The sequence below is a fragment of the Kitasatospora sp. NPDC088779 genome (assembly GCF_040685395.1).
Classification (GTDB): Bacteria; Actinomycetota; Actinomycetes; order Streptomycetales; family Streptomycetaceae; genus Kitasatospora.
In genome coordinates this window covers 1-57,671 of the sequence record NZ_JBFBHW010000027.1, presented here as the reverse complement: position 1 = coordinate 57,671, position 57,671 = coordinate 1, and the positions used below count along the sequence as shown (strand labels likewise).

General features: G+C 74.1%; 41 protein-coding genes (1 of these 41 running past the window's edge). 12 read left to right on the top strand and 29 right to left on the bottom strand.

Translation table 11 applies throughout. The features are described 5' to 3' along the window. Together AB0P03_RS24270 and AB0P03_RS24265 are read right to left on the bottom strand one after the other, a co-directional pair. Positions 1-1,589: the 5' portion of a hypothetical protein gene (locus tag AB0P03_RS24270; protein WP_363580216.1), read on the bottom strand. The gene continues 64 nt to the left of window position 1, outside the view; 1,589 of the gene's 1,653 nt are visible here — the first part of the coding sequence; it begins with the start codon at positions 1,587-1,589; the stop codon falls past the left edge of the window. A gap of 91 nt (positions 1,590-1,680) precedes the next feature. Further along, a complete protein-coding gene (locus AB0P03_RS24265; protein WP_063349038.1) occupies positions 1,681-1,938 on the bottom strand; it encodes an SCO4848 family membrane protein in 258 nt (85 codons plus the stop codon). A gap of 142 nt (positions 1,939-2,080) precedes the next feature. On the opposite strand from AB0P03_RS24265, the gene AB0P03_RS24260 reads away from it, so the two are divergent. Then, positions 2,081-3,292: a D-alanyl-D-alanine carboxypeptidase gene (locus AB0P03_RS24260; protein ID WP_363580214.1), complete on the top strand. Its 1,212-nt coding sequence runs from the start codon at positions 2,081-2,083 to the stop codon at positions 3,290-3,292. Positions 3,293-3,314: 22 nt separating this feature from the next. On the opposite strand, the gene AB0P03_RS24255 is transcribed toward AB0P03_RS24260, so the two are convergent. Next, the gene (locus AB0P03_RS24255; protein WP_363580212.1) at positions 3,315-4,262 is read right to left on the bottom strand and encodes a YihY/virulence factor BrkB family protein; all 948 of its coding nucleotides are present in this window, start codon (positions 4,260-4,262) and stop codon (positions 3,315-3,317) included. A 54-nt stretch (positions 4,263-4,316) separates the two neighbouring features. Then, positions 4,317-5,315, bottom strand: a complete 999-nt coding sequence (locus AB0P03_RS24250) for a glycosyltransferase (protein WP_363580210.1) — start codon at positions 5,313-5,315, stop codon at positions 4,317-4,319. A 134-nt stretch (positions 5,316-5,449) separates the two neighbouring features. Between AB0P03_RS24250 and AB0P03_RS24245 the strand changes: the two genes are divergently transcribed. Together AB0P03_RS24245 and AB0P03_RS24240 are read left to right on the top strand one after the other, a co-directional pair. After that, positions 5,450-9,022 (top strand): CDP-glycerol glycerophosphotransferase family protein, encoded by a 3,573-nt coding sequence (locus AB0P03_RS24245; RefSeq protein WP_363580208.1) that lies wholly within the window; start codon positions 5,450-5,452, stop codon positions 9,020-9,022. Positions 9,023-9,330: 308 nt separating this feature from the next. Continuing rightward, on the top strand, positions 9,331-11,841 hold the full coding sequence (locus tag AB0P03_RS24240; RefSeq protein WP_363630721.1) for a CDP-glycerol glycerophosphotransferase family protein: 2,511 nt from the start codon (positions 9,331-9,333) through the stop codon (positions 11,839-11,841). Between the two features lies 1 nt (position 11,842). Here the strand turns inward: AB0P03_RS24240 and AB0P03_RS24235 are convergent, their stop codons facing one another. The 6 genes from AB0P03_RS24235 to AB0P03_RS24210 all read right to left on the bottom strand — a co-directional run bounded on the left by AB0P03_RS24235 (position 11,843) and on the right by AB0P03_RS24210 (position 17,427). Then, the gene (locus tag AB0P03_RS24235; RefSeq protein ID WP_363630719.1) at positions 11,843-12,331 is read right to left on the bottom strand and encodes a 2'-5' RNA ligase family protein; all 489 of its coding nucleotides are present in this window, start codon (positions 12,329-12,331) and stop codon (positions 11,843-11,845) included. Positions 12,332-12,393: 62 nt separating this feature from the next. Further along, entirely contained in the window at positions 12,394-13,434 is a 1,041-nt protein-coding gene (gene trpS / locus AB0P03_RS24230; RefSeq protein ID WP_363625898.1) for a tryptophan--tRNA ligase, read from the bottom strand. Between the two features lie 30 nt (positions 13,435-13,464). Beyond that, positions 13,465-14,790: a hemolysin family protein gene (locus tag AB0P03_RS24225; RefSeq protein WP_363580202.1), complete on the bottom strand. Its 1,326-nt coding sequence runs from the start codon at positions 14,788-14,790 to the stop codon at positions 13,465-13,467. A gap of 124 nt (positions 14,791-14,914) precedes the next feature. Next, positions 14,915-15,907, bottom strand: a complete 993-nt coding sequence (locus AB0P03_RS24220) for a malate dehydrogenase (protein WP_363630717.1) — start codon at positions 15,905-15,907, stop codon at positions 14,915-14,917. A gap of 204 nt (positions 15,908-16,111) precedes the next feature. Then, on the bottom strand, positions 16,112-16,537 hold the full coding sequence (locus AB0P03_RS24215) for a DUF3017 domain-containing protein (RefSeq protein ID WP_063349030.1): 426 nt from the start codon (positions 16,535-16,537) through the stop codon (positions 16,112-16,114). 35 nt (positions 16,538-16,572) lie between these two features. After that, the gene (locus tag AB0P03_RS24210; protein ID WP_363580198.1) at positions 16,573-17,427 is read right to left on the bottom strand and encodes a bifunctional methylenetetrahydrofolate dehydrogenase/methenyltetrahydrofolate cyclohydrolase; all 855 of its coding nucleotides are present in this window, start codon (positions 17,425-17,427) and stop codon (positions 16,573-16,575) included. A 606-nt stretch (positions 17,428-18,033) separates the two neighbouring features. On the opposite strand from AB0P03_RS24210, the gene AB0P03_RS24205 reads away from it, so the two are divergent. After that, complete coding sequence (locus AB0P03_RS24205) at positions 18,034-18,651, top strand: hypothetical protein (protein WP_363630715.1); 618 nt, start codon at positions 18,034-18,036, stop codon at positions 18,649-18,651. Positions 18,652-18,811: 160 nt separating this feature from the next. Here AB0P03_RS24205 and purH read toward each other — a convergent pair whose 3' ends face one another. Together purH and purN are read right to left on the bottom strand one after the other, a co-directional pair. Beyond that, positions 18,812-20,389: a bifunctional phosphoribosylaminoimidazolecarboxamide formyltransferase/IMP cyclohydrolase gene (gene purH / locus AB0P03_RS24200; RefSeq protein ID WP_363630714.1), complete on the bottom strand. Its 1,578-nt coding sequence runs from the start codon at positions 20,387-20,389 to the stop codon at positions 18,812-18,814. A 69-nt stretch (positions 20,390-20,458) separates the two neighbouring features. Next, a complete protein-coding gene (purN, locus tag AB0P03_RS24195) occupies positions 20,459-21,124 on the bottom strand; it encodes a phosphoribosylglycinamide formyltransferase (protein ID WP_063349026.1) in 666 nt (221 codons plus the stop codon). A 368-nt stretch (positions 21,125-21,492) separates the two neighbouring features. Between purN and AB0P03_RS24190 the strand changes: the two genes are divergently transcribed. Further along, on the top strand, positions 21,493-22,125 hold the full coding sequence (locus AB0P03_RS24190) for a hypothetical protein (RefSeq protein ID WP_363580192.1): 633 nt from the start codon (positions 21,493-21,495) through the stop codon (positions 22,123-22,125). Between the two features lie 46 nt (positions 22,126-22,171). Here the strand turns inward: AB0P03_RS24190 and AB0P03_RS24185 are convergent, their stop codons facing one another. Further along, on the bottom strand, positions 22,172-23,671 hold the full coding sequence (locus tag AB0P03_RS24185) for a DUF6350 family protein (protein WP_363630713.1): 1,500 nt from the start codon (positions 23,669-23,671) through the stop codon (positions 22,172-22,174). 132 nt (positions 23,672-23,803) lie between these two features. Between AB0P03_RS24185 and AB0P03_RS24180 the strand changes: the two genes are divergently transcribed. Further along, on the top strand, positions 23,804-25,555 hold the full coding sequence (locus tag AB0P03_RS24180) for a sigma factor-like helix-turn-helix DNA-binding protein (RefSeq protein ID WP_363630711.1): 1,752 nt from the start codon (positions 23,804-23,806) through the stop codon (positions 25,553-25,555). 70 nt (positions 25,556-25,625) lie between these two features. Here the strand turns inward: AB0P03_RS24180 and sucD are convergent, their stop codons facing one another. The 5 genes from sucD to AB0P03_RS24155 all read right to left on the bottom strand — a co-directional run bounded on the left by sucD (position 25,626) and on the right by AB0P03_RS24155 (position 32,697). Continuing rightward, a complete protein-coding gene (gene sucD / locus AB0P03_RS24175) occupies positions 25,626-26,510 on the bottom strand; it encodes a succinate--CoA ligase subunit alpha (RefSeq protein WP_063349021.1) in 885 nt (294 codons plus the stop codon). 19 nt (positions 26,511-26,529) lie between these two features. Next, positions 26,530-27,702, bottom strand: a complete 1,173-nt coding sequence (gene sucC / locus AB0P03_RS24170) for an ADP-forming succinate--CoA ligase subunit beta (protein WP_363580186.1) — start codon at positions 27,700-27,702, stop codon at positions 26,530-26,532. Positions 27,703-28,004: 302 nt separating this feature from the next. After that, positions 28,005-29,168 (bottom strand): VWA domain-containing protein, encoded by a 1,164-nt coding sequence (locus tag AB0P03_RS24165; RefSeq protein ID WP_363580184.1) that lies wholly within the window; start codon positions 29,166-29,168, stop codon positions 28,005-28,007. A 20-nt stretch (positions 29,169-29,188) separates the two neighbouring features. Then, a complete protein-coding gene (locus AB0P03_RS24160) occupies positions 29,189-31,618 on the bottom strand; it encodes a DUF5682 family protein (protein ID WP_363580182.1) in 2,430 nt (809 codons plus the stop codon). After that, complete coding sequence (locus AB0P03_RS24155) at positions 31,615-32,697, bottom strand: AAA family ATPase (protein ID WP_350877198.1); 1,083 nt, start codon at positions 32,695-32,697, stop codon at positions 31,615-31,617. The genes AB0P03_RS24160 and AB0P03_RS24155 overlap by 4 nt, the downstream gene beginning before the upstream one ends. Positions 32,698-32,876: 179 nt before the next feature. Between AB0P03_RS24155 and AB0P03_RS24150 the strand changes: the two genes are divergently transcribed. Together AB0P03_RS24150 and AB0P03_RS24145 are read left to right on the top strand one after the other, a co-directional pair. Then, a complete protein-coding gene (locus AB0P03_RS24150; RefSeq protein WP_363580180.1) occupies positions 32,877-34,175 on the top strand; it encodes an SWIM zinc finger family protein in 1,299 nt (432 codons plus the stop codon). Between the two features lie 28 nt (positions 34,176-34,203). After that, positions 34,204-35,805 carry a DUF5691 domain-containing protein gene (locus AB0P03_RS24145; protein ID WP_363580178.1) on the top strand — a complete coding sequence of 534 codons (1,602 nt, stop codon included), beginning with the start codon at positions 34,204-34,206 and terminating at the stop codon, positions 35,803-35,805. A 119-nt stretch (positions 35,806-35,924) separates the two neighbouring features. Here the strand turns inward: AB0P03_RS24145 and AB0P03_RS24140 are convergent, their stop codons facing one another. Further along, a complete protein-coding gene (locus AB0P03_RS24140) occupies positions 35,925-36,332 on the bottom strand; it encodes a cobalamin B12-binding domain-containing protein (RefSeq protein WP_063351339.1) in 408 nt (135 codons plus the stop codon). 381 nt (positions 36,333-36,713) lie between these two features. On the opposite strand from AB0P03_RS24140, the gene AB0P03_RS24135 reads away from it, so the two are divergent. After that, entirely contained in the window at positions 36,714-37,553 is an 840-nt protein-coding gene (locus tag AB0P03_RS24135) for a peptidoglycan DD-metalloendopeptidase family protein (RefSeq protein WP_363580176.1), read from the top strand. Between the two features lie 6 nt (positions 37,554-37,559). Here the strand turns inward: AB0P03_RS24135 and pcrA are convergent, their stop codons facing one another. The 3 genes from pcrA to AB0P03_RS24120 all read right to left on the bottom strand — a co-directional run bounded on the left by pcrA (position 37,560) and on the right by AB0P03_RS24120 (position 42,418). Then, on the bottom strand, positions 37,560-40,187 hold the full coding sequence (gene pcrA / locus AB0P03_RS24130) for a DNA helicase PcrA (RefSeq protein WP_363580174.1): 2,628 nt from the start codon (positions 40,185-40,187) through the stop codon (positions 37,560-37,562). 148 nt (positions 40,188-40,335) lie between these two features. Beyond that, positions 40,336-41,013 (bottom strand): response regulator transcription factor, encoded by a 678-nt coding sequence (locus AB0P03_RS24125; RefSeq protein WP_350877187.1) that lies wholly within the window; start codon positions 41,011-41,013, stop codon positions 40,336-40,338. Beyond that, positions 41,006-42,418: a PspC domain-containing protein gene (locus AB0P03_RS24120; RefSeq protein ID WP_363580299.1), complete on the bottom strand. Its 1,413-nt coding sequence runs from the start codon at positions 42,416-42,418 to the stop codon at positions 41,006-41,008. Before AB0P03_RS24120 ends, AB0P03_RS24125 begins: the two co-directional genes overlap by 8 nt. Positions 42,419-42,597: 179 nt before the next feature. Here AB0P03_RS24120 and AB0P03_RS24115 point away from each other — a divergent pair, with 179 nt between their 5' ends. Continuing rightward, on the top strand, positions 42,598-44,034 hold the full coding sequence (locus AB0P03_RS24115) for a PspC domain-containing protein (protein WP_363580172.1): 1,437 nt from the start codon (positions 42,598-42,600) through the stop codon (positions 44,032-44,034). Then, positions 44,031-44,240 carry a hypothetical protein gene (locus AB0P03_RS24110; RefSeq protein ID WP_363580170.1) on the top strand — a complete coding sequence of 70 codons (210 nt, stop codon included), beginning with the start codon at positions 44,031-44,033 and terminating at the stop codon, positions 44,238-44,240. The genes AB0P03_RS24115 and AB0P03_RS24110 overlap by 4 nt, the downstream gene beginning before the upstream one ends. A gap of 16 nt (positions 44,241-44,256) precedes the next feature. Here the strand turns inward: AB0P03_RS24110 and AB0P03_RS24105 are convergent, their stop codons facing one another. The 7 genes from AB0P03_RS24105 to AB0P03_RS24075 form a co-directional block, all read right to left on the bottom strand. Beyond that, positions 44,257-45,309, bottom strand: coding sequence for a Rieske (2Fe-2S) protein (locus tag AB0P03_RS24105; protein WP_363580168.1), 1,053 nt, complete (start codon positions 45,307-45,309; stop codon positions 44,257-44,259). Between the two features lie 193 nt (positions 45,310-45,502). Further along, positions 45,503-47,098 (bottom strand): glutamine-hydrolyzing GMP synthase, encoded by a 1,596-nt coding sequence (gene guaA / locus AB0P03_RS24100; RefSeq protein ID WP_363580166.1) that lies wholly within the window; start codon positions 47,096-47,098, stop codon positions 45,503-45,505. A gap of 1,094 nt (positions 47,099-48,192) precedes the next feature. Then, positions 48,193-49,950: a hypothetical protein gene (locus tag AB0P03_RS24095; RefSeq protein ID WP_363630709.1), complete on the bottom strand. Its 1,758-nt coding sequence runs from the start codon at positions 49,948-49,950 to the stop codon at positions 48,193-48,195. 218 nt (positions 49,951-50,168) lie between these two features. Then, positions 50,169-51,974, bottom strand: coding sequence for a GMC family oxidoreductase (locus AB0P03_RS24090; protein ID WP_363630708.1), 1,806 nt, complete (start codon positions 51,972-51,974; stop codon positions 50,169-50,171). A gap of 243 nt (positions 51,975-52,217) precedes the next feature. Then, entirely contained in the window at positions 52,218-53,849 is a 1,632-nt protein-coding gene (locus AB0P03_RS24085; protein WP_363580160.1) for a succinic semialdehyde dehydrogenase, read from the bottom strand. Between the two features lie 87 nt (positions 53,850-53,936). After that, positions 53,937-55,688 (bottom strand): serine/threonine-protein kinase, encoded by a 1,752-nt coding sequence (locus tag AB0P03_RS24080; RefSeq protein ID WP_363630706.1) that lies wholly within the window; start codon positions 55,686-55,688, stop codon positions 53,937-53,939. 160 nt (positions 55,689-55,848) lie between these two features. Continuing rightward, positions 55,849-56,973, bottom strand: coding sequence for a protein kinase (locus AB0P03_RS24075; RefSeq protein ID WP_363630704.1), 1,125 nt, complete (start codon positions 56,971-56,973; stop codon positions 55,849-55,851). A 57-nt stretch (positions 56,974-57,030) separates the two neighbouring features. Between AB0P03_RS24075 and AB0P03_RS24070 the strand changes: the two genes are divergently transcribed. Then, on the top strand, positions 57,031-57,573 hold the full coding sequence (locus AB0P03_RS24070; protein WP_363630702.1) for an SHOCT domain-containing protein: 543 nt from the start codon (positions 57,031-57,033) through the stop codon (positions 57,571-57,573). Positions 57,574-57,671: the final 98 nt, after the last annotated feature.

Genomic DNA, 57,671 nt, shown 5'->3' with positions numbered 1-57,671 from the left:
GCGGTCACGGCCCACAGGTCCGGCGTGCCGTCCCCGTCACCGTCGCCCGAGCTGCCGAGGGTCGGGTAGGCGGCGGTGGTGAAGCCGGTGGCGACCACGTTCGCCTTCGGGTCCGCGAGCGCGGAGAAGTCGAGCAGTCCGTTCGACTTCTTCGAGACCGGGTAGGCATGCAGGTCGCCGGTGGCCCGGTCGCGCGCCCACAGGATGAGGTTGCCGGCTGCGTCCGCGCCGGGGGCGATCAGGTCGTAGCCGCTCCAGTCGCCGGTGGTGGCGATGGGCTGGGCGGCGACGTAGCTGCGGGAGCTGTCGACATAGGCGTAGAGCTTGCCGTGCTCGACCGAGACGAGAACCGGCAGGGACGGCCGGGCGGCACCGAAGCGACCGCCGACCGGGACGAGCTGGTCGGCGCCCGACCAGTCCGCGGCGTAGTCGCCGGGGCAGGTGATCGACTCCCCGGCCGAGTCGATGCACTGGGACGGCTTCCCCGCCAGGGTGGGGTTCTGGCCGCTGAAGTCGCCCTGGTGCCCGTTGGCGTAGACGTACAGGAACTGCGGGTTGCCCTTGGGACGCACCAGCAGGTCATCACCGGGGCCGTGGGTGTTGGCCCAGCCCCGGTGCAGCACCAGGTCGTCCTGCCAGCCGGCCCGCAGCGGAGCGAGCGCGCCCGGGATGGTGGAGCTCGGAGTGGCGTCCGTCGCACCGGCGCTGATGATCTGCAGGTTGCCCTGGGCGTCCGGGAGCAGGATGTCGGGCACACCGTCGCCGTTGACGTCACCCGGGGCGGCCGGCTTGGGGCGCGAGTCCCAAGGAGCGTAGAAGGTGTAGGTGGTCGGCTGGCCGACGTTTCCGGCGTTGTCCATCGCCTGGACGGTGAGGACGTTGGTGCCCCAGTCCTTGGGCTTGAGGGTGAGCGCGGCACTGCCGTCGGCGCCCGCCTTCACGGTGTGCGCGGAGGCGCAGTCCCAGCCGACGCCCAGGGTGCCGTTCAGCACGTACTGGTAGCAGGCCACCCCGGAGGCCGCGCCGCCGGCCGGCGCGGCGTCGGTGCCCTTGAGGGTGAAGATGCCGTTCTCGCCCGCGTACTTGCCGGGCGCGGTGCCCGAGCCGCTCTCCGGGAAGTCGGTGGAGGAGACGGACAGGCCCGGACGGGTGAGGTCGACCCGGAAGTGGCAGGTCGCGGTCGGCTCTCCGGTACCCGAGGAGTCCGCGGACCAGGCCTTCCACGAGTAGCTGTGGCCGTCCGCCAGGCCGCTGGTGGGGAGCTTGGCCGTGCCGGCGCTGGTGTCGGTGGTGGTGTCGACGATCTGGTCGTGGCCCGGGGTCGAGTCGTCCCAAACCGCGAAGCGCACCTGTGCGGAGGTGGCGGTGACGGTCAGCGCAGGGTTCGCGACCCCCAGCCAGCCGGGGGCGGTGGTGTCGTCACAGGCGTCGGTGTGCAGGCCCGTGGCGGCGAAGCCCGGTGCGGGCAGTGCCTTCGGGTCAGTGACTGCCGTTCCCGGTACCGCAGCCGCCCCCGGTGCAACCAGCAGACCGGCCGCGAGCGCCGCTGCGGTGACCCCGCCGAGTCTGCGGGCATGCCGAAGTGTCATGGAAGTACCCCACCCCTTTGATCGAGAGATCTCGTTACGTGTACGAGCGGTGAGGATCTTTCCAGTGGGGACCGACAGCGGCAACGGAGATTCAGTCGGTGGCCGGGGTGCGGCGGGTGGCGCGGAGGCCGCGCAGGCCGATGGCGCCGACGGCGATGCCGAGGAGGAAGGAGGTGACGGCGAGGAGGAGGTGGATCCAGAAGAAGGCGGTGGGCTGGGAGTGGTCGCCGTTGGTGAAGGCCTGGCCGCCGGAGTCCTTCCAGAGGTTCTTGACGAAGGTGGTCCAGATGATGATCGACCAGACGCCGAAGGCGGTCAGGAACCAGGAGGTGCGGCGGCTGAGCTTCATGGGGGTCCTCGTCGGGGGTGTGGGGGCGGGGTGCGTCCCCCAGTATGCGCGGACCGCCGATCGGCGTAGGGCGGGCCCCTCGTACGGAGGACCGGCCCGGTGTGGCGCACAGCGGATGCCCCGGAGTGGGTACGGTCTGCGCGTGTCCACACGTCGTCAGAAATTCGCGCATCTGTTCGTCACGACCGCCGCGGTCCTCCCGGCCCTGCTCGCCGCCCCGGGGGCGGTCGCTGCCCCGCAGGAGCCGCCCCCGGCCGCTTCCGCGGTCGGCGGCGAGCGGCTCGGGCGCTCCGGGGTCCAGGTCTCGCCGCTGGCCGGAGCCCCGGCCCTGCCGAGGGACCTCACCGGCCAGTCCTGGATAGTCTCCGACGCCACGTCGGGCGACGTGCTGGCGGCCAGCAACCCGCATCTGCGGCTCGCCCCGGCCAGCACCCTGAAGATCCTCTTCGCCGACACCGTGCTGCCCAAGTTCGACCGCAACACGGTGCACAAGGTCGCCGACGAGGAGATCCTCGGGATCGGTGAGGGCAGCAGCCTGGTCGGCATCAAGGAGAACCTGGACTACCGGGTCGAGGACCTGTGGCGCGGGGTGTTCCTGAGCTCGGGCAACGACGCCGTGCACGTCCTGGCGCACATGAACGGCGGCGTGGAGCAGACCGTCACCGAGATGCAGTCCCGCGCCGACGCCCTCCAGGCCCGGGACACCCGGGTGATCTCCCCGGACGGCTACGACATGGACGGGCAGCTCTCCTCGGCCTACGACCTGTCGCTGTTCGCCCGGGCCGGCCTGCGCAACCCCGACTTCCGGATGTACTGCGCCACCCGGCAGGCGATGTTCCCGGGCGCGGTGGACAAGAACACCGGCCAGCGCGGCAGTTTCGGGATCGCCAACACGGACCGCCTGCTGGGCAAGTACCCCGGCCTGATCGGGGTGAAGAACGGTTTCACCACCAACGCCGGCTCGACCTTCGTCGGCGCCGCCGAACGCAACGGCCGCACCCTGCTGGTGACCGTGATGCACCCGGACAGCTACCAGAAGGTCTACGACGAGACCGCGGCCCTGCTGGACTGGGGCTTCGCGGCGGCCGGCAAGGTGCAGCCGGTCGGCAAGCTGGTCGACGAGCTCCCGCCGGACGGCGAGCCCTCCGGCCAGGCCGGCGGCACCGCCGGCGCGCCCCCGCCGCACTCCACCCCCGCCACCCGGCCCGGCACCGCCCCCACTGCCGCCCCGGCCGCCGCCGAGGACGACGGGCTCGGCCTCGGCGGCTGGCTGGCCGTCGTGCTGGTGACGGCCGCGGCCGGCTACGGGGTGCTGGTCCTGCGGCGCGGCCGCCGCGGGGCCTCCGGCTGGTGACGGCCGGACGGACGGCCCGGCCTCAGGGTTCCTCCCGGGGCCGGGCCGCCGTCGTGTCCGCGGCCGCCTCCGCCTCGTCGGCCGCCGCCAGCAGCGCCCGGGCGTGCTCCCGGGTGCGCTCCCGGGCGGCCACCGGATCGGCCATCGCCGTCCAGGCCACGCAGTACATCAGCAGCCGTGAGACGAAGTTGATCCACAGCAGCAGCGCCACCGGCACGCCGAAGGCCCCGTACAGGCTCTTCCCGGCGACGGAGCCGAGGTAGGAGGCGAGCAGGACCTTCAGCAGCTCGAAGCCGACCGCGCCGATCAGCGCGCCCTGCAGCACGTCGCGCCGGCGCTGGCCGCCGATCCCGGGGAACGGCGCCAGCAGGTAGGCGAAGAGCAGCGTGTCGCACGCTATGGCGACGAGCACGCCGACCCCGGTCAGCAGGTAGCCGCTGGGCAGGCCGGTCCAGTCGGCGATCCGCCCGGCCAGCGTCGTCCCGGCGGTGGAGACGCCCACCGAGATCAGCGACACCACGCCGAGGCCGCCCAGCACCGCGCAGTCCCAGCCCTTGCGCAGCACCACGTTGGTGTCGTCGTCGGGCAGCTGCCAGACGTCCCGGATCGAGGTGCGCATGGTGTCCACCCAGCCGAGGCCGGAGACCAGCAGCAGCGCCCCGCTGACCAGTCCGACGGCGCCCGCGTTGGCCACCAGGGACGGCAGGTTGAGCGCCTCCGAGATGCCCGGCAGCTGGTCGGAGATGTGCTTCTGCAGGTCCGCGACCTGGCTGCTGCTGAGCGTCGAGACGGCGATCGCCAGGCCCACCGTGAGCAGCGGGAACAGGGCGAGGAAGCCGAAGAAGGTGACCGCACCGGCCAGCCGGTTGCCCCGGGCCGCGGAGAAGTGCTCGTACACCCGGTACGGGCGGCTGCGCAGCACCCACGTGACGAGCGGGCCGATGACCGGGAGGCGGGTCAGGAAGTCCACCCGACCGGTTATACCGGCCCGTCCTCCGAATGGCCGTCAGGCTCGGCGCAGATTCTAGCGTTTCACCAGGCGGCGGGCCCGGGCGAGGGCGCGGACGGCCTGGTAGGCGCCGTAGCGGCCGTGGCTGAGCAGTTCGGTGCGCACGCCGTCCACGCCGGGCGGCGGGCGGTAGCCGGCCGGCCGGAGCCGGGCGCAGTGGGCGGCGGCGCGGCGGAAGTACTCGCGGCGGTCGCCGGGCGGGATCCGGCCGGGCTTGGAGACGACGGTGTTCAGGTGGTGCAGCATCCGGCCGTAGACGACCGGGCGCCAGTGGTCGAGGTCGGGGCGGTGGTCCAGGAAGGCGAAGACCAGGTCGTACTGGGCGAAGACGTCGAAGTGCTTGCGGCTGGCAGTGGCCAGGATGTTGCCGCCCTCCTGGCGCTGGCGGTAGTGCACGCCGACCTCGTCGAGCAGGGTGATCCGGGCCGCGGCGAGCAGCACCGGGTACGTCCAGGGGGTGTCCTCGTAGTAGCCGGCCGGGAAGACCAGCTGCTGGGCGGTGACGAAGTCGCGGCGGTAGGCCTTGTTCCAGACCACCTGGAGCAGGTCGAGCAGGTCGGGACGGGCGGCGAGGTCGAAGACGTCCGGGGAGGCGGCGCCGAACACGTGGGCGGAGGCGGCCCGGGTGATCCGGCCGTCGGCGTAGGTGCGGGCGTAGTCGTAGACCAGGACGTCCGGGTCGCCGGTGGCGGCGAGCCGGTCGTCGACGCTCTTGAGCAGTTGGGGGGTGAGCGTGTCGTCGCTGTCGAGGAAGATCACGTAGTCCCCGGTGGCGACCTCCAGGCCGGCGTTGCGGGCCCGGCCGAGGCCGACGTTCTCGGGCAGGTGCAGCACCCGGATCCGCGGGTCGGCGGCGGCGGCCTCGTCGAGCATCGGGCCGCAGCCGTCCGGGGAGCGGTCGTCCACCGCGATCAGTTCGAGGTCGGGGCCGCCCTGGCCGAGCACCGAGTCGAGACACTCGGCGAGGTAGTCCTCAACCTGGTACACGGGGACGATCACGCTGAAGCGGGGCACGGGCCCAGCGTAGTGGCCCCGAAGGGCCCCATGGCCCGGAGGTAGGATCGGTGCGCACGTACGCACCGATCCAAAGTGCGGTCAGGCCCTCACCGGGCTGCCACGCTCCTTCCCGAGAAAGGCCTGCGTAGCCGATGGCTCCCCGCCTCTCCATCGTCGTTCCGATCTACAACGTCGAGCGTTACCTGGTCGAATGCCTCGACTCGATCGCCGCCCAGACCTTCACGGACTTCGAGTGCGTCATGGTCGACGACGGTTCGAAGGACGACAGCGCGGCCCTCGCCGAGGCGTACGCGGCCAAGGACTCGCGGTTCCGGCTGGTCCGCCAGGTGAACAAGGGCCTCGGCGCGGCCCGCAACACCGGCATCCGGCACATCGACCCGGACGCCGAGTTCCTGTGCTTCGTCGACAGTGACGACTCGATGCCGCCGAGCGCGTACGAGCTGATGATCAACACCCTGGACGAGACCGGCTCGGACTTCGCCACCGGCAACGTGCTGCGGTTCCGCGCGGTGGGCTACTACCAGTCCGGCGGGCACTCGAAGCCGTTCAGGGAGACCAAGCTCAAGACGCACATCACCGAGATCCCGGCGCTGGTCACCGACCGCACCGCGTGGAACAAGGTGTACCGCCGCTCCTTCTTCGACGCGGCCGGCATCCTCTACCCCGAGGGCATCCTGTACGAGGACGCGCCGGTCAGCGTGCCGCACCACTACCTCGCCAAGAGCGTGGACGTGCTCTGCGAGCCGATCTACCACTGGCGCGAGCGCGAGGTCGGCGAGATGTCGATCACCCAGATGCGCACCAACCCCAAGGGCCTGATCGACCGCGTCACCTCGGTCGAGCTGGTCCGCGGCTGGCTGCGCAAGCAGACCGATCCGCGCTTCGCCCAGTACCTGCGCTCCTACGACGAGAACACCCTCGTCGAGGAGATCCCGATGTTCTTCTGGTCCGTCGTGGACGGCGACAAGGAGTACCGGGACGCCTACGTCAAGAACGTCAGCCGGCTGCTGCGGGCGATCGGCCCCGAGCAGGTCCGCAAGCTGCGGGCGCCGCTGCGGCTCAAGTACCACCTGACCCTCCAGGGCCGGATCGACGAGTTCGTCGAGCAGATCAAGTACGAGGGCGAGAGCAACGGCGGCGTCCAGGCCCGCGGTCTGCTGCGCCCGTACGCCGACTACCCGTTCCTGCGCGGCGGGCGCAAGAGCGTGCCGTCCGGCGTGCTCAAGCTGGACAACTCACTGGTCATGCGCAGCCGGCTGTACGAGACGGCCTGGGTCGGCGGGCGGCTGCAGCTGACCGGGCACGCGTACCCGGAGCAGCTGGGCGCGGCCGGCAAGCACGACATGGTCCGCACCCTGGTGCTGCGCGAGGCCAAGGGCCGCCGGGTGATCGCGGTGCCGATGAAGACCCAGTACAGCCCCGAGGCCACCGCCAGCTGCCACCACGACCTGTACAGCTGCGACTGGGCCGGCTTCACCGTCGGCGTCGACCCGAAGAAGCTCAAGCACCGCGGCCAGTGGAAGGACGGCAACTGGCGCGTCCTGGTGGCCGGCGCGGGCAAGGGCGGCGTCTACAAGGGCCGGGTCTGGGCCGGCTGGAGCGACACCGCGCACTACATCCCGGCGCACTGGGTCGAGCCGGACGTGCGGATCGTGCCGTGGGTCCGGGACGGCTCCGTCTACCTGCGGGTGGAGACGGTCAAGGCCCGGGTGACCGGCCTGGCTTCGCACGGCGGCCGGGTCGAGGTGTCGGGCGCGGCCCGCTCCGGCTCCAGCTTCGCCGGGGCCCGGCTGCGGCTCACCCACGTCGAGTCCGACCGCGAGCTGGCCTTCCCGCTGGAGCTGGGCGCGCCGGTCGGCAGCCTGCAGCCGTTCAGCGTGTCCTTCCCGGCGGCCGAGCTGACCGCCGTCCGCGAGGCCTGGGCCGAGCTGGACCCGGTGGCCGCCGAGCGAGGCCGTGACCGCTGGGACACCGCGCTGCTGCTGGCCGACGGCAGCACCGTCCCGGTGACCTGGGACGACCGCAACGCCCCGGCGCAGCTGCACCTGCCGCTCAACCCGGACGCCCCGGCCGACCAGCGCCGGGCGCTCTACTCCAAGCCCTCCCCCAGCGGGTACCTGCAGTTCTCCGACCAGCTGCTCCAGCCGGTGGTGGACGAGGTCTCCACCCGCGGCGCGGACGGCTTCCTGCTCAGCGGTTCGTTCCCGCTGTCCGGCGCGCACCGCTGGGAGCTGGTGGTCCGCCACGACTGGCGCGAGGAGGAGCACGTCTACCCGGTGGAGATCGCGGACGGACGGTTCCGGACCGCGCTGCCCGCCGTGCCGACGGCTTCCTTCGCCGGCCGGGTGCCGCTCGCCCAGGGCACCTGGAACGTCTTCTTCCGCCCGGTCGGTGCCCCGGCCGAGGAGCTTCCGAGCTCGTACGCGCTGATCTCGCCGGACTGCTTCGGCGCGATGCCGCTGGAGGTGGAGTCCCGGGGCAAGCGCATCGTGCTGGAGCGCCGCCACCACGACGGCCTCTCCCTGGAGTCGCACTCGGCGCTGCTGCCGGAGGAGCGCAGCGGCTACCGGCTGCGCCAGCTGCGGTTCGTCGACTACCCGAACGCCCGCCGGCACCCGGTGCGCGACACCGTGCTGTACAACGTCGGCCTCGGCGGCCTGTACGCCGACTCGCCGCGGGCGGTCCACGAGGAGCTGGTCCGCCGCGGCCTGCCGCTGGAGCACCTGTGGGGCAGTGACGACCTCCAGGCCGATCTGCCGCAGTCGGCGAGCGCGATCCGGCTGTGGAGCCCGGAGTGGTTCGAGGCGCTGGCGACCGCCAAGTACATCGTCACCAGCACCCACCTGCCCGACTTCTTCGTCCGCCGCCCCGGACAGGTGGTCCTGCAGACCTGGCACGGCAGCCCGCTGAAGCAGATCGGCCTCGATTTCGAGAAGGTCTGGTTCACGGATGCGAACTACCTGAAGGGCCTCGCCCGGGAGGTGCCGAGCTGGAGTCTGCTGGCGGCCGGCAACAGCTGGTCGGCCCCGATCCTGCGACGCGCGTTCGATTACAAGGGCGAGATTCTCGAAAGCGGTTCGCCCAAGAATGACCTGCTCTTCGCGGCCGACCGGGAGAAGACCGCCGAACAGGTGCGCGAAAGGCTCGGCCTGCCCGAGGGCAAGAAGGTCGTGCTCTACGCGCCGACCTGGCGCGAGGACCGGCGCCGGCCGAACGGCGGGTACCAGCTGGACCTGCGGCTCGACCTGGCGGCGGCCAAGGCCGCGCTCGGCGACGACCAGGTACTGCTGGTGCGCCGGCACAGCATGATGTGCGGTCAGATCCCGGGCGCCGGCAACGGCTACATCTGGGACGTCGGCAGCTACCCCGACATGGCGGAGCTGCTGCTGATCGCCGACGTGCTGATCACCGACTACTCCGCCAGCGTGTTCGACTTCGCCGCGACCGGCAAGCCGATCCTGTTCTTCACCTACGACCTGGAGCACTACCGCGACAACCTGCGCGGCTTCAGCCTGAACTTCGAGGCTGAGGCGCCCGGCCCGCTGCTGGCCACCTCCGAGGAACTGGTCGACGCGCTCGGCCGGGTCGGCGAGGTCGCGGCCGAGTACGCCGACAAGGCCGCCGCGTTCCGCACGGCGTACTGCGACCTGGACGACGGCAAGGCCTCCGCCCGGGTGGTCGACGCGATGCTCCGCGCGGAGTAGCACCGAGCAGTACGGGGTAGCCCGGAGCAACCCCGAGAGCCCCGCAGAGGCGCCCGACGCGAACCGCGTCGGGCGCCTCCGCGTTTTCCTGGGAATTCCCTGACAATATCCCCGGCCTTTGCCTGCGCATTGCACTCGAACTAGTGTTTTGTCGGTGAATTTCACGGGAAATTCTCTGGTCCACACTGTTGACCCCGGACGGCGTCCCGGTATGGGATATGAATTCGGCCCCGGTTTCCTCTCGGCATCGGTCCGGCGGCCCCGGTCCACCGCCCATGGCCCGGCCCCCGTCCCGAAGGACCCCTGCCATGCCTGCGCTCACACGGTTCGTCCTTCCGCACGCCGACCCCCGCGTGAGCACCGACCAGCCCGCCGCCGACGAGGACGTCACCTTCGGCCTGCTGCGCGCCCGCTGGACCGGCCGCGGCCTGGAGCTCACCGGCTTCGCCCGCCCGGACGACCTCGACACCGGCCGCCCCGGCTCCGCCTGGACCTGGCTGACCCTGCGCCACGCCGACGGGACCAGGCCGCCCGTCCACCTGCGCTCCCGGCCCCGCCGGCTGCCCGAGGTCACCGACGACAGCGCCCAGCCCGAGTTCAACCACGACTGGTCCGGCTTCACCGCCCTGATCGAGCCCGGCCGGCTGCGCCACGGCACCGACTGGCTGCTCGGCGACTGGCAGATCGAGACCACCCTGTTCACCCGCCCGCGCCCCACCCGGCTGCGCCGCCGGTACGGCGCCCTCGCCCCGCACTGGTGCGGCTCCGGCGAGTACCCGCCGGCCCACTGGGTGGACCACGACGTCCGCCTCCAGCCGCACTTCGCCGACGGGCGACTGCGGCTGCTGCTCGAACGCCCCGGCATCCGGCTCACCCACGCCACCCCCACCGCCGACGGCCTCGACCTGCGCGGCAGCGCGGACACCTGCCCGTCCGGCACCGTGCTGCGGCTGCGCCACCGGCAGAGCGACGCCGTGATCGAACGGCCGGTCGCCCGCACCGGCAACACCTTCGCCGTCCACCTGCCGTACCGGCCGTTCACCGCCGACGGCCGCGGCAGCGGCGAACTGGAGCACTGGGACACCGAGTTCCTGCACCCCGACGGCAGCACCGAGCAGCTCTGCCCGGACGAGCGCGGCGGCCCGGTGGCCGGCCAGCACCGACTGCCCGACACCCCGGACCGCGCCCTCTACCTCAAGCACCTCGCCGACGGCCGGCTCCAGGTGTGCGTCCAGCCCGCGGCCGGCCTGGTCGAGCGGATCGCGGTCCGGGCCGGCGGCTTCGAGCTCACCGGCCGCTGCCCGGACCGCGCCGCGGACCGGCTGGAGCTCGTCCTGCGGCACACCGGCACCGCGAGCGAGGTCCGCTCCCCCGTCGAGGCCGACCAGGACGGCCGCTTCAAGGTCCTGCTGCCCGCCACCCGCACCGGCGCCGACGGCACCGCGCTGCCCCTGCGCAAGGGCATCTGGGAGGCCGCGCTGACGCCCGCCGGGCGGCCCGGCCCGAGCCGCCCGCTGCTCGCCGCACCGGCCGCCCTGCCCGCACTGCCCGCCGCCACCACGGCCGGCGGCAAGCGGATCCTGCTCCAGCGCCGCTGGCACGACACCCTGCTGGTGGACTCCACCCCGGTGCTCACCCCCACCGAGCGCAGCGCCTGGACGCAGAGCCGCCAGCGCGCCGTCCACTACCCCGCCGCCCGCCGCGAACCGCTGCGCGAGGCCGTGCTGTACGACGTGTTCGGCGGCCGCGGCTACGCCGACTCCCCGCGCGCGGTGCACGCCGAACTGGCCCGCCGCGGAGCGCCATTGGAACACCTCTGGGTGGTCGACGACGCCCAGGCCGAACTGCCGCCCGGGGTCCGGGCCGTCCGGATCTGGAGCCCGGAGTGGTACCACGCGCTGGCCACCTGCCGGTACCTGGTCGGCAACACGCACTTCCCGGACTTCCTGGAGCGCCGCCCCGGCCAGGTGGTGCTCCAGACCTGGCACGGCTCGCTGCTGAAGCGGATCGCCCACGACGTCGACAACCCCTGGCTGGCCGACCACGGCTACCTGGAGGCGCTCGACCGGGAGACCCCGCAGTGGAGCCTGCTGCTCTCCCCCAGCCCGTTCGCCACCCCGATCCTGCGCCGCGCGTTCCGCTACGACGGCGAGATCCTGGAGGCCGGCTACCCGCGCAACGACGTGCTCGCCCGCCCCGACGAGGCCGCCGCCGCGGCCGTCCGCCACCGGCTCGGCATCCCGGACGGCAAGCGGATCGTGCTGTACGCGCCGACCTGGCGCGAGGACCAGCAGCGCGGTGACGGCGACGGCTTCCGACTCGGCCTGCGGCTGGACCTCGACCACGCCCGGCGCCTGCTCGGCCGGGACCACGTGCTGCTGATCCGCCCGCACGCGCACGTCCGCGAGCCACTGCCGGGCGCCGGGGACGGCTTCCTGTACGACTGCGGGGACTACCCCGACCCGCAGGAGCTGCTGCTGGTCGCGGACGTCCTGGTGACCGACTACTCGTCGATCATGTTCGACTTCGCCGTCACCGGCCGCCCGGTGCTCTTCTTCACCTACGACCTGGAGCACTACCGCGACACCCTGCGCGGCTTCTACTTCGACTTCGAGCCGCAGGCCCCCGGCCCGCTCGTCCCCACCTCGGCCGGACTGCTCGGCGCGCTGCGCGAACTCGCCGACTCCGGCGCGGACCTGCCGCCCGGGTACGCGGAGCGCCACCGGCGCTTCCGGGCCGAGCACTGCGTCCTGGACGACGGCGGCGCGTCCCGCCGGGTGGTCGACCGGATGCTCGAACTCGGAAGGTCAGTCCGGTAGTTCAGGAGAAAAGGTAGCTCCGCCAGGGCCGCCAGACCTCGTCCGCGTCGAAGCGGGAGAGGCCGAAGCCCGGCACCGGGAAGGCCGCCCGGAAGCCGCGCGCCTGCGCGTACGCCTGGTCCAGCGCGTCATCCGGCAGACCGTGCGCGACCGTCACGTGCGGGTGGTACGGGAACGCCAGCTCGCGGGCCAGCGGGCCGGAGCGGACGTCCGCCTCCAGCAGCCGGCACTCCTGCGCGCCCTCCTCGACCCGGACGAACACCACCGGGGAGACCGGGCGGAAGGTGCCGGCGCCGCGCAGCAGCATCCGGAACGGCCGGTGCGAGGCCGCCACCGCCGCCAGGTGCTCCTCGATCTTCGGCAGCGCCTCGGCCGGCACCTCGGTCGGCGGCAGCAGGGTGACGTGCGTCGGTATCGACCGGGCCAGCGGATCGCCGTGCCCGGCCCGGGCGTCCTGGATCTGCGCACCGTACGGATCCGGAACGCTCACGGACACGCCGATGGTGACGGCCTCGGGGAGACCGTCACCATCGGGCAGGCGTGTGAGGGGAGTCACCGCTTGGCGGCCGGGAGGAAGCCGACCCGGTCGTACACCGTCTCCAGCGTCTGCGCGGCCACCTCGCGGGCCTTCTCGGCGCCGATCGCCAGCACCCGGTCCAGCTCGGCCGGGTCGTCCAGGAAGGAGCGGGTGCGCTCCTGGAAGGGGGTGACCCACTCGGTGAACAGCTCGGCCAGCTCGGTCTTCAGGGCGCCGTACATCTTGCCCTCGAAGTGCGCGACCAGCTGGTCGATCGACTGGCCGCTGAGCGCGGAGTGGATGCGCAGCAGGTTGGAGACGCCGGGCTTGCCGTCCTCGTCGTAGGAGACGACGGTGCCGGTGTCGGTGACGGCGCTCTTGAACTTCTTGGCGCTGACCTTCGCCTCGTCCAGCAGGTTGACCAGGCCCTTGTCCGAGGAGGCGGACTTGCTCATCTTGGCGCCCGGGTCCTGGAGGTCCTGGATCTTCGCCGTCTCCTTGAGGATGTACGGCTTCGGCACCGTGAAGGTCGGGCCGTAGCGGGTGTTGAAGCGGTCGGCGAGGTCGCGGGTGAGCTCCAGGTGCTGGCGCTGGTCCTCGCCGACCGGGACGGCGTCCGCCTGGTAGAGCAGGACGTCCGCGACCATCAGCACCGGGTAGGTGAACAGGCCGACCGTGGTGCTGTCCGCGCCGTGTCGGACGGACTTGTCCTTGAACTGGGTCATCCGGGAGGCCTCGCCGAAGCCGGTGAGGCAGTTCATCACCCAGGCGAGCTGCGCGTGCTCGGGCACGTGCGACTGGACGAACAGGGTGCAGTGCTCCGGGTCCAGGCCGGCGCCGAGCAGCTGGGCGGCGGAGACCCGGGTGTTCTCGCGCAGCTCCTTCGGGTCCTGCGAGACGGTGATCGCGTGCAGGTCGACGACCATGTAGAAGGCGTCGTTCTCCTTCTGCAGGTCCACCCACTGGCGCACCGCGCCCAGGTAGTTGCCGAGGTGGAACGAGCCGGAGGTGGGCTGGATGCCGGAGAGAACCCGGGGACGGTCCTTGACCGGACCAGTGACCGCTGCGTTGACCATGCGGGCCATTGTTCCAGTTCCACCGGGCGCTCAGGAAACGTCCGCCCCAGGAGGTTCCGCCAGTGTGACCGCACTCACCCTCACCCGGGCGATCCGCCGGCCCTCCAGCTTGGCCACCGTCAGCAGCACCCCGCCACCGCCCTCGACCGGGACGCGCACCTGGTCGCCGTCCCGGGGCAGCCGGCCGAGCGAGGCGACCAGGCAACCCGCCACCGTCTCGTACGGGCCCTCGGGCAGGGTGGCGCCGGTCTCCTCGGTGAAGTCGCCGAGGTTGAGCAGGCCGTCCAGCTCCATGCCGCCGCCGACCAGCCGGCGGGTGGCGGCGGTCTCCGGCCGGTCGTACTCGTCCCGGATCTCGCCGATCACCTCCTCGACCAGGTCCTCCAGGGTGACGATCCCGGCGGTGCCGCCGTACTCGTCCACCACGATGGCCAGGTGGTGGCCCTCGCGGCGCATCTCGCCCATCGCCTCCAGCACCCGCTTGGTGCCGGGCAGCAGCTTCACCGGGCGGGCCAGGTCGCGGACCTTGGCGGCCTGCTCGCCGCGCGCGCCGTACAGGTCGCGGACGTGCACGAAGCCGACCACGGCGTCGGCGCTGCCCTCGACCACCGGGTAGCGCGAGTGCGGCGAGGTGTCCGCCTGGTGCCGGACGGCGGCCAGCGGGCGCTCGGCGTCCAGGAAGGTCACCTCGGTGCGCGGGACCATCACCTCGCGCAGCTGCCGCTCCCCGGCGGAGAACACGTCCGCGATCAACGCCCGTTCGTCGCTGCCGAGTTCGGTGTTGGCGGCGACCAGGCCGCGCAGTTCCTCGGAGCTCATCGAGCCACGGCCGGCGGCCGGGTCGCCGCCCAGCAGGCGGACCATCAGGTTGGTGGAGTGGCCGAGCAGCCAGATCACCGGGCGCAGCGCCACCGACATCACGTCCACCACCGGGGCCGCGATCACCGCGATCGACTCGGCCCGCTGCAGGCCGATCCGCTTGGGGGTGAGTTCGCCGAGGACCAGCGAGACGTAGCTGATCACCAGGGTGAGGCCGACCAGGGCGACCGCGTCGGCGACGCCCTCGGTGAGCCCGGCCCGGACGAACAGCGGCGCGACCTTGCCGGCCAGGGTGTCCGCGCCGAAGGCGGCGGACAGGAAGCCCATGCAGGTCACGCCGACCTGGACGGCGGCCAGGAAGCGGTTGGGGTCGGCGGCCAGGTGCGCGGCCCGGGCGGACCGCCGGGTGCCGAGCGCCTCCAGCGTCCGGATCTGGCCCTCGCGCAGCGAGATCAGCGAGATCTCGGCGACGTTGAACAGCCCGCCCAGCAGGATGAAGACGAGGACGAGCAGGGCGTCCCCGAGGGTTTCGTTCACAGCGGGTCAGTGTAAGACCGGCCGGCGCCCGGGGAGTGGAAGAACGAGCGACGGCCGGTCACACGACGGCCCGCCGCCTCCGGGAAGGAGACGGCGGGCCGTCGGGAAAGCGGTGCCGCGGGGCTCAGATGAGGCTCAGCTCCTGGACCGCGTCGCGCTCCTCGGTCAGCTCCTTGACCGAGGCGTCGATGCGGGCGCGCGAGAAGTCGGAGATCTCCAGGCCCTGGACGATCTCGAACTTGCCGGCCTTGGTGGTGACCGGGAAGGAGGAGATCAGGCCCTGCGGGACGCCGTAGGAGCCGTCCGAGACGACGCCCATGGAGGTCCAGTCGCCCTCGGCGGTGCCGTTGACCCAGGTGTACACGTGGTCGATGGCGGCGTTGGCGGCCGAGGCGGCCGAGGAGGCGCCACGGGCCTCGATGATGGCCGCGCCGCGCTTGGCGACGGTCGGGATGAAGGTCTCGTCCAGCCAGGCCTGGTCGCTGCCGATGGCCTCGAAGGCCGGCTTGCCGGCGATCTCGGCCTGGAAGACGTCCGGGTACTGGGTGGCGGAGTGGTTGCCCCAGATGGTGACGCGCTTGATGTCGGAGACGGGCGCACCGGTCTTGATGGAGAGCTGGCCGACCGCGCGGTTGTGGTCCAGGCGGGTCATCGCGGTGAAGCGCTCGGCCGGGACGTCCGGGGCGTTGCGCTGGGCGATCAGGGCGTTGGTGTTGGCCGGGTTGCCGACGACCAGGACCTTGATGTCGTCCGCGGCGTGGTCGTTGATCGCCTTGCCCTGCGGGCCGAAGATGCCGCCGTTGGCCTGCAGCAGGTCGCCGCGCTCCATGCCGGCGGTGCGCGGACGGGCGCCGACCAGCAGCGCGACGTTGGCGCCGTCGAAGGCCTCGTTCGGGTTGTCGGTGATCGTGATGTCACGCAGCAGCGGGAACGCGCAGTCGACGAGCTCCATGGCGGTGCCCTCGGCGGCCTTGAGGCCCTGCGGAATCTCCAGGAGGCGCAGGTTCACCGGGACGTCGGCACCGAGCAGGTGGCCCGAGGCGATGCGGAAGAGCAGCGCGTAGCCGATCTGGCCGGCCGCTCCGGTGATGGTGACGTTGACGGGGGTGCGGGTCATTTCTACCTTCTCCAGCAGATCGCCAGGTGCCCCAGGCACACCGGCGCGCTGGAGCCGAGGATGATCTCTCGACATCGAGAGACCGGCGTCAGGTTATCGCAAAGGGAAGCGTACGCCGCGGGTGCGGGCCTGGCTGATGCGTCACAACGGACGGCGGCCCCCGCCCTGGCTCGCAGGGCGGGGGCCGTCACGGTCACCCCGGCGTCAGTGCTTGGGCCGGCCGATCAACTTGCCGATGTTGTCGAGCAGCGGGATCTCCAGCCACGGGTTCGGCTGCGCCACCAGGGTCAGCAGCACGATCGACGCTCCCAGGAAGGTCAGCACGATCACGTCGGTGAAGCGGCTGCGCACCGCCAGCATCCCGACCTCGGGCAGCACCAGCCGCAGGACGGCCCCGAGCAGCACCCCGCAGCCGAGGATCAGCAGCCCGTACTTGAAGCCGTCCTTGAAGTCGGCGAACCAGGTGACCGCGAGGCCGGCCCCGACCACCAGCAGGACCAGCGTTATCGGCCACTGCCGGACCGGCAGGGTGTGGTCGCGCCCGAGGGCTGCGGCCGCGCCCTCGGGCGGCAGGGTGCCGGTGGTCTTGACCGGCCTGCGCGGGGTCCGCGCCGGTCGCGGTTCCGTCATGCTCGCCGTCCCTCGTGGTGGTGTCGGTCGCGGGGTCAGACGCCGGCGCGGCGCTCGGCCGCCACGACGATGTTGTTGAGCAGCATCGCGCGGGTCATCGGGCCCACGCCGCCGGGGTTCGGGGAGATCCAGGCGGCCACCTCGGCCACGCCCGGGTGCACGTCGCCGACGATCTTGCCCTCGCTGCGGCTGACGCCCACGTCCAGCACCGCCGCGCCCGGCTTGACGTCCTCCGGCTTGACCAGGTGCGGCACGCCCGCGGCGGCCACGATGATGTCGGCCTTGCGCAGGTGGTAGCCGAGGTCCCGGGTGCCGGTGTGGCACAGGGTCACGGTGGCGTTCTCGCTGCGGCGGGTCAGCAGCAGGCCGATCGAGCGGCCGACGGTGACGCCGCGGCCGATCACGACCACCTCGGCACCGTCGATCTCGACGTCGTGCCGGCGCAGCAGCTCGACGATGCCCAGCGGGGTGCACGGCAGCGGCCCCTCGATGCCCAGGGCGAGCCGGCCGAGCGAGGTCGGGTGCAGGCCGTCGGCGTCCTTGTCCGGGTCCATCAGCTCCAGGACCGGGTTCTGGTCCAGGCCCTTGGGCAGCGGCAGCTGGACGATGTAGCCGGTGCAGGAGGGGTCGGCGTTGAGCTCGCGGACGACGTTCTCGACGTCCTCCTGGGTGGCGGTGGCGGGCAGCTCGCGCTGGATCGAGGCGATGCCGACCTCGGCGCAGTCCTTGTGCTTCCCGTTGACGTACCAGCGGCTGCCCGGGTCGTCGCCGACCAGGACGGTGCCGAGGCCGGGCGTGACGCCCTTCGCCTTGAGGACCGCCACGCGGGCGGCGAGTTCGGACTTGATCGCGGCGGCGGTGGCCTTGCCATCGAGAATCTGGGCAGTCATGACCCCATTCTCCCGGATCGGGGCAAGCCGCCGTACCAGGGCCCGTCTTCGAACTCCCGACGTCCGCTCGGTGGGCGCTCGGTGGGCGCTCGATGGGCGCTCGATGGGCGCTCGGCGGGCGCTCGGCGGGCGGGAGCCGGAGGCGGGCCCCACCTCCGGCTTCCGGTCGGACGGGTACGGAAGGCCTGGACCACGTTGCGGTTGCGCCACAGTCTCGGTCCGGCGCGCGGAACCGGCTGGACACGGCCCCGCCGTCCGGTTGACGATATGCGGGCATTCCCTGCCGCGACCCGGCCCGGTGACGGGCCGACGGACACCCGGCGGGGGCGTACCCGGGGGAAAGAGCACGTGAGCCGACCACTTCAGACCGAGCCGCCCGACCACTGCGGCGCAGTCCTGCCCGCAGCGGGCCCGTCGACGACTCCGCTCTCACCGTTCTCACCATTCTCAGCGCTCTCACCGCGCGTCTGAGCCGGCCGCGCCCGGCTCCGCTCCGGGCTGTCACTCCCCTCCGTTAGCGTCCCGTTCCACCGGCGACCCGACTCGCCAACCGGAACCGGGCCCTCCGTCCCGTCCCCACGTCCCCGCAACTGCCCGGAGGCATCGATGAGTTACCCGCCCGACCCGAACAACCCGTACGGCCAGCCCCCGCAGGCTCCCGGCTACGGCTACCCCCAGCAGGCCCCGCCGGCCGGGTACGGCTACCCGCCGCCCGCGCCGGGCTACGGCGGACCGGGCTACGGCTACCCGCCGGCCGTCCCGCAGAACATGCCGGGCCTGGTGGTCACCACCCGGGTGCTGCTGTTCATCATCGGCGCCGTGCAGATCATCGGCGGGGGCATCTACCTGATAGCCGCCGCGGCGGCCAAGGAGGTCACCAACCGGGCCCAGGAGATCGACGGGAGCGACCCGTTCAACGGCTTCGGCAATGCGGCGGCCGGCGTGCTGGTGGTCGTCGGCATCGTGTGCGCGCTGTTCGCGGCCTTCTCCATCACGCTGGGCGTGAAGTTCGGCAAGGGCGGGCCCGCGGTCCGCATCACCACCCTGGTGTACGGCTCGTTCGGCGCGCTGCTCGGCCTGCTGGGGCTGGCCGGCTCGTTCGCCAACAACGCCAACCCGGTCGGCATCGTCTTCACGCTGATGTGGCTCGCGGTCTCGATCACGATGATCGTCGGGATGAGCGTCAAGGACGGCGTCGCCTGGTTCGCCCGGCCGCGCTACTGACCGGCTGCGCTGGCCGGCCGGGTCGCTGACCGGCCGCACTACTGACCGGCCCCGTCCGAGCCGATCGGACGACGAGCGGCCCGGCTCCCCTTCCGGAGGAGCCGGGCCGCTCTGTCATGCCGTCACCCGGGCGGTGCGCCGGGCGAGCGGTGGAACGCGATCAGTGGAAGAAGTGCCGGGCACCGGTGAAGTACATCGTCACCCCGGCCTCGGCGGCCGCCGCGACGACCTCCTCGTCCCGGATCGAACCGCCCGGCTGGACGATCGCCTTGACGCCGGCCGCGATCAGGATGGCCGGACCGTCCGCGAACGGGAAGAACGCGTCCGAGGCCGCGTACGCGCCCTTGGCCCGCTCCCCGGCCCGCTCGACCGCGAGCTTGCAGGAGTCGACCCGGTTGACCTGGCCCATGCCGACGCCCACCGAGGCGCCGCCCTTGGCCAGCAGGATCGCGTTGGACTTGACGGCCCGACAGGCCCGCCAGGCGAAGGCCAGCTCGGCCAGCTCGGCCTCGGACAGCGCCTCGCCGGTGGCCAGCCGCCAGTTCGCCGGGTCGTCGCCCTCGGCCTGCACCCGGTCGGCGTCCTGGAGCAGCACGCCGCCGGAGACCGGGCGCACCTCCTGGCGGTTGGCCGGCGCCTCGGGGGCCAGCAGCACCCGCAGGTTCTTCTTCCGGGCCAGCACCTCGACGGCGCCGTCCTCGTAGCCGGGGGCCACCACGACCTCGGTGAAGATCGGGGCGATCTGCTCGGCCAGCTCGACGGTGACCGGGCGGTTGACCGCGATCACGCCGCCGTACGCCGAGACCGGGTCGCACTCGTGCGCCTTGCAGTGCGCCTCGGCGACGTCCGCGCCGGTCGCGATGCCGCACGGGTTGGCGTGCTTGATGATCGCGACGGCCGGCTCGGCGTGGTCGTACGCGGCGCGGCGGGCGGCGTCGGTGTCGACGTAGTTGTTGTACGACATCTCCTTGCCGTGCAGCTGCTCCGCGCCGGCCAGGCCGCCGCTGCCGTCGCTGTACAGCGCGGCGCCCTGGTGCGGGTTCTCGCCGTAGCGCAGCACGTTCTGCCGCTCCCAGGTGGCGCCCAGGAACTCCGGGAACCGCTCGTCGCTCGGCGCGTAGCCGGCCTCGAACCAGGAGGCGACCGCGACGTCGTACGCGGCGGTGTGCGCGAACGCCGCACCGGCCAGGCGCTTGCGGGTGGCCAGGTCGAAGCCGCCCTCCTGGACGGCGCGCAGCACGTCGTCGTAACGGGCCGGGTCGACCACCACGGCCACCGACGGGTGGTTCTTGGCCGCGGCGCGGACCATGCTCGGGCCGCCGATGTCGATCTGCTCGACGCACTCGTCCGGGGTGGCGCCCGAGGCGACGGTGGCCTTGAACGGGTAGAGGTTCACCACGACCAGGTCGAAGGGCTCGACGCCCAGCTCGGCCAGCTGCGCGCGGTGCGACTCCAGCCGCAGGTCAGCGAGCACGCCGGCGTGCACGCGGGGGTGCAGCGTCTTCACGCGCCCGTCCAGGCACTCCGGGAAGCCGGTCAGCTCGGAGACCTCGGTCACCGGGACGCCGGCGGCGGCGATCCGGCCGGCGGTGGAGCCGGTGGAGACGATCGCGACCCCGGCGGCGTGCAGGCCCTGGGCCAGCTCCTCCAGACCGGTCTTGTCGTACACGCTGATCAGCGCGCGACGGATCGGACGGATGTTCTCCGAAACGGGGGGCGTGGTGGAGCTGGCACTCATGCTCCCACCTCGCTGCGCTCGGTGGGCGCTGCGCGCCGGGCACCATTCTCGATGATTCGCTCGCTCCGCTCACTCATGTGCCGGAATCCATACCTTTCGGTCCTCGATGCGGTGACCCTCGCGGGCCAGCCGGCCCACGACGTCGACGAGCAGCTTGCGCTCGACAGTCTTGATGCGCTCGTGCAGCGCTTCGCCGCCATCGGCGTGGTCGGCGTCGACGACCTCGACGACGCCCTGCGCGATGATCGGCCCGGTGTCCACCCCGGCGTCGACCAGGTGGACGGTGCAACCGGTGACCCTCACCCCGTACGCGAGCGCGTCGGTGACGCCGTGGGCGCCGGGGAAGGAGGGCAGCAGCGCGGGATGGGTGTTGACGATCCGCCCGGCGAAGGCCGCGATGAACTCGGGCCCGAGGATCTTCATGAAACCGGCCGTGACCACCAGGTCCGGCTCGTGGGCGGCGACGGCGGCGGTCAGCGCGCGGTCCCAGTCGGCCCGGTCGGCGAAGTCCTTCACCCGGTGGACGAAGACCGGCAGGCCCGCCTTCTCGGCCCGCTCCAGGCCCGCGATGCCGTCACGGTCCGCACCCACGGCGAGGATCTCGGCGCCGTACGCCGGATCGGCGGCGGCGTCGAGCAGCGCCTGCAGATTGGTGCCGGAACCGGAGACGAGCACCACCAGGCGGGCCGGTCCGGGCGTACGGGGCGGGAAGAGCTGGGCGGGGGCGGCGGCCACTGCGCGATTCTCCGTAGGTCGGGCGCCGCCCGCTGGTACGTCCACCGGTGGTGGGGCCACTACGAACGGCAGGTCGAGCGAGGGGGAACACCAGGAGAACCCACCGCGACGCGGGCACCCGGGAACCTCTGCGAGCTGCTGACCGTCACCACGATAACGGCTGGTCGGACGGCCTCCGCACCCTCCTGGCGGCGCTACGCGCGTAGTTGAGACGGGGATCTCCTCCGTCCCGCGCGGCGGAGTTGCCCCGGGCACGGGCCCGCCCGGCACCCGCGCAGCGGGCAGGCCGCCGGAGGAGCGGCGAACGGCTGCGGGATCATAGGGGAGGCGGGAGACCGCCCCTCCGACCGAGAAGGAATGGCTGAACCATGAGCAGCGGTGACGACACCGGCGAGCGCAACCCCTTCGCGCCGCCGCCGGCGGATGCCCCGGACCAGCCGTGGCAGCCGCGCAACCCCTGGCCCGGCGAGGGCCGGGACGACACCGGCGGCCAGGGCGCCGGCGAACGCCCGCAGCTCCCGCCGCCGCATCCCTGGGGCCTCGGCCGGCCCGAGGACGGCCGCCCCAACCCCCCGGCCCCGCAGCCGCCCAAGCTCGACCCCGCCGACCCCGCCCAGCGCCGGGCCCGCAACGCCGCGCTGGCCGGGCCGCTCGCGCTGGTCTGCCTGTTCGTCGGCTTCCACTGGGCCGCCCTGTTCGTCGGCGCGCTCGGCATCGTGTGGGGCATCAGCGCACTGCGGACCCCCAAGCCCGCCCCGGCCGCCGCCGTCACCGGCACCGCCCACCAGCCCGCCGCCCCGAACCCGCTCACCCCGGCCGCGCTCGCCGGAATCCTCACCGGCGCGATGACCGTCGTGGTCGCGACCTCGGTGATCGGCCTCGGGATGTACTACAACGACTACGTCACCTGCGTCCGGGACTCGCTGACCTCCGTCGGCGCCGAGAACTGCGACCGGTTCGCGCCCAAGTGGTACGTCGACTTCACCGGGAACGCGGGCTAGATCCTGTCCGTCCGGTCTTGCCGGACAAGGCCCAGGACGGACAGGGCTAGTCGTTCCCGGGGGCCCGCCCGCCCAGGCGCAGCACCGCGGCGTACCCGCGGGCCCGCAGCAGCAGCACCCCCCGGCGCAGCCGCTCGGCCGACCGGGCGCGGGCCGCGGGCGGGACCTCCTCGTCGGCGTACGCGTCGAGCTTCTCGGCGGTCTGCCCGTCGACCTCTCTGTCGACCTCTTCGTCGGCCTCCAGGACCGTTGCGGGGCACAGCGCCCGATGGCGGACCAGCAGCGCGCCCGGCACGGCCACCAGCGCGAACCAGCCCGCCGCCGCCGGTCCCGTCCACCAGGGCGCCGGTCCCAGCCGGGCCATCCGGCCGCCCGCCAGCGCGCCACCCGACAGCCAGCCCGCCGCCGCCACCGCGACGCCCGTCAGCAGCGCCGCCGCCAGCACCGCCACCACCGTCGCCGCGAGCGGCCACGGTCCGTCGCCGCCCCCGTCACCGTCGTCGACGCCATCGCTGTCGTCGGCCCCGGCCGCCGCGCACGGGCCGGCCGCCGCCCGGCCCAGCAGCACCGCCGGCACCACCCCCGCCAGCACCGGCAGCAGCAGTGCCGCCAGCCGCCAGCCGCCCGGGCCCTCCGCCGGCAGCAGGGCGAACATCGGGAACTCCGGGACGGGGCCCAGCACGGTGCCGCCCGGCGCCACCACCGTCCCGGAACCCACCGCGAACCCCGGGCCCAGGGCGTACGCCGTCCCCCAGAGCACCGCGTTCGGCAGCAGCACCACCCCGAGCAGCAGCAGCCCGACCAGGGCCGCCGGTCCGCGCCCGAGCACCGCCATCCCGTGCCCGCCCCCGGACGCCGCGTCCAGCGCCGCCGCCACCGCCACCAGCACCCCGCCCGCCGCCACCAGGCCCGCCCCGGCCGCCAGCACCGCGCCGCGCACCGCCGCCGCGCCGCCGACCGGTCGGAGCGGCGCGGGCAGCCGGTCCAGCAGTTGCCACGCCGGGCGGCGGGGCGGGGCGTCGGGGCCGGCGGCCCGGGCCGAACGCGCGCCCGCCGCCGTCGCCAGCCCGGCCAGCAACCCCACCACCAGCACGTCCGGCAGCACCCTGGCCCGGAACAGCCCGGCGCCCGTGCAGTGCAGCACCACCGCCACCGCGACTGCGCAGTAGCCCGCCCACACCGCAACCGGACCGCCCCAGCGCGGCCGGGGCCCGCGCCGCGACGCCACCCCGGCGGCGGCCCGGTACAGCTGAGCCACCGCCAGCACGCCCAGCAGCAGCGGGGTGACGGTCAGCGGCGCGCCCGCGTCCCCCCGCAGCACCGGCGCGCCGTGCCCGAGCAGCCACAACGCCCCCGCCAACCGGGTGGCGCCGGTCGCCCCGTTGTCCGCGTACGGCGTCGCCACCCAGAGCCCGAGCACCGGTACCCCGACGACCGCCAGGCCGACCAGCGCCGTCCGCACCCCCGCCAACAGGTCGGCCGGCAACGGGCGTCCGCCCAGTTCGCCCGGCAGTTCCAGGATCGGACGGCCCATCAGCTGCGTCATGCGCCTCATGGTGCCAAGGCGACTCGCCATGCCTCGTGAAGCGGCAAACCGCCGCCGTGTCCCAGATTATTGGCTTATGCGCATTTTCAGACCCGATCCCCAAGCCGCCGGCGGACCGGCCCGGAGCGTCTGATGACCACGCCACCCACCGCCGAACACCCCGCCGGCGCCGACTCCCCCACCCCCGGGAACCGCGCCCGCAAGCCCCGGACCACCCACCCCGACCAGGACGCGGCCCGCCTCCTACGGAAACTGACGCCCCGTGAGGCCCAGGTGCTCGCCCACCTCGCCGCCGGCCGCGACCTCCAGCAGTCGGCCGCCGCCCTCGGCGTCACCCCGGCCACCGCCCGCAGCTACGTCCAGCGGGCCATGCGCAAACTCGGCGCGGCCACCGAGGCCGAGGCCGTCGCCCTCACCACCGCCCGCCCGAAGAGCCCCGACCCCGCACCGCCCGACCCCGCACCGCCCGGCCCCGACGCACCGTCCCGCCCCGACGCACCACCCCGCCCCGACGCACCACCCCGCCCCGACGCACCGGGCGACGTCCAGGCGGGCCCTGCCGCCGACCCCCGTACCCCCGACCCCGCGCCGCAGCGCCCGCCCGTCCTCGGCACCGGAGGAGAGCACGCCGGGCCCGCCCTCGCGCACCCCGGCCAGGCCGCCCACGCCCACGCCCACGCCCAGACCGCCCCGAACGCCCCGAACGCCCCGGGAGGGAGCATCAGCACACCCGCCGTCACCACGACACCGCCTGGCACCCGCGACACCCCGCCCGCGGCGCAGGACCGACCCGACGGCCCGGCCGCCGACCCCGGGCGGCCCGCCCACGTGGCCACGCCGGCCGACGGCGAGCGGGCCGGGCCGGCCGGGAGCTTCGAGGAGTTGTACGAGCAGGCGCACACCCGGCTGGTGCAGCAGGTGTTCCTGCTGACCGCCTGCCGGCACCGGGCGGCGCACTGCGTCCGGCTGGCGTTCGGGGCGGCGCGCCGGGGCTGGGCGGAGGTGGCCGCGACGGGGGATCCGGAAGGGTGGGTGCGGGTACGGGCGTGCGAGCTGGCACTGTCCCCGTGGCACCGGGGCGGGCCCCGGCGGATGCACGCCTGGAAGCTGCCGCACCGGCGGATCCGGGTGCGGCCGGCGGACGAGTCGCAGGCGGTGCTGCCCGATCACGACCGGCTGACCGACCGGGACCGGGCGCTGCTGAAGGCACTGCGGCGGCTGTCCCGGCCGCAGCGCCGGGCGCTGGTGCTGCACGACGGGCTGGGCCTGCCGGCGGCGGCGGTCGCGGTGGAGGTGGAGTCGACGCTGGCGGCGGCCGAGGGGCGGGTGTGGGCGGCCCGGGCGGCACTGGCCCGGTGGGTACCGGAACTGCTGGGGCCGGATCCGGCGGCGCCGGGGTTCGCGGACGGCCTGAGCGGGCTGCTGCACCGGGCGGCGGTCCGGGGCTGCCCGGAACCGCACCGGCCCCCGGTGCCGGTGCTGCGGGCCCGGCACCGCCTGTGGACCGCGAGCCGGACGGGGGCGGCGGCGCTGCTGACGGCGGCGGTGGGCGGGGCGGCGCTGGCGACGCTGGTGGGGATCCGGCCGGTGACGCTGTTCCGGTCCCCGGAGCCGCCGGAGCCGGCGATGTGCCTGTCGGCGGCGGGCCCGGGCGAGCCGGGTGTGCCGGCGCTGCCGGGCGGGCCGCCGAACGTCGTCCGCAGCCTGTGGTGCAGCCCGACGCCGGGGGTGGAGGCGGTCGTGATGGAGTCGGCGCCGCAGGCCGCCGCGCGGTGGGAGCTGCCGGCGGTCGCCCGGGGGGCGGGCGCCCCGCCGCCGCAGGGTCCGGAGGTCTGCCCGCTGTGGTCACCGCTGCCGTGCACGACCGGGCCCACGCCGTACTGACGGCGTCCGCGGACGCGCGAGCGCCCCTGCCCGTGAAGGGCAGGGGCGCTCGCTGCGCGGTCGACCGACGTCAGCCGGCGATGATCTCGCGCGCCAGGCGGGCGGTCTCGGACGGCGTCTTGCCGACCTTGACACCGGCGGCCTCGAGGGCCTCCTTCTTCGCCTGGGCGGTGCCCGAGGAGCCGGAGACGATGGCGCCGGCGTGGCCCATGGTCTTGCCCTCGGGGGCGGTGAAGCCCGCGACGTAGCCGACGACCGGCTTGGTGACGTGCTCGGCGATGTAGGCCGCGGCACGCTCCTCGGCGTCGCCGCCGATCTCACCGATCATGACGATGAGCTCGGTCTCCGGGTCCTCCTGGAACGCCTTGAGGGCGTCGATGTGGGTGGTGCCGATGACCGGGTCACCGCCGATGCCCACGGCCGAGGAGAAGCCGATGTCCCGCAGCTCGTACATGAGCTGGTAGGTCAGGGTGCCGGACTTCGAGACCAGGCCGATCTTGCCGGAGGTGGTGATGTCGGCCGGGATGATGCCGGCGTTCGACTGTCCGGGGCTGATCAGGCCGGGGCAGTTCGGGCCGATGATCCGGGTCTTGTTGCCCTTCGAACCGGCGTACGCCCAGAAGGCGGCGGTGTCGTGCACCGGGACGCCCTCGGTGATGACGACGGCCAGGCCGATCTCGGCGTCGATGGCCTCGACGACGGCGTCCTTGGTGAACTTCGGCGGCACGAAGATGACGGTGACGTCGGCACCGGTCTTCTCCATGGCCTCGGCGACGCCGCCGAAGACGGGCACCTCGGTGCCGTCGACGTCGACCGTGGTGCCGGCCTTGCGCGGGTTGACACCGCCGACGATCTGGGTGCCGGAGGCGAGCATGCGGCGGGTGTGCTTCATGCCCTCGGAGCCGGTCATGCCCTGGACGATGACCTTGCTGTCCTTGGTAAGGAAGATAGCCATGGTGTGAAAGTCCCCTTCCTTACTTGTTGGCCAGCTCGGCGGCGCGGTCAGCGGCGCCGTCCATGGTGTCCACGCGCTGGACCAGCGGGTGGTTGGCGTCGTCGAGGATCTTGCGACCCAGCTCCGCGTTGTTGCCGTCCAGACGGACGACCAGCGGCTTGGTGACGTTCTCGCCCTTGCTCTTCAGGAGCTCCAGGGCCTGCACGATGCCGTTGGCGACCGCGTCGCAGGCGGTGATGCCGCCGAAGACGTTGACGAACACCGACTTGACGTCGGGGTCGCCCAGGATGATCTCCAGGCCGTTCGCCATGACCTCGGCGGAGGCGCCGCCGCCGATGTCGAGGAAGTTGGCGGGCTTGACGCCGCCGTGCTTCTCACCGGCGTAGGCGACCACGTCGAGGGTGCTCATCACGAGGCCCGCGCCGTTGCCGATGATGCCGACCTGGCCGTCGAGCTTGACGTAGTTCAGGCCCTTGGCCTTGGCGGCGGCCTCCAGCGGGTTGGCCGCGGCCTTGTCCTCCAGGGCCTCGTGCTCGGGCTGGCGGAACTCGGCGTTCTCGTCCAGCGAGACCTTGCCGTCAAGCGCGATGATCTTGCCCTCGCCGGACTTGATCAGCGGGTTGACCTCGACGAGGAGGGCGTCCTCGGCGATGAAGACCTTCCACAGCTTCTGCAGGACGTCGGCGACCTGGTCGGCGATCTCGGCCGGGAACTTCGCCGCGGCGACGATCTCGGCGGCCTTCTCCGGGGTGCAGCCCTCGTTGGCGTCGACCGGGATCTTGGCGAGCGCGTCGGGGTTCTCCTCGGCGACGACCTCGATCTCCACGCCGCCCTCGACGCTGGCCATCGCCAGGAAGGTGCGGTTGGTGCGGTCCAGCAGGAACGAGACGTAGTACTCGTCCTTGATGTCCGCGGTCTGGGCCAGCATCACCTTGTGGACGGTGTGGCCCTTGATGTCCATGCCGAGGATCGCCTCGGCCTTGGCGACGGCGTCAGCCGGGTCGGAGGCGAGCTTCACGCCACCGGCCTTGCCTCGGCCACCCACCTTCACCTGAGCCTTGACGACGGCGCGGCCGCCGAAGCGCTCCGCGATGGCGGCAGCGTCTGCGGCGGTCTCGATCACATCACCGTCAAGCACGGGCACACCGTGCTTGGCGAAGAGGTCCCTCGCCTGGTACTCGAACAGGTCCACGTGTTTGTCCTTGTTCGTGGTCGCGGATTGTGTCTCTACGAGCGTGCCACGGCAGGATCTTCGCTGCGGGTCGTCGGGGCGGTGCGGGTACGCAGAGGTACGGCCTTGCGGCCCACACAGCCACGGGCGCACACGTCAATCAACACGCGCGTCACGTCCGTCTGGCAGGTTATCCCCGTACGACGGGACTGTTTCGCCCGGGGCCTGCCCGTCCGTGGTGAGAACCGTCACAGACAGCCTACGGGGGCGGTCGGCGCACCCCCCGTCCGCCGGTCGGCCGGTTCGCACGTCCGGGTGAATCCTCACACTCCCTGGTCAGGCACCGGCAGCGGGCGCTTCTCGATCGCCGCGGCCATGATCTCCGGAAAGGCGTCCGGGGTGCAGGCGAAGGCCGGGGCCCCCAGGGCGGCCAGGGCGGCGGCGTGGGCGTGGTCGTAGGCGGGCGCACCTTCGTCGGAGAGCGCCAGCAGGGCGATGAACTGGACGCCGGCCGCCTTCATCGCGGCGACGCGCTTGAGCATGCCGTCCCGGATACCGCCCTCGTAGAGGTCGCTGATCAGCACGACCACGGTCTCGGACGGCCGGGTGATCCTCGACTGGCAGTAGGCGAGCGCGCGGTTGATGTCGGTGCCGCCGCCGAGCTGGGTGGCGAACAGGACGTCGACCGGGTCGGTGAGCTGTTCGGTGAGGTCGACCACCGAGGTGTCGAAGACGACCAGCCGGGTGTCCAGCGTGCGCATCGAGGCGAGCACCGCGCCGAACACCGCCGAGTGCACCACCGACGGGGCCATCGAGCCGGACTGGTCGATGCAGAGGATGACGTCCTTCTTCACCGCGCGCTGGGCGCGGGCGTAGCCGACCAGCCGCTCGGGCACGACGGTGCCGTGCTCGGGCAGGTAGTTCTTCAGGTTGGCCCGGATGGTGCGGTCCCAGTCGATGTCGCGGTGGCGGGGCCGGTTGACCTTGGCGCTGCGGTCGAGGGCGCCGCCCAGGGTGGCCCTGGTGCGGTCGGCGAGCCGGCGTTCCAGATCGGCGACCACCTTGCCGACCACGGTCCGGGCGGTCTCCCGGGTGGTCTCGGGCAGCGCGTGCTTGAGCGACAGCAGGGTGCCGACCAGGTGCACGTCCGGTTCGACGGCCTCCAGCATCTCGGGCTCCAGCAGCAGCCGCTCCAGACCGAGCCGGGCGATCGCGTCCTGCTGCATCAGCTGGACGACGGTGGACGGGAAGTACTCGCGGATGTCGCCCAGCCAGCGCGCCACCTGCGGGGCCGAGCCGCCCAGCCCGGCGCCGCGCCGGCCGCCGCGGGCCGCCCGGCCGCCCTCCTCGGGCGCGCCGCGGTAGAGCGCGGCCAGGGCGCCGTCCATCGCGGCGTCCCGGCCGCGCAGGGCGCAGCCGGTGCCGTCGGCCTCGCCGCCGAGCACCAGCCGCCAGCGGCGCAGCCGTTCGTCGGTCGTGGTCGCCATCAGGTCCTCCTTCACGGGTGTCAGGTGTTGCGGCCGGCGGCCTGCCGGGGGATCCGGGGGCGGGCGCCGAGCAGCAGGGCCACCACCGGGACGGCGGCGTCGGCCCGGGCCCGGTCGAGGGCGCCGCCCGGGGTCCGGGCCGCCGGGGCCTCGCCGAGCGGGCCGGCCGCGACCCGGCCGCCGATGGTGCTGCGGACGCCCGCCTCCAGCCCGGCGAAGGTGCGGCGCAGCAGCGGCAGGACGTCGGTGAAGACCTCGCCGGGCACGCCGGTCAGCCACTCGTCGAGCAGGGCGAGCAGGCGCGGGTCGTGCAGCAGCAGGGCGCCGCCGCCGGTGAGGAAGCCCTCGATCCAGCCGGCCGCGTCCGCCGGGGCGTTGGCGGTGGACAGGACCAGCCGCAGCCGGCCGGCGGCCTCCTCGGAGTCGAGCCGGCCGTCGTCCAGCAGCAGCCGGACGGCGCGCCCGCGCAGCAGGCCGGGGGCTCCGGTGGCCGGGCCGCCGGCCGGCTCGCGGCGGGCCAGCGAACGCAGGGCGGCGGCCCAGCGGTCGGCCAGGCCCTCGGAACCGGCCAGGCCCTCTGAACCGTCCGGGCCCGGGGAGGCTGCCGGGGTGCCCGGGCCCGCTGATTCGTCCGGGGCGTCCGGGCCTTCCGGGCCTTCCGGCTCCGGACGAGCGGCCGGGCCGAGCAGGCCGATCGCGCCGTGCACCTCGTCGAGCCGGCCGCGCATCGCCGCCGCCCCCTCGGCGTCCAACCCGACGCAGGCGGGCGGCAGTCCGACGCAGATCCGGTCGGCCAGGCCGGTGGCGACCTCGCCGAGCGCGCCGTGGTCGGTGCCGCGCACATCGCCGTAGCGCAGCGCCCGGACCAGCGCAGGCAGCGCCCCGGCCAGGTGCGCGACGTCGGTGTCCAGGGCAGCGCAGTCGGCGAGCACCCGCATCACGGCGGGCAGCGCGCCGGCCAGCCCGGCCAGCAGGCAGGTCTCCACCAGCCCGGTCAGCTCGGCGAGTTCGACGGCGGCGCGGGCGGTGCCGACGGCCTTGCCGGTCGCCGCCTCCTCCACCGTGGTGCCCCACTGGGCGGCCTCGGCGATCCGGACCGCGAACTCGGGCTGCCAGCACAGCCGCCAGCTCTCCCGGAACGTCCCGGTCGAGTTGACCGCCGAGCGGGCCGGCACGCCCCAGTCGACGCCCAGCAGCCGCAGCCGGTGCAGCAGCCGCGAGCGGGCCGCGTCGGTGTCCTTGCGCAGGTCGAGGTCGAGGTCCTTCGGCGCGGCCTCGGGCTTGAGCCGCAGCGTGCGCTGCCAGCGGGTGAGGTCCCGCTGGAGCGGCACCGTCGGTGCCGCGTCCGGGACTTCGCCGAGCGCGTCGCCGACCACCAGACGGTCCCGGACGAGCTCCAGGGCGATGTCCGAACCCTCGCAGAGCACCGCGCGGACGGCGTCCAGGGTCTCGGTCAGCCCGGCCAGCGGGCGGCCGCGCAGCACCGCCAGCGTGCGGGCGAGCCGGACCGCCTCGATGACGTGGGCGGAGGAGACCGGGTGGTCCTCGGCGCGCAGCAGTTCGGCGGCCCGGGCGAGCCAGCGCGGCACCGGATCGCCCTCGGTGCTGAACAGGTGGTGGTACCAGCCCGGTGACCGCACGCCCGCGCCGTAGCCGGTGGCCTGGGAGAGCCGGCGGTGCGTCCACGGCACCCAGGTGATGTCCGTCCTCACCTTCCGCGGCAGTCCGGCGAGCAGCGCCCGGTCGTGCGCGACCGTCGGCAGCACCGCCAGCGCGGGCACGTGGAAGGCCCCGCACACCACGGCGATCCGGCGGTGCCCGGCGCGGCGGGCGGCCCGGATCTGCTGGCGCATGTACGCCTCGCGCAGGTCGTCCCGCCGGGACTCGCCGAGGCCCTCCGCGCGCAGCGCCGCCATCGCCTCCGCCACGGCGGCGAACGGCGCCAGTCCGTCCGGGTCGTCCCCGCCGCCGTCCGCACCGGGCGCGGCGGGCGCGCGGTGCTCGACCACGTCCTCCCACCAGCGCTCCGGGTCGTCGTACCCGGCCGCCTCGGCGAGCAGCGCCAGCGGGTCGGCGACCGGCCCGGCGGGCTCCCCCGGCTCCCCGGGCTCCCCGGCCTCCGGGGCGGGGCCGAGGCCGTACCCGGCGGGCAGGTCGATGAAGCGGACCGGCAGCTCCCGCTCGACGCCGTAGCGGATCGCCACCCACTCCGGGGAGAACTCGGCGTACGGCCAGAACGCGGCCCTCGCCGGGTCGTCCACCGCGTGGGCCAGCAGCGCGACCGGCGGCACCAGGCCGTTCCCGGCCGCGAGGTGGACGATGCCGTCGGCCTCCGGCGGGCCCTCGATCAGCACCGCGTCCGGCCGCCAGCGCTCCAGCGCGGCGGCCACCGCCCGGGCCGAGCCCGGGCCGTGGTGCCGGATGCCGAGCAGCGCGACGTCCTCGGTCATCGCACCTCCTCGCGGGCGGCCCGGTAGAAGTCCTTCCAACCGTCGCGCTCGCGCACCACCCCTTCGACGTACTCGCGCCACACCGCGTGGTCCGCCACCGGGTCCCGGACGACGGCACCGAGGATGCCGGCCGTCACGTCCCCGGCGCGCAGCACGCCGTCCCCGAAGTGGGTGGCCAGGGCGAGGCCGTTGGCCACCACCGAGATCGCCTCCGCCGTGGAGAGGGTGCCGCTCGGGCTCTTGACCTTCGTCCGCCCGTCCGTCGTGATCCCGGCCCGCAGCTCGCGGAACACGGTGACCACCCGCCTGATCTCCTCGGCGCCGCCGGGCAGTTCGGGCAGTTCCAGGGAGCGGCCGAGCTGGTTCACCCGGCGGGTGACGATGTCGACCTCCTCCTCCAGCGAGCCCGGCAGCGGCAGCACGACGGTGTTGAACCGCCGGCGCAGCGCGCTGGACAGCTCGTTGACGCCGCGGTCGCGGTCGTTCGCGGTGGCGATCACGTTGAAGCCGCGCACCGCCTGCGTCTCGCCGCCCAACTCCGGCACCGGCAGCGTCTTCTCGGACAGGATGGTGATCAGGCTGTCCTGCACGTCGGCCGGGATCCGGGTCAGCTCCTCGATCCGGGCGAGCTTGCCGTCCGCCATCGCCCGCATCAGCGGCGAGGGCACCAGGGCGTCCCGGCTCGGGCCGTCGGTGAGCAGCCGGGCGTAGTTCCAGCCGTACCGGACGGCCTCCTCCGGGGTGCCGGCGGTGCCCTGCACCAGCAGGGTGGAGTCGCCGCTGATCGCGGCGGCCAGGTGCTCGGACACCCAGGTCTTCGCGGTGCCGGGCACGCCGAGCAGCAGCAGCGCGCGGTCCGTCGCCAGGGTCGTGACGGCGACCTCCACCACCCGGCGCGGGCCGATGTACTTGGGGGTGATCGGGGTGCCGTCGGGCAGTTCGCCGCCGAGCAGGTACGTCGCCACGGCCCACGGCGAGAGCTTCCAGCGCTCCGGGCGCGGACGGTCGTCCTGCGCGGCCAGCGCGGCCAGTTCACCGGCGAAGGCGTCCTCGGCATGCTGCCGCAGAACGTCGGTCACGGGGGCTCCTTCGGGTCGGCCGCCGGGCACACGGGTGCCCCGGCGGCAGGGTGATCGGGGGGAGCTGGGGCCGGCGTCCCGGCCTGTGGGAACCACCCTGCACCCCGGCACTGACAAACCCCGGGGCGCTCCCGACGGGCAGTCAGCCGATGTCAGTGGCACCGCCTACCGTCGGTCGCATGGAGGAACGCTGGAGCACCGAACACGTCCTGTCCCTGGCACCTGACGCCGCGTCGCAGAAGGCGGCCGGCAAGCTCTCCTCGCCCGCGTCCTGGTCCGGGGCGGGCACCGACGGCACCGCGCTCTGGGGCGAGTGCAAGGGCAGCGGCAGCACGCCGTACCGCACCGTGATCGAACTCGCCACGCCCGCCTACCAGTGCAGCTGCCCCAGCCGGAAGTTCCCGTGCAAGCACGCGCTCGGGCTCCTCCTGCTGTGGAGCGGCGCCCCGGAGACCGTCCCCGCCGCCGAACCCGCCGCGTGGGCGGCCGACTGGCTCACGTCCCGCGAGGAGCGCGCCGAGAAGCGCGCCGCACCCCCGGCCGACCCGGTCGCCGCCCGCCGCCGGGCCGAGCGGCGCGGCGCCCGGGTGGCGGCCGGCGCGGCCGAGCTGCGGCTGCGCCTGGCCGACCGGATCCGGCACGGCCTGGCCGACCAGTCCACCGCCGGGCCCTGGGAGGAGGTCGCCGCCCGGATGGTCGACGCCCAGGCCCCCGGCCTGGCCACCCGGGTCCGCGAACTCGACGCCGCCCCGCAGGACCGGCTCCTGGAGGAGTACGCGATGCTGCACCTGCTCGCCACCGCCGCCACCCGCGTCGACGAGCTGCCGGCCGAACTGGCCGCCACCGTCCGCACCCGGGTCGGCTACCCCACCGACACCGCCGAGATCCTGGCCGGCCCCACCGTGCGCGACCGCTGGCAGGTGCTCGGCAGCCGCGACTCCGCCGACGAGCGGCTCACCACCCGCCGGGTCTGGCTGCGCGGCGCCAAGACCGGCCGCCCCGCCCTGCTGCTCGCCTTCGGCCGCCCCGGCCAGGCCCCCGACCTCGCCCTGCCCACCGGCCACCTGCTGGAGGCCGACCTGGCCTTCCACCCCGGCGCCCGCCCGCTGCGCGCCGCCCTCGGCACCCGCTACGGCGCCCCCGGGCCCGGCCCGGCCGGCCCGCCCGACGGCCTCACCGTCGCCGAGGCGGTGGCCGGCTACGGCACCGCCGTCGCCGACGACCCGTGGCTGGACAGCTGGCCGACCGTCCTCGCCGGCGCCATGCCCGTCCGCACCCCGGACGGCTGGTACCTGACGGACGGCCACCACACCCTGCCCGTCCGCACCTCGGCCCTCCCGGAGGCGGCCCTGTGGCGGCTGGCCGCGGTCTCCACCGGCCGCCCGCTGACGGTCTTCGGCGAGTACGGCCACCAGGGCTTCGCCCCGGTCACGGCCTGGGCCGGCCACGACCGCCCGATCGGCCTCACCACCGTCTAGCGTCCAGCACACCTCAGGAGCATCGAAGATGACGATCACCCAGGACCCGTGGGAGACCCTGCACACCACCGCCCTGCTCGGCACCGACCGCCGCCCGCTCCCGGCCACCACCCTGCCGCTCGCCGACACCGTCGACCAGGCCGACCCGGCCACCGCGCTGCTGGAGCTGGCCGCCCTCGCCACCGTCCGCCGCCGGGCCGGCGCCCTGCCCGTCCCCGCCGCCGGACCGCCCGGCCCGCCCGCGCCCGAGGACGGGCGCCCCGAGCTGCCCGCGGCGGCCGCCCGCCGGCTCGCCGTCCTGCTGGCCGGCCGGTCCGGCGGCAGCGGCGGCGCCACCCTGGCCAACCTCGCCGAACTGCTCCCGCAGTGGCTCGCCACCGCCCGCACCCGGGGCCTGCGCCCGCCCGGCGCACTGATACCCGGCCTGCTCGACGCCGCCCGCGCCCGCAGCGAACTGCGCTCCGACGCCGTCGCGCTGGCCGGACCGCTGGGCCGCTGGCTGGCCGAACAGAACCCCGACTGGCGCTTCGTGCTGCGCACCGCCGCCCCCGATCCGGCCGAGCAGCCCGGCGGCCCCGTCGACCACCAGCTGTGGCACGAGGGCCTGTTCGCCGAGCGGGTCACCCACCTCACCCTGCTGCGCCGCCGCGATCCGGCCGCCGGCCTGGAGCTGCTGAGCGGCACCTGGTCCACCGAGCGCGCCGAGGACCGCCTGCTCTTCCTGGACTCCCTCCAGGACGGCCTCTCCGCCGCCGACGAGCCCTTCCTGGAGGCCGCCCTCGGCGACCGCAGCAAGAACGTCCGCGCCACCGCCGCCGAACTGCTCTCCACCCTGCCCGGCTCGGCCCTCGCCCGGCGGATGGCCGAGCGGGCGGGGGCCGCCGTCCGCCTCGCCGCGACCGGGACGCACCTGCTGGTCACCCCGCCCGCCGAGTGCGACGCGGCCATGCAGCGCGACGGCATACCGCTCAAGTCCCCCACCGGGCGCGGCGAACGGGCCTGGTGGTTCGGCGAGGTGATCGCCGCCGCGCCGCTGCGGCTCTGGCCCGAGAGCACCGGCCTGACACCCGAGCAGCTGCTCGCCCTGCGGGTCGGCGACAGCATCGACGAGACCAGCAGCAGCTGGGCCGACGACCTGCGCGAGGCCTGGGCGCGCGCCGCCGTCCGCCAGCACGACGCCGACTGGGCCCGGGCGCTGCTCGGCCCGGCGCCCGCACCGCCCGCCCGCGGCGCCGGACGGGCCCGCGCGCCCCGTGTCACCGGCGCCCCCGCCAAGCTGCTGGCCGTCCTCCCGCCCGAGGAGCGGGCCGCCTGGACGGCCGCGTTCATCGAGGTGCACGGCCTGGGCGAGGCCTTCCAACTGCTCGGCGCCTGCGGCACGCCGTGGACGCCGCCGCTGTCCACCGCCGTGGTGACGGCCCTGGCCCGCGCCGCCGGCTCCGGCGCGTACCCGTGGAGCCACAGCGGAGTGCTCGGGATGACGGAACGCGCGCTCGCCCCGGAGACGGCGTCCGCCGTGGAGGAGCTGGCCGCCGGGGCCGCGCCCGACTCCGCCTGGTCGGAGACCTTCGCCCGGCTGGCCGGGACGCTGCGCTTCCGGGCCGCGATGCTCGCCGAACTCGACGCCTGACGCCTGACGCCTAGCGAGTGTCCGGCGCCCGCTCCCGAAGCGGCAGAACGGCAGAACGACAGGACGGGCCGGCCCCGCCGAAGCCTGGGGCCGGGCCGGCCCGTCCCGCACCGTCAACCTCAGCCGGCCGCGCGCAGGTTGGCCGCGACCCAGGCCACGACGTCCCGGGTGGACGTGCCCGGGGTGAAGATGTCCGCGACGCCCATCGCCTTGAGCTCGGCGATGTCGTCGTCCGGGATGATCCCGCCGCAGAAGACCTTGATGTCCGCCGCGTCGCGCTCCTTCAACAGCTCCAGCACCCGCGCGCACAGCGTCATGTGGGCACCGGAGAGGATCGACAGCCCGATGCCGTCCGCGTCCTCCTGGATCGCGGTGTCGACGACCTGCTCGGGCGTCTGGTGCAGCCCGGTGTAGATGACCTCCATACCGGCGTCGCGCAGGGCACGCGCAATGACCTTGGCGCCACGGTCGTGACCGTCGAGCCCCGGCTTGGCGACCACCACACGGATCGGCCCCGACACACTCATGACTGCCTCCTGGACCTCGTCGTCCACCATCCGACCGGACCTCGCGGGCCACGGGTGCGGTTAACGGTCGATAACCAACCTGAGGGGAGGTTAGCGCCACCCGGCCCGGTTGGCCGCGCCACCTCCCAAGAGGAGGGCAAAGTCACAGCCCCCGGCCTTGCTACCAGTGGGTATACCCGTCCACCCGTCCACCGCACAGACCCCCGGCCGACCTCTTGACAACCGGAGGTTTTTCCGGGGCGTCGGCCTTGCGGATACAGTCTCGGCTGTTTTCTCCCCGCTTCCCCGGTACCGCTTCTCCCCACCGCTTCTCCCTGTCGCTTTCCCCGCCGCTCCCCTGCCCGACGACGCGCCCCAGGCCCACCGAGGAGGCAGCCCCCGATGGCTCCCGACGCAGCCGCCCGCCCGACCCGTGCGGAGCTGCGCCTCGCCGCCCGCGAGCAGTCCCGCGCCCAGCGCCGCGGCGCCGCCAAGGCCGCCACCAGAACCGCACTGCTGCGGGTCGCGCTGCCGTCGGTGGCCGCGCTCGGGGTCGCCGCCGCGGCGGCCGTCACCGTGCGGGACGAGGCCGATCAGCACGCCCAGGCGGCCGGCCGGACGGCACGGACGGCGGTCGACGCCCCGGGCGCCCAGGACAGCCCGAAGAGCCCGGACAACCCGGCCGACGGCGGCGCCGAAGCCGCCAGGACGGCCGCCCGGCAGGCGGTCGCGGCCGGCGACCCGGCCCAGGCCTCCCGCGGTGACGCCCGCCAACCGCTGGCCGGCGCCCAGCCCGCCGACGCCCAGGGCACCCCGGACGCGCAGCCGAGCGCCGAGCCCGTCAAGCCCAAGGTGGTCATGCCGGTCGCCCGGCACGGCCTCGGCGAGCTGTTCGGCGAGGCCGGCACCCACTGGGCCAACCGCCACACCGGCATCGACTTCCCGGTGGACGGCGGCTCCGAGGTGATGGCCGTCACCGACGGCACGATCCGCACGCAGTGGAACCCGTCGTACGGCTACATGACGGTGCTGAAGATGCCCGACGGCACCGAGGCCTGGTACTGCCACCTGCGGGCGTACAAGGTCCGCAAGGGGCCGGTGAAGCAGGGCGACGTCATCGCCTTCGTCGGCAGCAGCGGCAACAGCACCGGGCCGCACCTGCACTTCGAGATCCGCCCGGCCGGCAGCGGGCCGGTCGACCCGCTGCCGTGGTTCCTCTCGAACGGGCTCGACCCCCGCTAGGGAAGGCTAGAGCTTCTCCACCGGCGCGTAGCGCAGCAGCAGTTGCTTGCGGCCCTCCGAACCGAAGTCGACCGTGGCCTGCGCCCGGTCGCCGACGCCGGTGACGCCCACCACCGTGCCCAGCCCGAAGGTGTCGTGGGTGACCCGGTCCCCGACCGCGAGCGAGACGGCGTCCCGCTCGACGACCTGGCCGCCGCGCCGCGCCGACTGCCCCCAGCCCGCCTTGGGCTTCGACGAGGCCGACGAGCCCGAAGAGCCCGACGAGGAGCGCGAACCTCCGCCCCCCGACGAGGACTTGCCCCAGGACGACCCCGAGGAGAAGCCGCGCGCGGCCGGCGCCTGCGCCGCCCCCGTCCGCTTCCACTCCACCAGGTTCTCCGGGATCTCCTCCAGGAACCGCGAGGCCGGGTTGTACGCGGGCTGCCCCCAGGCGCTGCGCAGCACCGAGCGGGTCAGGTAGAGCCGCTGCCGCGCCCGGGTGAGCCCCACGTAGGCGAGCCGCCGCTCCTCCTCCAGTTCCTTGACCTGGTTGAGCGCCCGCATGTGCGGGAAGATCCCGTCCTCCATGCCGGTCAGGAAGACCACCGGGAACTCCAGGCCCTTGGCGGTGTGCAGGGTCATCATCGTGATGACGCCCCGGCCCTCCTCGTCGTCCGGGATCTGGTCGGAGTCGGCGACGAGCGCGACCCGCTCCAGGAAGTCGGGGAGCGAGCCGACCGGCGGGGTGCCCTCCTCGTCGGCGTCGGGCCGTTCGCCCGGGTCCTGCTCGTACTCCAGGGCGACGGAGGCGAGTTCCTGGAGGTTCTCCACCCGGGTCTCGTCCTGCGGGTCGGTGGAGGCCTGGAGTTCGGCCAGGTAGCCGGTCTCCTCCAGGACGGCCTCCAGCACTGCGGCCGGGCCCGCGCCCGACTCGACGACCTGCCGCAGCCCGGCCATCAGGACGTTGAACTTCTTCACCGCGTTGGCCGAGCGCGCGGCCATCCCGTACGCCTCGTCGACGCGCAGCAGCGCCTGGGCGAAGGAGATCCGCTCCCGCGCGGCCAGCGCGTCGACCATCGCCTCGGCCCGCTCGCCGATGCCGCGCTTGGGCACGTTGAGGATCCGGCGCAGCGGCACGGTGTCCTCCGGGTTGGAGAGCACCCGCAGGTACGCCAGGACGTCCCGGACCTCCTTGCGCTCGTAGAAGCGCACCCCGCCGACCACCTTGTACGGCAGGCCGACCCGGATGAACACCTCCTCGAACACGCGGGACTGGGCGTTCGTCCGGTAGAAGATCGCGACGTCGCCGGGCTTGGCGTCGCCCGCGTCGGTGAGCCGGTCGATCTCGTCGGCGATGAACTGGGCCTCGCCGTGCTCGTCGTCCGCGACGTAGCCGACGACCTTCTCGCCGTGCTCGCCGGCCGTCCAGAGCTTCTTCTCGCGCCGGTTGGCGTTGCGCTCGATGACGGCGTTGGCGGCGCTCAGGATGGTCTGCGTGGAACGGTAGTTCTGCTCCAGCAGGATCGTGGTCGCGTTCGGGTAGTCCTCCTCGAACTGGAGGATGTTGCGGATCGTCGCGCCGCGGAAGGCGTAGATCGACTGGTCCGCGTCACCGACGACGCACAGCTCGGCCGGCGGCACCTCGGACAGGCGCCCGGCGGCCGGGTTCACGAACTCCCCGTCCACGGTGCGCTTCGGCGCGGCCGCGACGGATCCGCCGCTCAGCTCGCGGACGAGCATGTACTGGGCGTGGTTGGTGTCCTGGTACTCGTCGACCAGGATGTGCCGGAACCGGCGCCGGTAGTGCTCCGCGACGTCGGGGAAGGCCTGGAGCAGGTTCACCGTCGTCATGATGATGTCGTCGAAGTCCAGCGCGTTGGCCTCGCGCAGGCGCCGCTGGTAGAGCGTGTACGCCTCGGCGAGCTTCTTCTCCATCGGGTTGGCGGCCTGGTCGGCGAAGGTCTCCTCGTCGATCAGCTCGTTCTTCAGGTTGCTGATCTTCGCGGTGAAGGACTTCGGCGGGAACTGCTTCGGGTCCAGGTCGAGGTCGCGGCAGACCAGCGACATCAGCCGCTGCGAGTCGGCCGAGTCGTAGATCGAGAAGCTGGAGGTGAAGCCCAGCACCTTGGACTCGCGGCGCAGGATCCGCACGCACGCGCTGTGGAAAGTGGACACCCACATCGCCCGGGCCCGCGGGCCGACCAGCGCCTCGACGCGCTCGCGCATCTCGCCGGCGGCCTTGTTGGTGAAGGTGATCGCCAGGATCTCGCCCGGCTGCACGCCGCGGGCGCCCAGCAGGTGGGCGATCCGGTGGGTCAGCACCCGGGTCTTGCCGGAACCGGCGCCGGCCACGATGAGCAGCGGCGAGCCCGCGTGCAGCACCGCCTCGCGCTGCGGGTCGTTCATGCCCTCCAGCAGCTGCGCCGGATCCACCACCGTACGGGCGGCGCCGTTGCGGTACCAGGCGTCCCGCGCGGTCTCGGCGGCGTGGTCGGTCTGGAACAGCCCCTCCGGGATGGCCTCCTCGTAGGCCTCGTACGGGGCGTCGTCCTCGTACGGCGGGGGCTCCTCGTCGAGGGGCACGGCGGGCTGCTTCGACCCGGCGGCGGGTGCCTCGAAACCGGGGAGCGGGAGGTCGTCAAAGAGGCTACTCATGGCACTCCGAGTCTATGGCCACCCACCGACAAGCCCGCCCGGCCCGGAGGAACCGGACCGGGCGGGCTCGCGACCGGGGCTCAGCGGCACGTGGGCTCAGCGAGGCACCGGCTCAGCGGCGCACCGGCTCGGCCGCCCAGGCCGGGGCTCAGACCAGACGGCGGGCGGTGGCCCAGCGGGTCAGTTCGTGCCGGTTGCTCAGCTGGAGCTTGCGCAGGACGGCGGAGACGTGGCTCTCGACCGTCTTCACCGAGATGAAGAGCTGCTTGGCGATCTCCTTGTACGCGTAGCCGCGCGCGATCAGGCGGAGCACCTCGCGCTCGCGCTGGGTGAGGCGGTCCAGGTCCTCGTCGACCGGCGGGGTGTCGGTGGCGGCGAAGGCGTCCAGGACGAAGCCGGCCAGCCGGGGCGAGAACACCGCGTCGCCGTCGGCGATCCGGAAGATCGCGTTGACCAGGTCGGTGCCGGTGATGGTCTTGGTGACGTAGCCGCGCGCGCCGCCGCGGATGACGCCGATCACGTCGTCGGCGGCGTCCGACACCGACAGGGCGAGGAACTTGACCCCGCCCTGCTCGCCCATCACCCCGGCCGAGCGGCGCAGCACCTCGACACCGCCGCCGCCGGGCAGGTGGACGTCCAGCAGCACCACGTCCGGCCGGGTCTCGGCGACGACCCGGACCGCCGACTCGACGTCGTCGGCCTCGCCGACCACGTCGATGCCGGTCGCCTCGGTGCGGCCGATCTCGGCCCGGACCCCGGTGCGGAACATCCGGTGGTCGTCCACCAGGACGACTCTCGCGGTGCGCTCCGGCGCTGCCTCAGTCATTCGTTCTCTCCATCTCCAGCTCGACCTCGGTCCCGCCGTCCGGCGCGGGCCGCACCCGTGCGGTGCCGCCGTTGCGCTTCATGCGGCCGATGATCGACTCCCGTACGCCCATCCGGTCCTCGGGCACCGTGTCGGGGTCGAAGCCGGGACCGTGGTCGCGGACGAACACCGACACCGTCTTCCCCTCCACCTCGGCGTAGACCTGGACCGGTCCCCCGCCACCGTACTTGGCCGCGTTGACGGTCGCCTCCCTCGCGGCCTGCATCTGGGCCGCGATCCGCTCGTCCATCGGGCAGTCACCGACGATCACGACCTCGACCGGGACGCCGTGCCGGTCCTCGACCTCGGCGACGACGGCGCGCAGGCTCTCCGCCATGGTGTCGGGCGCGGCCTCGGCGGCGGCCTCCGGGCGGTACAGCCACAGCCGCAGCTCGCGCTCCTGGGCACGGGCCAGCCGCAGCACCTCCTTGGGGTCCTCGGCCCGGCGCTGGATCAGGGTCAGGGTGTGCAGCACCGAGTCGTGGACGTGCGCGGCGATCTCGGCGCGCTCCTGGGCGCGGATGCGCGCGGTGCGCTCGGCACCGAGGTCCTGCCACAGGCGCAGCCCGTACGGGCCGAGCAGCACCAGCACCCCCGCGAGTACCGCGAGCGAGGCCTCGACCACCGAGCCGAGCGTCGAGCCGCTGCCCTGCATGGCGAGGAAGGCGATGGTGCCGGCCACCACGAGCAGCACGCCGGCACCGACCCGGGTGTAGGCGCCGCGCCGCTTGTCGCCCTCCTCCAGGCCGAACCAGCGCTGCCAGCGCGAGTCGTCGGCCTGCCGCCAGACCAGCGCGACGCCGACGCCGATCGCCAGCAGCGGCCAGGTGTACGGCTTGGCGGTCTGCAGGCCGAGCGCGTTGAGCAGGGCGGTGATGCCGATCACCATCATCACCAGGGCCGCGAGCTGGCCGAGGCCGCCCTGCCCGGTCTTGCCGCCCGCGCCGTCCTCCCCCTCCGCGGGGGCCGCGGCCGGCTCGCCCTGGAGGGCGTGCTGGAGCAGTTCGCGCAGCCGGCCGAGCCAGCCGCCGCGGCCCTTGCTCAGCGCGCCGCCCGGCTGCTGCCCCGAACCGGTCGGGACGAAGGCGCCGTTGACGTACACCCAGTGGGCGGCGCCGCGCTGCGCGGGCTCGCCGATGCCGATCGGCACCACGAACCAGAACGCCGCGTACAGCAGGGTGCCGATCCCCTGCGCGAAGAACAGCAGCACGAACGCGAGCCGCACCCACCGCACCGGGAGCCCGAGGTGCACCGCGAGCCCCTGCGCGACGCCGCCGAGCATCCGCCGCTGCGGGCTGCGGTAGAGCCGGCGGTACGGCGGCCGTCCGCCGTCGGGCGCGGTCGGGTCGGTGCCGCCCGCCGGCACGGCGTCGGGGGCGAGGGATCGGGGGTCGGAACCGGGTGCTGCCACGCCACCGATGGTTCCACGCCCGCGCACACGGACGCATCAGGGTGTGCCCCTGACCCCTTCTCAGGGACAAGTCAGGGTCCGGGCAGGGCTCGCACCGGTTGGGCCGGACCGGGGCAGCCGGGAGGATGGTGCCCATGACCGACGACCACCGCATCCAGGAGACCGGGCCCGCCGCCCCGCCGGAACCGGACCGCCCCCCGCTGACCAGGACCGAGCACCACCGCGTGGTGGCCGGCGTCTGCGGCGGCCTCGGGCGGCACCTGGACATCGACCCGGTGGTCTTCCGGGTGGTCACCGTGGTGCTCTGCCTCTCCGGCGGCCTCGGGCTGTTCCTGTACGGCCTGGCCTGGCTGATCGTCCCCACCGAGCCGGTGCCGGACGGCCGGGGCGGCACCCGGCACGGGCGCACCGAACTCCAGCGGGTGCTCACCGGCCGGGTGGACGGCCAGTCGGTCGGCGCGGTGCTGCTGGCCGTGATCGGTACCGGGGTGTTCTTCTCCTCGATGGGCCAGGACGACCAGCTGTTCCCGCTGCTGCTGCTCGCCGGCCTGGTCTTCCTGGCGGTGCGCTACGACCCGGACCGCCGCCGCGGCCGGGTGCGCCGGCGCCGCCGCGGCGGCCCGTACGACCGCCACTACCCCGACGGGGACCAGTACGGCCCGTACCCGTGGTCCGGGCCGGAGGACGACGAGGCCGCCCGCGCCCGGCACGCGGCCGAGCGCGCCGCCGGAACGGTGCCCGCCGACTCCCCGGCCCCCGGCCCGACCGGCTACCTGTGGGACCCGCGCCACCCCGAGCGCAACCCGTACGGCGCCGGCCCCACCCCGCCGTTCGGCACCCCGGTGCCGCCGGCGGGCGGCCCGGCCCAGCCCTGGTGGCAGCGCGTCGACCTGCCCGCGGGCGACCCTCTGCGCAAGGACGGCCCGCCCGGCCGGCCCCGGCCCGCCGCCGTCCGGCAACGCCGGGAGCGGTCCGCACTCGGCTTCTTCGGCCTGCTGCTGGCGATCGGCGCGGGTGCCGCGGTCTGGTCCGCCTCGGCCGGCCACACCGACGTCACCGTGCTGAGCGCGACCGTGCTGGCCACCGCGCTGCTGGTGATCGGCCTGACGCTGCTGCTCGGCGCGAAGTTCGGCCGGGCCCGCAAGCTCGCGGTGACGGGCCTGCTGCTCACCCTGGCGCTGGTCTTCGTCGGCCACTCCCCGGACTCCATGCGCAACGCCGTCGGCCGGCGCGACTTCACCGTCGTCGCCTCGGCCGAACTCCAGCCCCGGTACTCCCTGGGGGCCGGCCGGCTCCAGCTGGACCTGAGCGGGCTCGACCCGGCCGGGGCCACCCTCACCAGCAAGGTCGAACTCGGCGCCGGCGAGCTGACCGTCGTCCTGCCGCCGGACGTGACGGTGAACCTGGTGGCCCGGGTGGGCCTCGGCGACGTCTCCACCCCCGGTGAGCGCAACAACGGCACCGGCCGCCACACCTACCTGCTGCCACCCGGCAGCGGCCATCCGTCCAAGGGCACATTCGACCTCGAACTCGCGGTCGGGATCGGCAACATCAAGGTGGTCCAGCAGTGAGGAAGCACCGGCTCGACCTGTTCTCGCTGATCGCGGGGGCGCTGTTCAGCACGATCGCGGTGGTCTACCTGGTCGCGGCGCTCAACGACCAGGCGGTGAACGGCCGGATCGTCATCCCGGTCACCTTCATCGTGCTCGGCCTCGGCGGCCTGGCCGGCGCGGTCGCGGCGGTCGCCCGGCGCGGTCGCACCGACCGCCGGGACTGAACCCGCCCGATCAGGCTCAGCCCTGCAGCGGCCCGAGGTTCAGCTTGTCGCCGTCCTGGGTGACGGTGTACTTCGGCAGCGGCTTGACCGCCGGCCCGTTGACCACCGCGCCGGTCGCGGCGTCGAACCGGGAACCGTGGCAGGGGCAGTACAGCTGGCCGTTCTTCGGGGCGTCGACCGCGCAGCCGGAGTGGGTGCACACCGCGGACAGGCCGCAGTACTGGCCCGCCTTGGGCTGCACGATGTAGACGGCGTCCCCGGTGGCCGGGTCCTTGACCTGGGCCGAGCCGCCGACCGGCACGCTCGCGGCGGCCACCGAGGGGGCCGGTCCGGACTGCGCCGGGGTGGTGGCCGGGGCCGCGGACTGCTTGGGCGCGGAGTGCTTGGCCCGGCCGAAGGTCCGGGTGAGCGAGCCGGTGAGCAGCCCGGCGCCGCCGATCGCGACGGCGGCGATCCCGCCGTCCACCAGCGCCCGGCGCCTGACGCGGTCCTCGCCCAGCCCGCGCCCCCGCTCCCGGCCGGCCCGCCGGGCGAGGTAGCCGTCCACCGACAGGTCCGGGGTGCCGGCCAGCAGCAGCGGCGTCCAGGCCATCAGGTAGCCGAGGTCGTTGCCCAGGTAGTAGGGCGAGACGCTCCAGCTGATGGACAGCCAGAGGCTGAGGTTGATCAGCGCGCCGCCGAGCGCCGCGACCCGGCCCCAGAGGCCGAGCAGGGTGCCGAGGCCGACCGCCAGCTCACCGAAGGCGACGGCGAGCGCGAACAGGGTGGGCGCGTCCAGGGCGGCGCCGAGCAGGAAGGAGATCGGGCTGCCGCCCCTGGCCGCCTGGGTCTGCGAGACGAACGACGCCGGGTCGGCCGCCCCGGCCAGGTAGTGCGCGTCGGACAGTTTGTCGAGGGCGGCGTACACGAAGGTGACGCCGAGGAAGAGCCGCAGCGGCAGCAGCGCGTACCGGGACGCGGACGCCCGCCACTGCGCCGCCCGGTCGGCCGGACCGGCCGCTCCCCCGTCGCCCGCTTCCCCGTCGCCCGCTTCCCCGTCACCCGCCACGGAGTTGCCAGCCTCCGACATCGCTCACACCTTCCCTCGCGGCCCGCCACTCCCTGACAGGTCCGGTCCGCATTCTGCCCGCTCCCGATCGCTTTCGGTGGGAGGTCCCCACCCCGGCGGCGACCGCCCCACCGCGAACGGCCGCGCCGCCGTTCCCTGGTACGGGAACGACGGCACGGCCGTTCAGCAGCGGCTCAGCGGCCGGCGGGAGTGCTCACTCCCACTCGATGGTGCCCGGCGGCTTGCTGGTGACGTCGACGACGACGCGGTTCACGTCGCGGACCTCGTTGGTGATCCGGGTGGAGATCTTGGCCAGCACGTCGTACGGCAGGCGCGACCAGTCGGCGGTCATGGCGTCCTCGGACGAGACCGGGCGCAGCACGATCGGGTGACCGTAGGTGCGGCCGTCGCCCTGCACGCCCACGCTGCGCACGTCGGCGAGCAGCACGACCGGGCACTGCCAGATCTCACGGTCCAGGCCGGCCGCGGTCAGCTCCTCGCGGGCGATCGCGTCGGCGTCGCGGAGCAGGTCCAGCCGCTCCTGGGTGACCTCGCCGACGATCCGGATGCCCAGGCCCGGGCCCGGGAACGGCTGGCGCTGGACGATCTCCTCCGGCAGGCCCAGCTCCTGGCCGACCATCCGGACCTCGTCCTTGAACAGCTTGCGCAGCGGCTCGACCAGCTGGAACTGGAGGTCCTCGGGCAGGCCGCCGACGTTGTGGTGGGACTTGATGTTGGCGGTGCCGGTGCCGCCGCCGGACTCCACCACGTCCGGGTACAGGGTGCCCTGGACCAGGAAGTCGACCGACTCGCCGTGCTCGCCGGCCTCGGCGACGATCTCGGCCTGGGCCTGCTCGAAGACCCGGATGAACTCCCGGCCGATGATCTTGCGCTTCTCCTCGGGGTCGGTGACCCCCTTCAGCGCGTTCAGGAAGCGCTCCGCGGCGTCGACCACCTTCAGCTGCACGCCGGTGGCCGCCACGAAGTCCTTCTCGACCTGCTCGGTCTCGCCCTTGCGCATCAGGCCGTGGTCGACGTACACGCAGGTCAGCTTGGAGCCGATGGCCTTGTTGACCAGGGCCGCCGCGACCGCGGAGTCCACGCCGCCGGAGAGGCCGCAGATCGCGCGCTTCTCGCCGACCTGGGCGCGGATCAGCGCGACCTGCTCCTCGACCACGCTGCCGGTGGTCCAGGTCGGGGCGATGCCGGCGCCGCGGTAGAGGAAGTGCTCCAGGATCTGCTGGCCGTGGTCGGAGTGCAGCACCTCGGGGTGGTACTGGACGCCGTAGAGGCGGGCCTCGTCGTTCTCGAAGGCCGCGACCGGGACCACCGCGGTGGACGCGGTGACGGTGAAGCCCTCCGGGGCGGCGGAGCAGGCGTCGCCGTGCGACATCCACACCGAGTGCTCCGCCGGAACGCCCTCGAACAGGGTGGAGCCGGTGCGGCTGACGGTCAGCGGGGTGCGGCCGTACTCGCGGGCGCCGGTGTTGTCGACCGTGCCGCCGAGGATCTTGGCCATCAGCTGGAAGCCGTAGCACATGCCGAAGACCGGGACCCCGGCCTCGAAGATCGCGCGGTCGAGCTGCGGCGCGCCCTCTTCGTAGACCGACGACGGACCGCCGGAGAGGATGATCGCCTTGGGGTTCTTGGCGAGCATCTCGGCGACCGGCATGCTGCTCGGCACGATCTCGCTGTAGACCCGCGCCTCACGCACCCGACGGGCGATGAGCTGGGCGTACTGGGCGCCGAAGTCGACCACCAGGACGGTGTCGTTGTCCGGCGCGGACTGGACGGGAATTGCAGAGGACACAGACGGCCTTCCGGCAGCGGTACGAGAGGTGTCACACCGAACCGCTTCCCCGGCGGGGGCCGCGGCGGCGACGGGTGGGGGTGTCTGGACACCGATTCTACCGGGCTGTCCGGTTTCACTCGTCTGCCCGTCCAAACGACCGTGACCGGGCGGGGCCGCCTTTCGTTGCTTCAGACGACCGTACGACCGCGCCGCGCCCGCCAGACGCGCCGCCTTCGCCCCGGCCAGGGGCGCCGCCGTACGGACTGCAGGACCACGCGTGGAGCTTCATCCCAGTCCACCGGCGCATGTGGCACCGCCGCCCCGGCCCCGCCGGGAGCGCGGTGCCGTGGGACCGTGCGCGGGTGCCGCGGCCGGACAGCAGGGGACAGCGACCCCGGCCGCGACTGGACCGAGAGGTGGGACGGCCGGTCCCCGGGGACGCCCGGGCCGGTCGTCGCACCCCCCGCCGCGAGCCGGGCACACCCGGGCGCACACCCTTCCCCGTCCCGCGCCGCTACGCGCGTCCCCGTGCGCCGCAGCCACCCACACCACTACGCACCGTGATCATCGACGCCTCGCGTCGGCACCTGCCCGCAACCGCCCGACGGGGCGGGGCGAGGCCCGCACCCGCGCCCGGGCCACACCAGGGAGTCGGCACCCGCACCAAATGCGCTGGGCCGAACTGTGCCGAATCGGTTGCAGAGCAAGCCCTTCGTCCAGCACGATGCTGCGTGGAAGCGGTTCTCCCGGCGGCCGGCAGGCTCACCGCGGAGACCCCGACCGCTGCCGCCGCACTGGGCGACAGCCCCGTACGTCACCTCACGCTCCGTGAGCGAAGGCCCGGCGCAGACCTGCGCGCCGACCCGCCGCACCGCGAGCGTGCGCGCCCCGCGCCACCGGCCACCCACGCCGGCCCGCGACGGCGCGACCCCTGAGCCGACCGACCCGACGGCGCCCCTCCCCCGGCGCCGTCACCCCCAGCACCGGCGCAGCCCTGACGCCGCGTGCTGAGCGACAAAGGGCCCCGTTCCCCCGCGGGGCCCTTTGCCCTGTCCGGGCCGCTCCGCCCACGGACGCTCCGCTCAGGGCTGCTCCGCTCGCGGCTGCCCGGCTCAGGGCTGCTTGCGCCAGACGCTCGGATCGACCGGCTCCTCGGCCGGCGAGCCGGGCGGCGGCACCAGCGGCGCGTCGTCCGAGCCGACCACGTCGCCCACCGCCGCCCCGGAGGCGTACGGCTGCGGCTCAGGCCCGGCCTCGTACGGCGCCCCCGGCGACGGCACCGCGCCGTACGGGGGCGCGCCGTACGGGGGCGCGCCGTACGGGGGCGCGCCGTACGGGGGCGCGCCGTAGGCGTCCTCGCGGGCCACCGCGCCCCGGCCGCGGACGGCCGCCAGCAGCGGCGGCACCAGCAGCGCGCCGATCGCCGCCCAGACCAGGTTGGCCACCAGCACGCTGGCGAAGCCCAGGCTGATCGAGGTCTCCCGGGACAGCACCGTCTGGTTCGCGAAGGTGTTCCACCCCGGGGTCGCCGAGGACGTCGAGGTCGTCATCAGCGCACCGCCCACCGCCATCAGCGCGGTGAGCGCCACGGCGTGGACGGCCGCCAGCCGGAGCCGGTCGGCCGCGTCCAGCCGCCGCCGGTACGCCGACCAGCCGAGGACGCCCGCCGTGGCGAGGGCCAGCAGGCCGGTCCAGCGCCAGTCGGCGGTCTGGTCGTGCAGGTCGAAGAAGGAGACCTCCATGCTGTCGGGGGTGTCCTGCCAGTCGCCGCCGATCGCGGCCGCCGCGTCGCTCGCCCCGCCGCTCGCCCCGCCGCTCGCCCCGCCGCTCGCCCCGCTGAACGCCTGCAAAGTCGCCCCCGAGCCCAGGCCGAGCAGGCCCAGGCCGAGGTTGGGCAGGAAGGCCGCCGAGACCGGTGTCTGCCAGCCCTCCTCGCTGTTGACCGCGACCAGCACGAAACCCGTCACCGAGGCCAGGCCCAGCGACAGTGCCAGCGCCCGGCCGCCCGTGAGCGCGGCGACCGCCCAGCCGCGCACCGCCCGGCTGCGCCAGGCGGCCCAGCGCAGCGCGTCGGTGCCGTGGACGGCGAAGGCCGTCAGCGCGGCGAGCAGGGCGGTCCAGCCGGTCGCCTCCAGCCAGCCGGAGTCCACGGTGTACGTCACCCCGAGGGCGCGGCCGACGAGGCCGGTGCGCTGCGGCTGCCAGGACGTCCCGCCGGCCAGCCCGAGCAGCGCGGTCACCGCCGCCAGGACCACCGCGGTACGCAGCGCCTCGCCCGCGGCCTGGGCTCGGGTCAGCTGGAGGCCGGCGGCCCGGCGGCGGCGCGCCCCGGTCCGCAGGCCGAGCCAGAGCGCCAGCGCCCACAGCACAGTGACCGTCAGCGGCACCGCCCGGAACAGCGCGTCCATGCCCTCCGCGTCGCCGCGCCGCAACGCGCTGGTGTACCCGAGCTTGAACGGCGCGCCGAGCGCGCTCAGCGCCATCGACAGGGCGGCGCCGAAGCGCTCGCCGAACCCGGGCGCCCGGACCAGGTAGGCGTACTGGTAGTCGCTCGGGATCGCCACGATCAGCGCCGCCAGCAGCAGCACGGCGGTCGGGGCGGCGGCGACCAGGAGCGCCGGGCGCCAGTCCGCGCCGAGCAGCTGGCTCAGCACGGTCGGCCGCCCGGCCCGCGGGTCGTACGGCTGCCCGGCGCCCCAACTGCCCAGCGTGGGCGGCCCGGCGGGCTGCGGGTGGCCCGGGCCGTAGCCGGGCGGCGGGCCGTAGCCGGGCGGCGGAGGCGGCGGCGGGTACCCGGGCGTGGCGGACGGCGGACCGTACGCCGGCGGGGGCGGTACGGCAGGCGGAACGACGGGAGGTACCGCGGGCATGGCGGCCGTCGGCGGGGGCGGCGTCAGCGGCCGCCCGCACGAGACGCACGCGGACGCCCCTTCCACCGATGCCGCGCCGCACGATGCGCAGATGGCCATGGACCGGTTTCCCCCCGCTCGACGAGTTCCTGGTCCCCCAGAAAGCCCGTTTATCCCATCGGATCCGAACGAATGTCAACCGGGTACCGAGCCGGGCGGGTTGGCCCGTCGAGGCCTGCTCATCCGCGCTTCTTCGGGACCTCCGGGACGGGCAGCAGCGGCAGTCGGAGCGCGCCGAACGCGTCCTCCGGGACGGCCGGCCGGGCCGGCGCCACCGGGGCGACCCGCCGGTAGGCCTCGCCCTGGGCCGGGCGGCGGTCCGCCTCGCCCTTGTTGGGCCACATCGACATGGCGCGCTCGGCCTGCGCGGTGATGGTCAGCGAGGGGTTCACCCCGAGGTTGGCGGAGACGGCCGCGCCGTCGACCACGCTGATCCCGGGGTGGCCGTACAGCCGGTGGTAGGGGTCGACCACGCCGGTCTCGGGGGCGTCGCCGATCGGGCAGCCGCCGAGGAAGTGGGCGGTCATCGGGATGTCGAAGATCTCGCCGGCGCTGCTGCCCGCGAAGCCGTTGATCTGCTCGGCCAGCGCCTGGGCGCCCTGTTCGGCGGCCGGGATCCAGGTCGGGTTGGGGGCGCCGTGGCCCTGGGCGGAGGTGAGCCGGCTCTTGCCGAGCAGGTCCTTCTTCAGCGAGACGGTGATCGAGTTGTCCAGCGACTGCATCACCAGGCCGATGATCGTCTTCTCGGACCAGCGGTGCTGGTTCATCGAGCGGGCGAAGGTCACCGGGTGGCGCACCGACCCGCCCAGGTAGCGCAGCCAGCGCGGGGCCCGCCCGCCGCCCTTGACCTGGGCTATCGACAGCGCGCCCATCGCGTTGGAGCCCTTGCCGTAGCGGACCGGCTCGATGTGGGTGCTGGCGTCCGGGTGGATCGAGGAGGTGATCGCCACGCCCTTGGTGAAGTCCACCCGGCTGCCGTAGCGCCGGTCGGTGGTCTGCGCGCCCACCAGCGCCTCGGAGTTGGTGCGGGTCAGCTCGCCGAGCCGGGCGGAGATCCGGGGCAGGTGCCCCCCGTCACGCATCCGGTGCAGCAGCGACTGGGTGCCGTACGTCCCGGCCGCGACCACCACCCGGGCGGCGGTGATGGTCCGCGCGCCCGCCTTCACCCGGTCGGTGCGGGAGCGGGAGTCGGTCCGGCGCACGTCCACCGCGTAGCCGTGGCTCCCGTCGGCTCCGGGGAGCTCCCGGATCCGGGCCACCGTGGTGAGCGGGTGGATCTCGGCGCCGCCCCGCTCGGCCAGGTGCAGGTAGTTCTCGGTGAGCATGTTCTTGGCCCCGTGCCGGCAGCCCGTCATGCACTCGCCGCACTCCACGCAGGCCTTGCGGGCCGGCCCGGCACCGCCGAAGTACGGGTCGGCGACCTCGTCCCCGGGCGCCGCCTTGGCCCTGCCGCCGGCGTCCCGGCCGTCCCCGAAGAAGACCCCGACCGGCGCCATGTGGAAGGTGTCGCCCACCCCCATCTGCTCGGCGGCGGCCTTGAGGTGCACGTCGGAGGGGGTGACGGTCGGGTTGAGCCGGACCCCGAGCATCCGCTGCGCCTGGTCGTAGAACGGCGCCAACTCCTCCTGCCAGTCGGTGATGTGGCGCCACTGGCGGTCCTCGAAGAAGGCCTTCGGCGGCACGTACAGGGTGTTGGCGTAGTTCAGCGAGCCGCCGCCGACCCCGGCGCCGGCCAGGATCAGCACGTTGGCCAGCAGGTGGATCCGCTGGATGCCGTAGAGGCCGAGCTTCGGCGCCCACAGGTAGTTCGGCAGGTCCCAGGAGTTCCTGGGCAGTTCGTCCCGCTCGAAGCGCCGACCGGCCTCCAGGACGGCGACCCGGTAGCCCTTCTCGGTCAGCCTCAGCGCGGCGACCGAACCACCGAAGCCGGAGCCGACCACGACCACGTCGTAGTCGAACTCCGCCGCACCGCCGGACTCCACCATCTGCCACTGCTCCTTCGGGACACGAACCTGACTACGGGACGGGCGGACCTGACTGCGGGACGGGCGAACCTGACTGCGGGACGGAACCTGGCTGCGGGACGGTCGGATCGGACCACCGGCCGGGCCGACTCCGACCCACGGGGACGAACCGCCGGCCCGGGACGGCTACTTGAACCTTCGGCCCGGGACGGCTACTTGAACCTTCGGCCCGGGACGGCTACTTGAACCTTCGGCCCGGGACGGCTACTTGAACCGCAGCGCCTTCAGCACCCGCAGCCCGCCGGTCATCACCGCGGCGAACTGCCGGTCGTCCAGCCCGAACGAGGGCGCGATCGGCATCAGCCGCTGGGTCGCGACGGTCTGTGCCTCGGTGAAGCGCAGGATGCCCTCGGCGCCGTGGCGGCGGCCGAGCCCGGAGTCGCCCATGCCGCCCATCGGCGAGCCGATCGAGCCGTACGCGGCCGCGTAGGCCTCGTTGACGTTGACCGTGCCGGTGCGCAGCCGGGCCCCGACCGCCCGGCCGCGCCGGGTGTCCCTGGTCCAGACGCTGGAGTTCAGGCCGTACGGCGTGGAGTTCGCGGCGGCCACCGCCTCGTCGTCGGTGTCGAAGCGGTAGACGGAGACGACCGGGCCGAAGGTCTCCTCGCCGCAGACCGCCATGTCCGGGGTGACCCCGTCGAGGATGGTCGGCTCGAAGAAGTACGGGCCGAGGTCGGGCCGGGCCCGGCCGCCGGCCAGCACGGTGGCGCCCGCCTTGACCGCCTCCTCTACGTGTCGGGTGGTGGTCTCCAGCTGGCGGACGGAGACCAGCGAGCCCATGTCGGCGCCGTAGGCCAGGCCGCCGCCGAGGCGCAGCGCCCGGGTGCGGGCGGCGAAGCGCTCCAGGAAGTCGTCGGCCACCGAGCGGTGCACCAGCAGCCGCTCGATCGAGATGCACAGCTGCCCGGCGGAGGAGAAGCAGGCCCGCACGGCGCCCGCGGCGGCCCGGTCGAGGTCGGCGTCGGAGAGGACCAGCATGGCGTTCTTGCCGCCGAGTTCGAGCGAGGCGCCGACCAGCCGGGCGGCGGCGCGCTGGGCGACCTCCCGGCCGGTGCGGGTGGAGCCGGTGAACGAGACGTAGTCGGCGTGCTCCACCACGGCGGGACCGATCACCGGGCCGTCGCCGATCACGACCTGCCACAGGTCGGCCGGCAGCCCGGCCTCGATCAGCAGCTCGCGGGCCCACAGCGCGGTCAGCGCGGTCTGCGTGTCCGGCTTGTTGACCACGGCGTTGCCTGCCGCGAAGGCGGGCAGGACGTCGCCGACGGACAGCTCCAGCGGGTAGTTCCAGGGCGAGATGTGGCCGACCACGCCCTTGGGCCGGCGGGCCTCGACCGCGTGGGTGAGCACCGGCAGCGCCCCGCCGCGCCGCTTGTCCCGGAGGTAGCCGTGCGCGGCCCGCCCGTAGTGCCGGGCGGCCATGGCGACGGCCAGCACCTCCTCGAAGGCGTGCAGCCGGGCCTTGCCGGTCTCGGCCTGGACGAGGTCCAGCACCTCGTCCTGCCGCTTGAGCAGCAGGTCGTGGAAGCGCAGCAGGACGGCCGCCCGGCGGCGCACCGGCAGCGCGGCCCAGGCCGTCTGGGCGCGGCGGGCCAGTTCGAAGGCGACCTCGACGTCGGCCGGGGTGGACCGCGGCAGGCTCGCCAGCCGCTCGCCGGTCAGCGGGGCGACGGTCTCCACCAGGCTGGGCTCGCCGGTGGCGGTGACGCCGGCGGCCAGCCGGGCGACCAGGGACGGCGGGACGGCCGCCGCGACGGTCCGGCCCCCGCCGGGGGCGGGCGGGTTCCCGGTCGCGGGGTGTTCGGTGGCCGCTGCGCCTGCTGTGAGGTCCGACATACGGCGCAGCCTAGGCGCTCGGCGGCCGGTCCGGTACCCGTCGGTAACAAGAATCTGCCGCGGCCGGGTGGAGCGGGCTCCCCCCGGTCAGCGGGTCGGCGCGAAGTAGTGCAGCACCGCGTTGAAGCGCTGCTCCGCCTCGTTCCACTCGTTGCCCCGGTCCGGGCTGGACGAGTAGATCGCGTAGCTGGTGCCGTCGTCGTCGATGAACTCGGCCTCGACCGCCCGGCGCCGGCCGCCCTCCTTGGCGAGGTAGCTGAACTCCCAGACGGCCGCCTCGTGGCCGTTCACCGCGACGCCGGTCATCTTGTGCTGCTTGTACTCCTTAAGGTTCTTGGAGACGGTGGCCTCCATCTGCCGCAGGTGGTCCAGCGGCTTGACCGACTGGCCGACGGTGACCGCGAACTGCAGGTAGTGCACCTTGTTGTCGGGGCTGTAGTAGACCTGGTTGTCGGGTGTGGCACTGCGCTGCCAGGCCGGGCTGACCGAGGGCAGCGGGAAGCGGAAGCCGGCCGGGTCGTCGACCCAGTGGTAGCCGTTGGGCGCCGCCGGCCCCGGGCTGGCGCCACTGGTGGGGTCCGGGTTGACGGAGGCGGTCGGGACGGGCTCGTCGGCCGTGGAGGCGGCGACGTGCCCGGTGGTGGTGTTCCGGGTGGCGAGGAAGGTCGCGCCGGCCGCCAGCAGGCCGACGGCCACCGCGATCACGACGATCTTCAGGGTGCTGCGGCGCTTGGCCGGCCCGCGCGCGGGCGTGACGGGGTGCGCCACCGGCGCGACCGCTGCGGTGAGCGCCGCCGCCCCGTCGGCCGCGCCCCCGGTGGTGTCCGGAACGGCCCCCGAGCGCACCCCGGTCGGCTCCTCGGCCTCCTCCACCGTCGTCCCCGGCGCGGCCTCCTCCGAGTGGTCCTCCGCCGCCGCCGGGCGCTCGCTGCGGTCCACCACGGGCACCGACTGGGTGGGCGCGCGCAGCGGCGCGACCGACTTCAGGCCGATCGTGTGCCCGGCCTTCACCTCGGCCAGCATCCGGGCGGCCTCGTCCGCGTTCGGCCGCTCGGCCGGGTCCTTGGCCATCAGCGCGGCCAGCACCGGGCCCAGCGGCCCGGCCCGGAGCGGCTCCGGCAGCGGCTCACCCACCACGGCGGCCAGTGTGGTGATCGGCGAGGTCCGGCGGAACGGCGACTGGCCCTCCACCGCGGCGTACAGCGTCGCCCCGAGGCCCCACAGGTCGGAGGCCGGCCCGGGCCGCTCGCCCTGGGCGAGCTCCGGCGCCAGGTAGTCCGGCGAGCCGACCAGATCGCCCGGCCGGGTCAACTCGGCCGAGCCCTCGTACGTCGCGATGCCGAAGTCCAGCAGCACCACCCGCCCGGTACCGCGCTCCAGCAGCACGTTGGCCGGCTTCACGTCGCGGTGCAGGACGCCGAGCTGGTGGCCGCGGTGCAGTGCGGCGAGCACCTGGCTGCCGACCTCGGCGACGGCGCGCGGCTGCAGGGTGCCGTCCTGGCTGATCACGTCGGCCAGCGAGCGGCCGTCCACCAGCTCCATGACGATCCACGGCCGGCCGTCCTGCTCCAGCACGTCGTGCACCGTGATCACGCCGGGGTGCTTGATCCGGGCGGCCGCGCTGGCCTCCCGCTTCATCCGGGCGTGCAGGATCTGCAGCTCGTCCTCAGGCAGGTGGTTGACGGTCAGTTCCTTGACCGCGACCTCGCGGTTCAGCATCCGGTCCCAGGCCCGCCAGACGGTCCCCATCCCGCCGCGGCCGAGCCGGTCGCCCAGCTCGTACCGCCCGGCCAGCAGCCGCTCCGTCTCGGCCGTCTCCGGCCGGTCCTGCACGCCCATCGGCGACCACTCCCCCTCACATCCGTCTGCCGTCACAGCGACGGAGGGCCTGGTGCAGACCACTGTTCGAACAAATCCCACGCACACATTAGGCGCACCTTGCCAGCCCCGGTAATCACGCTCACCCGTCGGACCGACGGCCCGGGACACTCCGGGGCCGTCAGCCTGCGAACAGCACCACCGCGGTCACTCCCAGCACCAGCAGCAGGAACACGCCCCCGACCAGCAGCGGGCCGAGCAGCGCCGGAGGTATCCGCGGCGGCCGCACCTCGTCCGGCCGCCCGGCGCCCACCCCGGCGCCCACCCCGACGTTCGTACCCACGACGACCTCCGGCCGCCCCCGTCCACCACCCCGCCCGCGCCGACGCCGCACCAGCGGGGCCTCCGGTCTCAGCACCAGCGCCCGCGCCTCCCACTCCTCGTCGACCGGCTCCGGCGCGCCCGCAAGCAGCGCCGCCAGCTCCCAGCGGGCCTCCTCGGCGGTCGGCCGCAGCGAGGGGTCGGGCTGCAGCAGCCGCTCGACCAGCGGCGCCAGCGGCCCGCAGGCCGCGGCGGGCTCCCGCCGCCCGTCCCGGACCGCCGACACCAGCTCCGGCACGCCGCCGTCCGGGAACGGCGAGCGGCCGGTGACCAGCCGCTGCACCAGCACCCCGAGCGCCCAGCAGTCGCCCGCCGGGCCGCCGTCCAGCGGCCAGCGCTCCGCCACCGGGCCGACCAGGGTGGCCCGCACGTCGTACCGGCGGCGCCCCCCCGGGCCGCCGAGGTCCTCGGCCAGCGCCTCCTGCGCCACCCCGGACAGCAGCCCGCCGAGCATCGCCGCGCCGTCCTCGCAGACCAGCACGGACTCGGGGGTCAGGTTCCCGTGGACGAGTCCGTCCTCGTGCAGCGCCCGCAGCGCACCGGCCAGGTCCGCCGCCAGCTCGGCCGCCCGGTAGGGCGGCACCGGTCCGGCCGCCACCAGGTCCGCCAGCGTCATGGCGCCCGGCCGCTCCTCCACCGTCCACAGCAGTTCGCCCTCGACGAAGGCACCGAGCCCGCGCAGCAGCCGGGGGTGCCCGGTCGGCGCGGACGAGCCGACCGCCGCCACCCGGCGGACCAGCCGGTCGGCGTGCGCGGGCACCTCGCCGTCCAGGTCCTGACCGGTGGTCAGCAGCGCGGGCAGCTCCAGGGCGCGCAGCAGCACGGACTCCCCGGTGCGGTCGTCCACCGCCAGGGCCCGCAGGAGTTCGGGACGGTCCGTCAGCCGGTACCGCCCCGCCAGCAATTGCCCCGGGCCGCCTCGCATGCCAGTTCCTCTCGCTCACCGAGCAGCCTACTGAGCGGCTCCTTTACGCTCGGTCCCATGGACTGGACCGATCTGATCGACACCGCCTTCAAGGTGGCGGGAAACAACAGCCAAGCCCATCAGGCCGAGGCCGTGCGCACCGTGGAGGCGGCCGTCATCGACGGCGAGAATCCGGTCGCCTCGACGGCCGGGCGCCATCCCGACCACTTCCGCAAGGGCGTGCTCGTCCTCACGACCCACCGACTGCTCTTTCTCAAGGACGGTAAACCGCCGGTCCCGGTTCCGCTTACGGCGGTCACGGACGCGGCCGTGACCAGGACCAAGCTCAACGGCGACGTGCTCACCGTCGTCGCGCTGACCGGCTCGCACCGGTTCGAGGACGTGGCCAAGGCCGACGTCTTCGCCGAGCAGCTCCGGGAGGCCGCCCGGCTCGCCCGCAAAGCCGCGTCGGCCGCCCGCCCGGCGGCCGACACCGCCCCCGCCGACCTCAGCGCGGGCGACCAACTCCTCGGCCAGCTGGAGCGGTTGGCCGCCCTGCACGCCTCCGGCGCGCTCACCGACGAGGAGTTCACCCGGGCCAAGGCCCGCCTGATCGGCTAGGCCCAATGCCGGTGACTTTGTGGTCGGTGTCTCGTTGGTTGTGGTGTGGCGAGGGTGGGGCAGGTCAAGGCGCCTGCGAGTGAGCGGATATCGGACCG

Bases quoted from the DNA above. Each gene is read 5' to 3' on its own strand.
- AB0P03_RS24265 (WP_063349038.1), bottom strand. From the start codon at position 1,938: ATGAAGCTCAGCCGCCGCACCTCCTGGTTCCTGACCGCCTTCGGCGTC.
- AB0P03_RS24245 (WP_363580208.1), top strand. From the start codon at position 5,450: ATGGCTCCCCGCCTCTCCATCGTCGTTCCGATCTACAACGTCGAGCGT.
- AB0P03_RS24240 (WP_363630721.1), top strand. From the start codon at position 9,331: ATGCCTGCGCTCACACGGTTCGTCCTTCCGCACGCCGACCCCCGCGTG.
- trpS (WP_363625898.1), bottom strand. From the start codon at position 13,434: ATGGTCAACGCAGCGGTCACTGGTCCGGTCAAGGACCGTCCCCGGGTT.
- AB0P03_RS24220 (WP_363630717.1), bottom strand. From the start codon at position 15,907: ATGACCCGCACCCCCGTCAACGTCACCATCACCGGAGCGGCCGGCCAG.
- AB0P03_RS24215 (WP_063349030.1), bottom strand. From the start codon at position 16,537: ATGACGGAACCGCGACCGGCGCGGACCCCGCGCAGGCCGGTCAAGACC.
- AB0P03_RS24210 (WP_363580198.1), bottom strand. From the start codon at position 17,427: ATGACTGCCCAGATTCTCGATGGCAAGGCCACCGCCGCCGCGATCAAG.
- AB0P03_RS24205 (WP_363630715.1), top strand. From the start codon at position 18,034: ATGAGTTACCCGCCCGACCCGAACAACCCGTACGGCCAGCCCCCGCAG.
- purH (WP_363630714.1), bottom strand. From the start codon at position 20,389: ATGAGTGCCAGCTCCACCACGCCCCCCGTTTCGGAGAACATCCGTCCG.
- AB0P03_RS24190 (WP_363580192.1), top strand. From the start codon at position 21,493: ATGAGCAGCGGTGACGACACCGGCGAGCGCAACCCCTTCGCGCCGCCG.
- AB0P03_RS24185 (WP_363630713.1), bottom strand. From the start codon at position 23,671: ATGACGCAGCTGATGGGCCGTCCGATCCTGGAACTGCCGGGCGAACTG.
- AB0P03_RS24180 (WP_363630711.1), top strand. From the start codon at position 23,804: ATGACCACGCCACCCACCGCCGAACACCCCGCCGGCGCCGACTCCCCC.
- sucD (WP_063349021.1), bottom strand. From the start codon at position 26,510: ATGGCTATCTTCCTTACCAAGGACAGCAAGGTCATCGTCCAGGGCATG.
- AB0P03_RS24165 (WP_363580184.1), bottom strand. From the start codon at position 29,168: ATGGCGACCACGACCGACGAACGGCTGCGCCGCTGGCGGCTGGTGCTC.
- AB0P03_RS24160 (WP_363580182.1), bottom strand. From the start codon at position 31,618: ATGACCGAGGACGTCGCGCTGCTCGGCATCCGGCACCACGGCCCGGGC.
- AB0P03_RS24150 (WP_363580180.1), top strand. From the start codon at position 32,877: ATGGAGGAACGCTGGAGCACCGAACACGTCCTGTCCCTGGCACCTGAC.
- AB0P03_RS24145 (WP_363580178.1), top strand. From the start codon at position 34,204: ATGACGATCACCCAGGACCCGTGGGAGACCCTGCACACCACCGCCCTG.
- AB0P03_RS24140 (WP_063351339.1), bottom strand. From the start codon at position 36,332: ATGAGTGTGTCGGGGCCGATCCGTGTGGTGGTCGCCAAGCCGGGGCTC.
- AB0P03_RS24135 (WP_363580176.1), top strand. From the start codon at position 36,714: ATGGCTCCCGACGCAGCCGCCCGCCCGACCCGTGCGGAGCTGCGCCTC.
- pcrA (WP_363580174.1), bottom strand. From the start codon at position 40,187: ATGAGTAGCCTCTTTGACGACCTCCCGCTCCCCGGTTTCGAGGCACCC.
- AB0P03_RS24125 (WP_350877187.1), bottom strand. From the start codon at position 41,013: ATGACTGAGGCAGCGCCGGAGCGCACCGCGAGAGTCGTCCTGGTGGAC.
- AB0P03_RS24115 (WP_363580172.1), top strand. From the start codon at position 42,598: ATGACCGACGACCACCGCATCCAGGAGACCGGGCCCGCCGCCCCGCCG.
- AB0P03_RS24105 (WP_363580168.1), bottom strand. From the start codon at position 45,309: ATGTCGGAGGCTGGCAACTCCGTGGCGGGTGACGGGGAAGCGGGCGAC.
- AB0P03_RS24095 (WP_363630709.1), bottom strand. From the start codon at position 49,950: ATGCCCGCGGTACCTCCCGTCGTTCCGCCTGCCGTACCGCCCCCGCCG.
- AB0P03_RS24090 (WP_363630708.1), bottom strand. From the start codon at position 51,974: ATGGTGGAGTCCGGCGGTGCGGCGGAGTTCGACTACGACGTGGTCGTG.
- AB0P03_RS24085 (WP_363580160.1), bottom strand. From the start codon at position 53,849: ATGTCGGACCTCACAGCAGGCGCAGCGGCCACCGAACACCCCGCGACC.
- AB0P03_RS24080 (WP_363630706.1), bottom strand. From the start codon at position 55,688: ATGGGCGTGCAGGACCGGCCGGAGACGGCCGAGACGGAGCGGCTGCTG.
- AB0P03_RS24075 (WP_363630704.1), bottom strand. From the start codon at position 56,973: ATGCGAGGCGGCCCGGGGCAATTGCTGGCGGGGCGGTACCGGCTGACG.
- AB0P03_RS24070 (WP_363630702.1), top strand. From the start codon at position 57,031: ATGGACTGGACCGATCTGATCGACACCGCCTTCAAGGTGGCGGGAAAC.